Origin of the sequence: Pseudomonas sp. ML2-2023-3, from assembly GCF_037055275.1 — a bacterium.
Classification (GTDB): domain Bacteria; phylum Pseudomonadota; class Gammaproteobacteria; order Pseudomonadales; family Pseudomonadaceae; genus Aquipseudomonas.
This window is the reverse complement of the sequence record NZ_CP146343.1, coordinates 4514530-4571842: the sequence shown is the minus strand read 5'-3', so window position 1 is coordinate 4571842 and position 57313 is coordinate 4514530. Positions and strand designations below refer to the sequence as shown.

The 57313-nt window shown below is 56.1% G+C and carries 52 protein-coding genes, 1 tRNA gene and 4 pseudogenes (2 of these 57 running past the window's edge); 42 read left to right on the top strand and 15 right to left on the bottom strand.

The genetic code is table 11. The annotated features are described in order from the left end of the window. Positions 1-808, top strand: partial view of an exodeoxyribonuclease I gene (gene sbcB, locus V6P94_RS21090; protein ID WP_133077378.1) — the 3' portion only. It extends 644 nt beyond the left edge of the window; 808 of the gene's 1452 nt are visible here — the last part of the coding sequence; the start codon falls outside the window, past its left edge; its stop codon occupies positions 806-808. 76 nt (positions 809-884) lie between these two features. Here sbcB and mvaT read toward each other — a convergent pair whose 3' ends face one another. Next, positions 885-1262, bottom strand: coding sequence for a histone-like nucleoid-structuring protein MvaT (mvaT, locus tag V6P94_RS21085; protein ID WP_133077379.1), 378 nt, complete (start codon positions 1260-1262; stop codon positions 885-887). A gap of 351 nt (positions 1263-1613) precedes the next feature. On the opposite strand from mvaT, the gene purU reads away from it, so the two are divergent. Together purU and V6P94_RS21075 are read left to right on the top strand one after the other, a co-directional pair. After that, positions 1614-2462: a formyltetrahydrofolate deformylase gene (purU, locus tag V6P94_RS21080; RefSeq protein ID WP_016782207.1), complete on the top strand. Its 849-nt coding sequence runs from the start codon at positions 1614-1616 to the stop codon at positions 2460-2462. 132 nt (positions 2463-2594) lie between these two features. Then, complete coding sequence (locus tag V6P94_RS21075; RefSeq protein WP_133077380.1) at positions 2595-2855, top strand: hypothetical protein; 261 nt, start codon at positions 2595-2597, stop codon at positions 2853-2855. On the opposite strand, the gene V6P94_RS25125 is transcribed toward V6P94_RS21075, so the two are convergent. Continuing rightward, positions 2778-3542 carry a methyl-accepting chemotaxis protein gene (locus tag V6P94_RS25125; RefSeq protein ID WP_374105705.1) on the bottom strand — a complete coding sequence of 255 codons (765 nt, stop codon included), beginning with the start codon at positions 3540-3542 and terminating at the stop codon, positions 2778-2780. The two genes, V6P94_RS21075 and V6P94_RS25125, sit on opposite strands and share 78 nt — an antisense overlap. Positions 3543-3635: 93 nt before the next feature. After that, a pseudogene (locus V6P94_RS25120) lies at positions 3636-4667 on the bottom strand (cache domain-containing protein); the annotation flags it as partial. A 195-nt stretch (positions 4668-4862) separates the two neighbouring features. Here V6P94_RS25120 and V6P94_RS21065 point away from each other — a divergent pair. Beyond that, positions 4863-6347, top strand: coding sequence for a helicase HerA-like domain-containing protein (locus tag V6P94_RS21065; RefSeq protein WP_338648651.1), 1485 nt, complete (start codon positions 4863-4865; stop codon positions 6345-6347). Between the two features lie 15 nt (positions 6348-6362). Here V6P94_RS21065 and V6P94_RS21060 read toward each other — a convergent pair whose 3' ends face one another. Beyond that, entirely contained in the window at positions 6363-6818 is a 456-nt protein-coding gene (locus V6P94_RS21060; protein ID WP_133077383.1) for a DUF721 domain-containing protein, read from the bottom strand. Positions 6819-7126: 308 nt separating this feature from the next. Here V6P94_RS21060 and secA point away from each other — a divergent pair, with 308 nt between their 5' ends. From secA to V6P94_RS21040, 4 genes are all read left to right on the top strand, one after another. Continuing rightward, positions 7127-9874 carry a preprotein translocase subunit SecA gene (gene secA / locus V6P94_RS21055; RefSeq protein ID WP_133077384.1) on the top strand — a complete coding sequence of 916 codons (2748 nt, stop codon included), beginning with the start codon at positions 7127-7129 and terminating at the stop codon, positions 9872-9874. Positions 9875-9990: 116 nt separating this feature from the next. Beyond that, on the top strand, positions 9991-11208 hold the full coding sequence (gene argJ, locus V6P94_RS21050; RefSeq protein ID WP_338648648.1) for a bifunctional glutamate N-acetyltransferase/amino-acid acetyltransferase ArgJ: 1218 nt from the start codon (positions 9991-9993) through the stop codon (positions 11206-11208). A gap of 101 nt (positions 11209-11309) precedes the next feature. Beyond that, on the top strand, positions 11310-11942 hold the full coding sequence (locus tag V6P94_RS21045) for a glutathione S-transferase family protein (protein WP_338648646.1): 633 nt from the start codon (positions 11310-11312) through the stop codon (positions 11940-11942). Next, positions 11939-12883 carry a Nudix family hydrolase gene (locus V6P94_RS21040; protein ID WP_338648643.1) on the top strand — a complete coding sequence of 315 codons (945 nt, stop codon included), beginning with the start codon at positions 11939-11941 and terminating at the stop codon, positions 12881-12883. Before V6P94_RS21045 ends, V6P94_RS21040 begins: the two co-directional genes overlap by 4 nt. Positions 12884-13088: 205 nt before the next feature. Here V6P94_RS21040 and V6P94_RS21035 read toward each other — a convergent pair whose 3' ends face one another. From V6P94_RS21035 to V6P94_RS21025, 3 genes are read right to left on the bottom strand one after another with little or no spacing between them, the layout of a single operon-like run. After that, entirely contained in the window at positions 13089-13670 is a 582-nt protein-coding gene (locus V6P94_RS21035; RefSeq protein ID WP_326397524.1) for a cob(I)yrinic acid a,c-diamide adenosyltransferase, read from the bottom strand. A gap of 2 nt (positions 13671-13672) precedes the next feature. Continuing rightward, positions 13673-15709 (bottom strand): ATP-binding protein, encoded by a 2037-nt coding sequence (locus V6P94_RS21030; RefSeq protein ID WP_338648641.1) that lies wholly within the window; start codon positions 15707-15709, stop codon positions 13673-13675. 46 nt (positions 15710-15755) lie between these two features. Further along, on the bottom strand, positions 15756-16631 hold the full coding sequence (locus V6P94_RS21025; protein WP_326399008.1) for a putative 2-dehydropantoate 2-reductase: 876 nt from the start codon (positions 16629-16631) through the stop codon (positions 15756-15758). Between the two features lie 205 nt (positions 16632-16836). Here V6P94_RS21025 and V6P94_RS21020 point away from each other — a divergent pair, with 205 nt between their 5' ends. Together V6P94_RS21020 and V6P94_RS21015 are read left to right on the top strand one after the other, a co-directional pair. After that, the gene (locus V6P94_RS21020) at positions 16837-17322 is read left to right on the top strand and encodes a YajQ family cyclic di-GMP-binding protein (protein ID WP_007906601.1); all 486 of its coding nucleotides are present in this window, start codon (positions 16837-16839) and stop codon (positions 17320-17322) included. Between the two features lie 136 nt (positions 17323-17458). Next, complete coding sequence (locus tag V6P94_RS21015) at positions 17459-18301, top strand: mechanosensitive ion channel family protein (RefSeq protein WP_326397527.1); 843 nt, start codon at positions 17459-17461, stop codon at positions 18299-18301. Between the two features lie 268 nt (positions 18302-18569). On the opposite strand, the gene V6P94_RS21010 is transcribed toward V6P94_RS21015, so the two are convergent. Then, a complete protein-coding gene (locus V6P94_RS21010) occupies positions 18570-19862 on the bottom strand; it encodes an OprD family porin (RefSeq protein ID WP_338648636.1) in 1293 nt (430 codons plus the stop codon). A 784-nt stretch (positions 19863-20646) separates the two neighbouring features. Here V6P94_RS21010 and V6P94_RS21005 point away from each other — a divergent pair. Further along, positions 20647-21072: an HIT domain-containing protein gene (locus V6P94_RS21005; RefSeq protein ID WP_326399010.1), complete on the top strand. Its 426-nt coding sequence runs from the start codon at positions 20647-20649 to the stop codon at positions 21070-21072. A gap of 2 nt (positions 21073-21074) precedes the next feature. Further along, entirely contained in the window at positions 21075-21281 is a 207-nt protein-coding gene (locus V6P94_RS21000; protein WP_029611570.1) for a SlyX family protein, read from the top strand. Positions 21282-21348: 67 nt separating this feature from the next. On the opposite strand, the gene V6P94_RS20995 is transcribed toward V6P94_RS21000, so the two are convergent. Continuing rightward, positions 21349-21951, bottom strand: a complete 603-nt coding sequence (locus tag V6P94_RS20995; protein ID WP_095029645.1) for a cold-shock protein — start codon at positions 21949-21951, stop codon at positions 21349-21351. 515 nt (positions 21952-22466) lie between these two features. Between V6P94_RS20995 and V6P94_RS20990 the strand changes: the two genes are divergently transcribed. The 17 genes from V6P94_RS20990 (at position 22467) to V6P94_RS20910 (ending at position 35716) form a co-directional block, all read left to right on the top strand. After that, positions 22467-22787, top strand: a complete 321-nt coding sequence (locus V6P94_RS20990; protein ID WP_405046757.1) for a ribbon-helix-helix domain-containing protein — start codon at positions 22467-22469, stop codon at positions 22785-22787. 180 nt (positions 22788-22967) lie between these two features. Beyond that, positions 22968-23189, top strand: coding sequence for an FmdB family zinc ribbon protein (locus V6P94_RS20985; RefSeq protein WP_029611571.1), 222 nt, complete (start codon positions 22968-22970; stop codon positions 23187-23189). 109 nt (positions 23190-23298) lie between these two features. Continuing rightward, positions 23299-25074, top strand: a complete 1776-nt coding sequence (aspS, locus tag V6P94_RS20980; protein WP_326397529.1) for an aspartate--tRNA ligase — start codon at positions 23299-23301, stop codon at positions 25072-25074. Between the two features lie 109 nt (positions 25075-25183). Further along, positions 25184-25930: a YebC/PmpR family DNA-binding transcriptional regulator gene (locus V6P94_RS20975; protein WP_095035545.1), complete on the top strand. Its 747-nt coding sequence runs from the start codon at positions 25184-25186 to the stop codon at positions 25928-25930. A gap of 292 nt (positions 25931-26222) precedes the next feature. Continuing rightward, complete coding sequence (gene ruvC / locus V6P94_RS20970) at positions 26223-26747, top strand: crossover junction endodeoxyribonuclease RuvC (protein WP_019410235.1); 525 nt, start codon at positions 26223-26225, stop codon at positions 26745-26747. Positions 26748-26858: 111 nt separating this feature from the next. Beyond that, on the top strand, positions 26859-27467 hold the full coding sequence (gene ruvA / locus V6P94_RS20965) for a Holliday junction branch migration protein RuvA (protein ID WP_326397531.1): 609 nt from the start codon (positions 26859-26861) through the stop codon (positions 27465-27467). Beyond that, entirely contained in the window at positions 27468-28526 is a 1059-nt protein-coding gene (gene ruvB, locus V6P94_RS20960) for a Holliday junction branch migration DNA helicase RuvB (protein WP_019823257.1), read from the top strand. It begins immediately after the preceding gene. A gap of 137 nt (positions 28527-28663) precedes the next feature. Then, a complete protein-coding gene (ybgC, locus tag V6P94_RS20955) occupies positions 28664-29131 on the top strand; it encodes a tol-pal system-associated acyl-CoA thioesterase (protein ID WP_133077398.1) in 468 nt (155 codons plus the stop codon). Next, complete coding sequence (gene tolQ, locus V6P94_RS20950; RefSeq protein WP_016782231.1) at positions 29121-29816, top strand: protein TolQ; 696 nt, start codon at positions 29121-29123, stop codon at positions 29814-29816. Before ybgC ends, tolQ begins: the two co-directional genes overlap by 11 nt. Positions 29817-29839: 23 nt before the next feature. Next, positions 29840-30292 (top strand): protein TolR, encoded by a 453-nt coding sequence (gene tolR / locus V6P94_RS20945; protein WP_162200692.1) that lies wholly within the window; start codon positions 29840-29842, stop codon positions 30290-30292. Further along, a complete protein-coding gene (gene tolA / locus V6P94_RS20940) occupies positions 30292-31386 on the top strand; it encodes a cell envelope integrity protein TolA (RefSeq protein WP_133077399.1) in 1095 nt (364 codons plus the stop codon). The genes tolR and tolA overlap by 1 nt, the downstream gene beginning before the upstream one ends. Before the next feature lie 47 nt (positions 31387-31433). Then, positions 31434-32684 (top strand): Tol-Pal system beta propeller repeat protein TolB, encoded by a 1251-nt coding sequence (gene tolB / locus V6P94_RS20935; protein ID WP_016782234.1) that lies wholly within the window; start codon positions 31434-31436, stop codon positions 32682-32684. Positions 32685-32735: 51 nt separating this feature from the next. Continuing rightward, on the top strand, positions 32736-33236 hold the full coding sequence (gene pal / locus V6P94_RS20930; protein ID WP_003441254.1) for a peptidoglycan-associated lipoprotein Pal: 501 nt from the start codon (positions 32736-32738) through the stop codon (positions 33234-33236). Positions 33237-33242: 6 nt separating this feature from the next. After that, a complete protein-coding gene (gene ybgF, locus V6P94_RS20925; RefSeq protein WP_133077400.1) occupies positions 33243-34061 on the top strand; it encodes a tol-pal system protein YbgF in 819 nt (272 codons plus the stop codon). Positions 34062-34224: 163 nt separating this feature from the next. Next, on the top strand, positions 34225-34872 hold the full coding sequence (gene queE / locus V6P94_RS20920) for a 7-carboxy-7-deazaguanine synthase QueE (protein WP_133077401.1): 648 nt from the start codon (positions 34225-34227) through the stop codon (positions 34870-34872). A gap of 1 nt (position 34873) precedes the next feature. Next, positions 34874-35566, top strand: a complete 693-nt coding sequence (gene queC, locus V6P94_RS20915; RefSeq protein ID WP_133077402.1) for a 7-cyano-7-deazaguanine synthase QueC — start codon at positions 34874-34876, stop codon at positions 35564-35566. A 74-nt stretch (positions 35567-35640) separates the two neighbouring features. After that, positions 35641-35716: transfer RNA gene (locus V6P94_RS20910), tRNA-Lys, on the top strand. A gap of 645 nt (positions 35717-36361) precedes the next feature. On the opposite strand, the gene V6P94_RS20905 is transcribed toward V6P94_RS20910, so the two are convergent. Beyond that, positions 36362-38263: an acyltransferase family protein gene (locus tag V6P94_RS20905; protein ID WP_326399016.1), complete on the bottom strand. Its 1902-nt coding sequence runs from the start codon at positions 38261-38263 to the stop codon at positions 36362-36364. A gap of 578 nt (positions 38264-38841) precedes the next feature. Here V6P94_RS20905 and V6P94_RS20900 point away from each other — a divergent pair. Both V6P94_RS20900 and umuC read left to right on the top strand, forming a co-directional pair. Further along, the gene (locus tag V6P94_RS20900) at positions 38842-39210 is read left to right on the top strand and encodes a hypothetical protein (RefSeq protein WP_326427249.1); all 369 of its coding nucleotides are present in this window, start codon (positions 38842-38844) and stop codon (positions 39208-39210) included. Positions 39211-39601: 391 nt separating this feature from the next. Further along, positions 39602-40879, top strand: a complete 1278-nt coding sequence (gene umuC / locus V6P94_RS20895) for a translesion error-prone DNA polymerase V subunit UmuC (RefSeq protein WP_219262070.1) — start codon at positions 39602-39604, stop codon at positions 40877-40879. 174 nt (positions 40880-41053) lie between these two features. On the opposite strand, the pseudogene V6P94_RS20890 reads toward umuC, so the two are convergent. Then, positions 41054-41209: pseudogene (locus V6P94_RS20890) on the bottom strand (LysR family transcriptional regulator); the annotation flags it as partial. Positions 41210-41262: 53 nt separating this feature from the next. Here V6P94_RS20890 and V6P94_RS20885 point away from each other — a divergent pair. Beyond that, positions 41263-41742: pseudogene (locus tag V6P94_RS20885) on the top strand (zinc-binding dehydrogenase); the annotation flags it as partial. A 373-nt stretch (positions 41743-42115) separates the two neighbouring features. Next, positions 42116-42487, top strand: coding sequence for a hypothetical protein (locus V6P94_RS20880; protein ID WP_133077988.1), 372 nt, complete (start codon positions 42116-42118; stop codon positions 42485-42487). A 73-nt stretch (positions 42488-42560) separates the two neighbouring features. On the opposite strand, the gene V6P94_RS20875 is transcribed toward V6P94_RS20880, so the two are convergent. Continuing rightward, a complete protein-coding gene (locus tag V6P94_RS20875; RefSeq protein ID WP_133077987.1) occupies positions 42561-43799 on the bottom strand; it encodes an acyl-CoA dehydrogenase family protein in 1239 nt (412 codons plus the stop codon). 313 nt (positions 43800-44112) lie between these two features. Between V6P94_RS20875 and V6P94_RS20870 the strand changes: the two genes are divergently transcribed. Together V6P94_RS20870 and V6P94_RS20865 are read left to right on the top strand one after the other, a co-directional pair. Continuing rightward, positions 44113-45036, top strand: coding sequence for an ABC transporter substrate-binding protein (locus V6P94_RS20870; RefSeq protein WP_219262072.1), 924 nt, complete (start codon positions 44113-44115; stop codon positions 45034-45036). Between the two features lie 17 nt (positions 45037-45053). Further along, on the top strand, positions 45054-46373 hold the full coding sequence (locus V6P94_RS20865; RefSeq protein WP_326397544.1) for an LLM class flavin-dependent oxidoreductase: 1320 nt from the start codon (positions 45054-45056) through the stop codon (positions 46371-46373). 63 nt (positions 46374-46436) lie between these two features. On the opposite strand, the pseudogene V6P94_RS20860 reads toward V6P94_RS20865, so the two are convergent. Beyond that, a pseudogene (locus V6P94_RS20860) lies at positions 46437-46894 on the bottom strand (C40 family peptidase). Positions 46895-47255: 361 nt separating this feature from the next. On the opposite strand from V6P94_RS20860, the gene V6P94_RS20855 reads away from it, so the two are divergent. The 5 genes from V6P94_RS20855 (at position 47256) to nadA (ending at position 51728) form a co-directional block, all read left to right on the top strand. Beyond that, a complete protein-coding gene (locus V6P94_RS20855) occupies positions 47256-47699 on the top strand; it encodes a GNAT family N-acetyltransferase (protein WP_326397546.1) in 444 nt (147 codons plus the stop codon). Further along, positions 47696-48298 (top strand): NAD(P)H-dependent oxidoreductase, encoded by a 603-nt coding sequence (locus tag V6P94_RS20850; RefSeq protein WP_326397548.1) that lies wholly within the window; start codon positions 47696-47698, stop codon positions 48296-48298. Before V6P94_RS20855 ends, V6P94_RS20850 begins: the two co-directional genes overlap by 4 nt. A gap of 225 nt (positions 48299-48523) precedes the next feature. After that, positions 48524-49611 (top strand): IS3 family transposase gene (locus V6P94_RS20845; protein ID WP_326397549.1). Its coding sequence is split into 2 segments (ribosomal slippage): positions 48524-48776 and positions 48776-49611, totalling 1089 coding nucleotides; the frame shifts between segments, so codons are not numbered across the junction. A 25-nt stretch (positions 49612-49636) separates the two neighbouring features. After that, the gene (locus V6P94_RS20840) at positions 49637-50446 is read left to right on the top strand and encodes a type II secretion system F family protein (protein ID WP_326397551.1); all 810 of its coding nucleotides are present in this window, start codon (positions 49637-49639) and stop codon (positions 50444-50446) included. 223 nt (positions 50447-50669) lie between these two features. Beyond that, positions 50670-51728, top strand: a complete 1059-nt coding sequence (gene nadA / locus V6P94_RS20835; protein ID WP_016782293.1) for a quinolinate synthase NadA — start codon at positions 50670-50672, stop codon at positions 51726-51728. A gap of 121 nt (positions 51729-51849) precedes the next feature. Here the strand turns inward: nadA and V6P94_RS20830 are convergent, their stop codons facing one another. Further along, on the bottom strand, positions 51850-53280 hold the full coding sequence (locus tag V6P94_RS20830; RefSeq protein WP_133077968.1) for a M48 family metalloprotease: 1431 nt from the start codon (positions 53278-53280) through the stop codon (positions 51850-51852). A 120-nt stretch (positions 53281-53400) separates the two neighbouring features. On the opposite strand from V6P94_RS20830, the gene V6P94_RS20825 reads away from it, so the two are divergent. Together V6P94_RS20825 and V6P94_RS20820 are read left to right on the top strand one after the other, a co-directional pair. Further along, positions 53401-53640 (top strand): sulfurtransferase TusA family protein, encoded by a 240-nt coding sequence (locus V6P94_RS20825; protein ID WP_133077967.1) that lies wholly within the window; start codon positions 53401-53403, stop codon positions 53638-53640. 21 nt (positions 53641-53661) lie between these two features. Then, positions 53662-54732: an AI-2E family transporter gene (locus V6P94_RS20820; protein ID WP_133077966.1), complete on the top strand. Its 1071-nt coding sequence runs from the start codon at positions 53662-53664 to the stop codon at positions 54730-54732. A gap of 73 nt (positions 54733-54805) precedes the next feature. Here the strand turns inward: V6P94_RS20820 and acnB are convergent, their stop codons facing one another. Continuing rightward, a protein-coding gene (gene acnB / locus V6P94_RS20815; RefSeq protein WP_133077991.1) for a bifunctional aconitate hydratase 2/2-methylisocitrate dehydratase crosses the window boundary here: on the bottom strand, positions 54806-57313 show its 3' portion. 93 nt of this gene lie beyond the right edge of the window; the window shows 2508 of its 2601 coding nt (coding positions 94-2601); its start codon lies beyond the right edge, outside the window; it ends in the stop codon at positions 54806-54808.

Genomic DNA, 57313 nt, shown 5'->3' with positions numbered 1-57313 from the left:
GTTGCAACCGATGGTGCATATTTCGGGACGCTTTTCTGCGGCCAGACATTATGTGGGCGTGGTATTGCCGCTGGCCTGGCATCCGAAGAATCGCAATGCGCTGATTGTGTGCGATCTGCACTTTGATCCTCAGCCATTACTGGACATGGATGCCGACACTTTGCGCACAATGCTTTACACCCGTCGTGAAGATTTGCCCGAAGGTCAATTGCCGGTTCCGCTAAAGCTGATTCAGATTAATCGTTGTCCGGTGGTGGCGCCCTTGAATGTAGTGCGTGCACAGGATCAAGAGCGCTTGCAATTGGATATGCCGCTCTATCAAGCACGAGCCGCTCGCCTGAGCGAGGCACAGGAAGTTTGGAAGGATAAGTTGTCGGCCATTTATACCCGCGAAGACTTTGCCCCCAGTGAAGATCCGGAGCAGCAATTGTATGACGGCTTTTTCGGTGATCGCGATCGTCGCTTGTGTGAGCAAGTCAGACTCAGTGACCCGGAGCAGTTGGCCAACGATACATGGGCTTTTGATGATGAACGGTTACCCGAATTATTATTCCGCTACCGGGCCCGAAACTTTCCTCATACCTTGAGTGCTGAAGAAGTTGAACGCTGGCATCTGTTCTGCCAACAACGTTTGACTGATCCTGCCATGGGAGCCCCCATGACCCTGGATAACTTCATGCAGGCAGCGGACGAGCTGTCCCGCAGCGCCACGGCGGCCCAGCTAAAGCTGCTGGGCGAATGGCAGCGTTATGCACGGGAGTTGAGCCGTCGCGTTGGGCTGGATGCGTGCACGGAGAGTACGGATTAAAAAACAGGCAATAAAAAACGCCAGCAAGCTGGCGTTTTTTATTAGCGGCGCAAAAAGTGTGCGCGCGGGGTGTCACTTAGTCGAGCAAAGTAGCCCAACCTTCAACCTCGTCGCTGCCCCACTTGGCTTTCCACTCTTTCAGAGTTTTGTGGTTGCCGCCTTTGGTTTCAATCACTTCACCGTTGTGCGGGTTTTTGTATTGTTTAACCTTGCGGGCACGTTTGGTGCCGGTGGTTTTAACAACACCGCGTGGTGCTTTGCTTACTTTGGACTCTGGGTCCAGAAGCGCGATGATATCGCGTAGCGATTTCTGGTATTCGCCCATCAGCGTGCGCAGTTTGCCTTCAAATTCCAGCTCGGTTTGAAGTTTGTCGTCTTCGGACAGGTTCTTCAGGCGAGCTTGCAGTTCTTTGATAGCTTCTTCTGTTGCACGGTATTCGTTGATCAAGGACATGAGGATAACCTTATGTTGAAAAGGGGTAACAGGGAGACAGTGGCGCAATAGTAGTCAGACAGTAACTGCAAGTAAACCTGTAACAGGTGATTAATTTAAAATTTTATTCATTAACTTCACCGTCTCTATATGCGCGCTCATTAAATAATGAGCGGTACAGCAGCCTTAATAACGGTGATTAATAAGGCCTGCCAGTTACACGCCAATTACAGTGCAGGCCACGTCGGTGCTGGCGTGTGGAACAGGCAGCGCGACGCCGTGGCGCAGGCAGCAGGGCGTAACGAATACTGTAGTTTTGCCGCGCACTCGCTAGAATGGCGGCCTTAGTAAAGTTTTTGGAGTTTTTCCCTCATGCGCACTTTTCGGTTGGTGATTGCGTGCCCCGACGGCGTCGGCATTGTCGCCAAGGTCAGCAATTTCCTTGCCTCCCACAATGGCTGGATCACTGAAGCGAGCCATCACTCGGACGACCAGAGCGGTTGGTTCTTTATGCGTCACGAGATTCGTGCCGATTCCCTGCCTTTCGGTCTCGAGGCATTTCGTGAGGCATTTGCCCCGATCGCCGAAGAGTTCTCGATGGAGTGGCGTATTACCGATACGGCGCAGAAAAAACGCGTGGTGTTGATGGCGAGCCGCGAATCCCACTGTTTGGCAGATCTGCTGCACCGCTGGCATAGCGATGAACTGGACTGCGATATTTCGTGCGTGATTTCCAACCACGATGACTTGCGCAGCATGGTCGAGTGGCATGGCATCCCGTTCTATCACGTCCCGGTTGACCCGAAGAACAAAGAGCCGGCATTTGCCGAGGTCTCGCGTCTGGTCAAGCATCATGATGCTGAAGTGGTGGTGCTGGCGCGCTACATGCAAATCCTGCCACCTGATCTGTGCCGTGAATATGCAGGCCAGGTCATCAACATTCACCACAGCTTCCTGCCATCGTTTGTAGGCGCCAAGCCTTATCACCAGGCATCAATGCGTGGCGTGAAACTGATCGGCGCAACGTGCCATTACGTGACTGAAGAACTGGACGCCGGCCCCATCATCGAGCAGGACGTGGTGCGCGTCAGCCACAGCGACAGTATTGAAGACATGGTTCGTTTCGGTCGTGACGTCGAGAAGATGGTGCTGGCCCGTGGCCTGCGTTATCACCTTGAAGACCGCGTGCTGGTTCATGGCAACAAGACGGTTGTGTTCTAAGCATTCACTGCACAACACGTGCGGGAGCGGGCTTGCTCGCGATGGTATCGCCTCGGTGTTTCATATGGGCCGGGTTGCCTGTATTGCAGGCAGCCAGCTCCCAAAGGTTTGCAGCAGTGCAGGGGAGGTGACATGAGTGATCCACTCGACAACGCTACATCCCGTGCACCCGCCACTGTGGGTGAAGGCTGTTTGAGTCGTTATGATCCGGATGCGCTGAGCCCGGAGGACGGCACCGATTTTGCCGATGCCGCCAGGCTTTGGGAGCAGTTGCAGCAAGCTTCAAGCGACAGGCTTGAAGCGGCTGACTGTCACTCAGATGCGGAAACTACCCACCAGTTGCTTCAAGCGGGCAGCCTGCTGTTCAAGGTCGGAACAGGCCCGAAGCGTTGACTGAAGGTTTTCAACCCCTTCCTGGTTGAGCGTATTGATTTCGGTAATGTCCATGTTGATCGACTCGACCACCGAGGTTTGCTCTTCGGTTGCCGTGGCGACGGACTGGTTCATCCCGTCGATCTCGCCAATGCGTTCGGTCACGCTGATCAGGCGCTCGCCTGCGCGGTTGGCGATTTCTACGCTGTCCTGGCTGTGACGCTGACTTTCTTCCATGGTGCTCACTGAACCGCGGGCGCTGACCTGCAACTCCTCGATCATCTTTTGTACTTGCTGCGCCGACTCCTGAGTACGGTGTGCCAGGTTGCGAACTTCATCGGCCACCACGGCAAAACCGCGCCCGGCCTCGCCAGCACGAGCCGCTTCAATGGCAGCGTTAAGCGCCAGCAGGTTGGTTTGCTGAGAAATGCTGGTGATCACTTCAAGGATCTGTCCGATGTTCACGGTCTTGTCGTTCAACGACTCGATATGACCGCTGGATGTGCCGAGCATTTGCGACAGTTTCTGCATCGAGTTGATGCTGCGTTCCACCACTTGCTGGCCTTCTTCGGCCAGGCCGCGTGCATCGCTGGCCTGGTGTGATGCCTGGGCCGCATTGCGCGCGATCTCTTGCGCGGCGGCACCCAATTCGTTGATCGCAGCTGCAACGCTGTTGGTGCGACTTGCTTGCTCGTCCGAGTTGAGCATCGATGAGTTGGATGCGCTGACGACTCGCAGGGCCACTTCGTTGACCTGTTCAGTCGCCGAGGCCACTTCGCTGATCGACGAGTGAATGCGTTCGACAAAACGGTTGAACGCACTGCCCAGCATGCCGAACTCATCCTGGGACTCAACCACCAGGCGGCGCGTCAGGTCGCCTTCACCTTCGGCAATGTTCTGCATGGCACGGGTCATGACGTGCAGTGGCTGCATCAGCAGGCGGATCAGCAGGCCGAGGAGGGCAATGATCGAAACCACTGCAATCACGGTGGCAATGATGGCCGACGTGCGGAACTCGCTGAGCGCTGCGAACGCTTGTTCCTTGTCAACTGACAGGCCGATGTACCAGTTGACCGAACCCAGGCCTTTGACCGGCGCAAAGGTCACGATACGGGTTTTGCCGTCGACCTGGATCTCGCTGAACCCGGCGTTGATCGAAGGCGTGTCCTGGGGATAGACATCCTTCAGGTTTTTCGTCACCAGGGTTTTGTCCGGGTGGACCAGGATCTTGCCGTCGGCACTGATCAGAAAGGCGTAGCCCATGCCATTGAAGTTCAGGGCATTGATGCTGTCGGTAATGGTTTGCAGCGTCAGGTCGGCGCCGACGACGCCCAGGGTTTGCCCGGATTCTCTAACCGGGGCACCGATGGAAATAACCATCTGGCCGGTGGCTGCATCTATATAGGGTTCAGTCAGGCTTGAGGAGGCGCTGTTCAGCGCATCCTTGTACCAGGGGCGGGTACGCGGGTCGTAGCCGTCAGGCATTTTGCTGTCAGGGCGAATGGTAAAGCCGCCCTGGCTGTCACCAAAATAAACGGCCATAAACGTACTGCTCAGGGTTTTTTGCTCCAGCAGGTTCGCCACCTGGGCGGGCTCTGGAGTGAGGGCGATGGATTCGGCGAGGTTTTGCGCCAGCAGAATCCGGCCTCCCAGCCATGTCTGTATATTGTTGGCCGTGACGCTGCCCATTTCGTGCAGGTAGCTGTCCAGGTTGTGGCGGATGGCATTGCGTTGCAAGTAGTCGTTGTACAGCGTAAATAGCGAAAAGGCGGCTATTACGATCAGGGACGCGGCAAGCAGGATTTTATGGCTGAAACGCAGGTTTTTATTCATGGCTTGAAGGGTCCGCTAAGGTCTAAAAGTGTGAGGCATACACTCTGGTAAAACGCGCGTGCTACACATCACCGCCTTAACCGGGCAGGTTGAGTGTTCATCAAGGCGCTTTACGACGCTAAATCCGGTTTTTTCTGGTCTAGCATTCAAGGTGTATCGACCCGCGATCGCGAAAGATTAATCAAAGGTGGCAAAATGCCTGACTCTTCTGCTCTAGTACTTGGTGCCGACCTTTCGGGTCAGCCCATCGCTCAGTCCTTGCGCCTTGCCAACCGGCACGGGCTGGTGGCGGGTGCCACGGGGACGGGTAAAACCGTGACTCTCCAACGTTTGGCCGAACAGTTCAGCGATGCCGGAGTTGCAGTCTTTGCCGCTGACATCAAGGGCGATCTGTGCGGTTTGGGCGCGGCTGGCAACCCCCAGGGGAAAATCGCGGAGCGGATTGCGGGAATGCCGTGGCTCAATTACCAGCCCAAGGCGTATCCGGTGACCTTGTGGGATATCCAGGGCAAGACCGGTCATCCGTTGCGTACAACCTTGAGTGAAATGGGACCGTTGCTGTTAGGCAGCCTGCTGGAGCTGACCGATAGCCAGCAGTCGGCGCTCTATGCAGCCTTCAAGGTGGCGGATCGTGAAGGGTTGTTGTTGCTCGACCTCAAAGACCTGAAGGCGCTCCTCAATCATCTGCGTGATAACCCTCAAATATTGGGCGATGACGCCGCCCTGATGACCACCGGCTCAAGTCAGGCCCTGTTGCGGCGTCTGGCAACCCTCGAACAGCAGGGTGCTGAAGCCCTGTTCGGGGAGCCGGCACTGCAACTCGAAGATATTTTGCAGCCTGCCAGTGACGGTCGCGGGCAGATTCATCTGCTTGATGCCAGTCGCTTGGTTCATGAAGCGCCAAAGGTGTACGCAACCTTTCTGCTGTGGCTGTTGGCGGAGCTTTTCGAGCAACTGCCCGAGCGCGGCGACGCGGACAAACCCCTGCTGGCGCTGTTTTTTGACGAGGCGCACCTGCTGTTTGCCGGGACGCCAAAAGCGTTGCAGGATCGCTTGGAACAAGTCGTACGCCTGATCCGTTCCAAAGGTGTCGGGGTGTATTTTGTCACTCAATCGCCTGCGGACTTGCCGGATACGGTGCTCGCGCAGTTGGGGCTGCGTATCCAGCATGGCCTGCGGGCCTTTACGGCCAAGGAGCAGAAGTCCCTGAAGGCCGTGGCTGACGGATTTCGTCCGAATCCGGCGTTTAATGCGTTGGCGGTACTGACAGAGCTGGGTACAGGGGAGGCGCTGGTGGGCATGCTTGAAGAAAAAGGCACGCCAGCCATGGTCCAGCGCGTACTGATTGCGCCACCGCAATCGCGTATTGGTCCGTTGACTGAAGCCGAGCGCGAGGCCTTGATTCGCGGTTCTGCGCTGCTGGGGCGATACGACAAGCCTGTGGATCGGGAGTCGGCGTACGAGATTCTCATGGCCCGCAAGGGCGTGGCGCCGCAAGACCAGACGCAGACACAGGCTGCGCCGCACGAGCCGGGGTTTCTGGATCAGGCGGGAGACTTTCTGGGCTCGACCGCAGGCAAGGCGCTGCAGTCGATGGCGCGCCAGGCGGCCAGCCAGATGGGGCGCCAGTTGGTTCGGGGGCTGCTGGGGTCGTTGTTGGGCAGCAGCAAGCGCAAGTGAAACGGTGGGAGCGGGTCAGGGTTTAGGTCGTGCGTGACTCGCCAGGCGCTCAAGGGCGGCGCGCAAGGCCGGGTCGGTAATGCCGTCGGCCGTTGCCTGGATGGTCTGGGCGGCATCCTCGGATAAATCCAGCGTATGCCCCGCAACCTTGGCCTGCACTGTGGGCGGCTGCACTTTGAAGAGAATCCGGGTCAGGCTGGCGAACTCGTCAAATGCCTGCAGTTGGCGCAGCAGGCGTTTTTGCTGATAGCGCAGGCGAGTGGCCCAGTGGCCGTCAGTCACGATTAGCAACAGGTTGCCTTCACGCCACGAAGCGACGTGGCAATGCTCGCGTGCGGCTGGCTGGAGCTGGCTTTCAAGCAAGCGCTGCAGGTGCGCCAGACGCTTTGCATGACCAAAAATGGCTTTTAGGGGCTTGGCCTCGCGGAGCAGAACGGAGGGTGCCCGTGCTGGATGTGGGCGAAATGCCATGTTCAAACACCTGAGAAAGCAGAGCCGCAATCTTAGCAGAAACCGCCGGTTTCACTCGCTCAGATCAAGGGTCATGAACATTTATTCATGAAATCAATGAGTAACTTCTTGTTCTTATGCCTTGAAGTTCAGCAAAAAGCCCTTATTTTATGTAAGCCCCTTCACAACGCTGTACCAGTATCGTGGAATAACGCCACTTTCCTCACCGCCGTTTCCGGGTAGAATGCTCGTTCGCATGCGGCCATCAGGGCTGCTCGGGCGACTCTCGGGGCCGCCCTCCATCCCTATGTGTGGAAGATCCTGCCGATATGTTTGCGCCTTTGTTAAAGAAACTTTTTGGAAGCAAGAACGAGCGCGAAGTTAAACGCATGCTCAAGACAGTACAGGTCGTCAATTCCTTCGAAGAGCAGATGGTTGCCCTGACCGATGAGCAATTGCGCGCCAAGACCCAAGAGTTCAAGGCCCGCATAGCCAAAGGTGAGACCCTCGACCAACTGTTGCCGGAAGCTTTCGCGGTATGCCGTGAGGCAGGCAAGCGTGTCATGGGCATGCGCCACTTCGACGTTCAGTTGATCGGCGGCATGACCTTGCACGAAGGCAAGATCGCTGAAATGCGTACTGGTGAAGGCAAGACCTTGGTCGCGACCCTTGGGGTTTACCTCAACGCGCTGTCGGGTAAAGGCGTTCACGTCATCACCGTGAACGACTATCTGGCTCGCCGCGATGCCAACTGGATGCGTCCTCTTTACGAATTCCTGGGCCTGACAGTCGGTGTTGTAACGCCGTTCCAGCCGCCTCAAGAGAAGCGTGAAGCCTACGCCGCCGACATCACGTACGGTACCAACAACGAGTTTGGCTTCGATTACCTGCGCGACAACATGGCTTTCAGCATGGAAGAAAAATTCCAGCGCGAGCTTAATTTCGCCGTGATCGACGAAGTCGACTCCATCCTGATCGATGAAGCCCGTACTCCGCTGATCATCTCCGGTCAGGCCGAAGACAGTTCCAAGCTGTACACCGAAATCAACAAACTGATCCCGCGCCTTGAGATGCACGTCGAGGAAGTCGAAGGTGAAGTTACCAAGGCAGGTCATTTCACCATTGATGAAAAGACTCGCCAGGTAGAACTGAACGAAGCCGGTCACCAGTTTGTTGAAGACATGCTGACCCAGATCGGCTTGCTCGCAGAAGGCGAGAGCCTGTATTCGGCACACAACCTGGGCCTGTTGACCCATGTGTACGCCGCGCTGCGTGCTCACAAGCTGTTCAATCGCAACATTGAATACATCGTTGAAGACGGTCAGGTATTGCTGGTCGACGAACACACTGGCCGTACCATGCCGGGTCGTCGTTTGTCCGAAGGCCTGCACCAGGCTATCGAAGCGAAGGAAGGCCTGAATATTCAGGCAGAGAGCCAGACCCTGGCTACGACGACCTTCCAGAACTACTTCCGTCTGTACAACAAGCTGTCGGGCATGACCGGTACTGCGGACACCGAAGCGTTTGAATTCCACCAGATCTATGGTCTGTCGGTGATGGTTATCCCGCCGAACAAGCCACTGGCGCGCAAGGACTTCAACGACCTGGTGTTCCTCACCGCCGATGAGAAGTACGCGGCGATTGTGGCTGACATCAAGGACTGCATGGCCAAAGGCCGTCCAGTGCTGGTGGGTACAGCGACCATCGAAACCTCCGAGCACATGTCCAACCTTCTGAATAAGGAAGGTATTGAGCACAAGGTTCTGAACGCCAAGTTCCACGAAAAAGAAGCCGAGATCATTGCCCAGGCCGGTCGTCCGGGTGCGCTGACCATCGCTACCAACATGGCGGGTCGTGGTACTGACATCCTGTTGGGCGGCAACTGGGAAGTGGAAGTCGCCTCCCTGGAAGATCCGACGCCTGAGCAGATCGCACAGATCAAGGCCGATTGGCAAAAGCGTCACCAGCAAGTGCTGGAGTCGGGTGGCCTGCATGTGATCGCTTCCGAGCGTCACGAATCGCGCCGTATCGACAACCAGTTGCGTGGTCGCGCCGGTCGTCAGGGTGACGCAGGTTCCAGTCGTTTCTACCTGTCGCTTGAAGACAGCCTGATGCGCATCTTTGCCTCTGATCGGGTGAAGAACTTCATGAAAGCCCTGGGCATGCAGTCTGGCGAAGCGATTGAGCACCGCATGGTGACCAACGCGATCGAAAAGGCGCAGCGCAAGGTTGAAGGTCGCAACTTCGACATTCGTAAGCAATTGCTGGAGTTCGATGACGTCAACAACGAACAGCGTAAAGTGATTTATCACATGCGTAACACGTTGCTGGCAGCCGACAACATCGGTGAAACCATCGCAGACTTCCGCAAGGACGTCCTCGACAGCACCATCAGCGCTCACATTCCGCCGCAATCGTTGCCGGAGCAGTGGGACGTCAAAGGCCTGGAAGCTGCCATCGAAAGCGGCTTTGGCGTGAAATTGCCGATCCAGCAATGGCTCGACGAAGATGATCACCTGTACGAAGAAACCCTGCGCGAGAAGCTGCTGAACGAGCTGATTGCTGCCTACAGCGAAAAAGAAGATCAGGCCGGTGCTGAAGCGCTGCGCACGTTCGAGAAACAAATTGTTCTGCGCGTACTGGATGACCTGTGGAAAGACCATCTTTCGACCATGGATCACCTGCGTCACGGTATCCACTTGCGCGGTTATGCACAGAAGAACCCGAAGCAGGAGTACAAGCGGGAGTCGTTCAACCTGTTCTCCGAGCTGCTTGATTCGATCAAGCGCGATTCGATTCGTGTTTTGTCACATGTACAGGTTCGTCGCGAAGACCCTGAAGCCGAAGAAGCACGCCTGCGTCAGGAAGCTGAAGACCTGGCTTCGCGTTTGCAGTTCCAGCATGCCGAAGCGCCGGGCCTTGATCAGCCAGACGCATTGGCCAAGGTGCTGGAAGGCGCCGATGTGGCTGACGTGGTTGCCGAGCCTGCTCGTAACGAGCCAAAGCTGGGTCGCAACGAACTCTGCTACTGCGGCTCGGGCAAGAAATACAAGCACTGTCACGGGCAAATCAACTAAAGCCCGCTTCAACTGCTGAAACACCTGCGCCGCGACCGGCATTAGCCGTCGCGGCGTTTTACCATTGAATTCCCGTCCTTTTGCGGCGGCGCACAGAACTTTTTTAGGAGCGCGTCATGGCTGTTGGTCTTGGTCCTTTGCCTGTTTTGCACCCGGTGGCCGGTTTTGAACTGGGTATCGCTTCTGCCGGTATCAAGCGCGCAGGGCGCAAGGACGTGGTGGTTATGCGCTGCGCCGAAGGCTCCAGCGTGGCGGGTGTGTTCACCCTCAATGCGTTTTGCGCAGCGCCCGTGATCCTGGCCAAACAACGTGTGCAAGGCCCGGTACGTTATCTGTTGACCAATACCGGTAATGCTAACGCCGGTACCGGTGAGCCGGGGCTGATCGCTGCAACCCGTACCTGCGCCAGGCTGGCTGAGCTGACTGGCGTCGATGCCAGTGCCGTGCTGCCGTATTCCACCGGGGTGATTGGCGAGCCGCTGCCTGTCGAGAAGATCGAAGGCGCACTGCAGGCCGCCCTGGACGATCTGTCCGAGAACAACTGGGCTGAAGCTGCAACCGGCATCATGACCACCGACACTCTGCCCAAGGGTGCCAGCCGCCAGTTTGAGCACGAAGGCGTGACCATCACCGTGACCGCCATCAGCAAGGGTGCGGGCATGATTCGTCCAAACATGGCCACCATGCTGGGCTATATCGCCACTGACGCCAAAGTTGCTCGCGACGTGTTGCAAAACCTGTTGCTTGACGGTGCGAACAAGTCGTTCAACCGCATCACTATCGATGGCGATACCTCAACCAACGACTGCTGCATGCTGATTGCCACCGGCAAGGCTGCCCTGCCTGAAATCAGCGAAGCCAGCGGCCCGCTGTTTGCCGCGTTGAAACAGGCGGTGCTGGAGGTCTGCATGGAAGTGGCACAGGCCATCGTGCGTGACGGTGAGGGTGCTACCAAGTTTGTCACCGTTGAAGTGAATGGCGGCGCCAATCATCAGGAATGCCTGGACGTGGGCTACACCGTTGCTCACTCGCCATTGATCAAGACTGCGCTGTTTGCCTCTGATCCGAACTGGGGTCGTATTCTGGCTGCGGTCGGCCGCGCTGGCGTGCCGGATCTGGACGTCAGCAAGATCGATGTGTTCCTCGGTGAAGTGTGCATTGCCAGCGGCGGCGCCCGTTCGGTCACTTACACCGAAGAACAGGGCTCGGCAGTGATGGCGCGCGAAGAAATCACCATCCGCATCGAGCTGGGTCGTGGTGCCTGCAGCGAGACCATCTGGACCACTGACCTGTCCCACGAATACGTGAAAATCAACGCCGAGTACCGTACCTAAGTCGTCTCGACATCACGGGGCCGTCAGCCGATCCTGCGCAGGCAGCACCGTGATGCCTTGAGGGCATCAGATCTTCCCCCTATTTTTCAAGGTGTCCGTGTATGAGCCTTCACCTGATCATTGGCGACAAGTTGCACTCATCGTGGTCCCTGCGTGGCGCATTGGCGCTGGATCTGGCGGGTGCTCACTACACTGAGACACTGATAAAACTGGGTCAACCGGATACCCGGGCACTGATCCTGCAACACTCGGCAACGGGCAAAGTACCGTTGCTCAAGACCGAACATGGCACCATCGCCGATTCATTGGCGATTGCCGAATACCTCAATGAACGCTTCCCTGCGGGCCAATTATGGCCGGCAGACGTTGCTGCGCGGGCGCAGGCACGGTCGGCGTGTGCGCAAATGCACAGCGGTTTTTTTGCCTTGCGAGGCAACCTGCCATTTGATTTGAGCCATGATCAAGCGCTGGTACTCATGCCGGCCGAGGCCCAGACCGACATCGAACGCATCACTGCCCTGTGGGCGGAGTGCCGTGCCGTGGCTACCGAGCCCGGGCCGTACCTCTTTGGACGGTTAAGTGTGGCTGATGCGTTTTTCGCGCCGGTGGCCGTGCGCCTGCGTACTTATCGCGTGGAGCTGTCAGCAGAAGATCAAGCGTATATCGACGCCATTTACCAATGGCCTGCGTTCAAAGCCTGGCAACAGGCCGGATTAGAGGAAGTACAAGGGTGAAACGAGTTCATGTGGCTGCGGCCGTTATCCGAGGCACAGACGGCAATATTCTGATCGCTCGTCGCGCCGACACTCAGCATCAGGGCGGTCTGTGGGAGTTTCCCGGCGGCAAGGTCGAGGCCGGGGAGTCGGTCGAAGCGGCATTGGCGCGCGAGCTGAAAGAAGAACTGGGCATTGTGGTCAAGGCAGCCCGGCCTTTGATCAAGGTTCAGCATGACTACCCCGACAAGCAGGTTCTGCTGGACGTGTGGGAAGTTTCGGCGTTTACCGGCGAACCTCATGGTGTAGAAGGTCAGCCATTGGCCTGGGTCAGTCAGCGCGAGTTGCTGGACTACACGTTCCCTGAAGCCAACCAGCCCATTGTGGCGGCTGCCCGCTTGCCCGATCAGTACCTGATTACTCCGGATGGCCTTCAAACCCCAGAGCTGTTGCGTGGCATCCAGAAGGCTATTGCTGGCGGGATCAAGCTGGTTTCGCTGCGTGCACCCAATGGATACGACCCCAAATACCGTGACCTGGCTGTGGATGCGACCGGCCTGTGTGCTGGCAAAGCGCAGTTGATGCTCAAGGGGCCGCTGGAGTGGTTGGGGGACTTCCCTTCGGCCGGCTGGCATCTGACCGCCGCGCAACTGCGCAAGTACGCCGCCAAGGGCCGGCCATTAGCCAAAGACCGCTGGCTGGCCGCTTCATGTCATAACGCCGAAGAACTGGCGCTGGCTGAACTGATGGATGTGGACTTTGTGACCCTGTCGCCGGTGCTGGCGACCCAGACTCACCCGGATACACAACCACTGGGTTGGGAGCAGGCGCAGCAACTGATTGCCAATTTCAGCAAGCCGGTATTTTTGCTGGGTGGGCTCGGTCCTGATGATCGTCCGCAGGCGTGGCAGATCGGAGCCCAGGGCGTGGCGGGTATTCGGGCGTTCTGGCCGCAGGTTTGATGTAATCTGGAGGCTGTTGCGCGTCCAGCGGCGTCATACGCGCTCTGTAGCAGCTGACGAGTAGAACGAGGCTGCGTTCGGCTGCGCAGCAGTCGTAAAACCATGCGGCTCGGTGTTTCAGAGCTACCGCGTCTATTGGGTTTACGACGACTGCGTCGTCGGACGCAGCCTCGTTCTACTCGTCAACGACTACAAATGAACTTCATCAAGCCTTTGGTTTAGCTGCCGCCTGCCAGAGGATCTCGGTAACTCCCTGGCGCTTGGCAATCAAGCGCGCGGCGACAAACAGCAAGTCAGACAAGCGATTGATGTACGCCAGCCCCACACCTGCCAGTGGCTCCAGTGCATTGAGCTGCTGGCAGCGACGCTCGGCGCTGCGCGCCAGGCTGCGGCAAACATGGGCCTGGGCAATCAGGCTCGAACCGCCTGGCAGTATGAAGTTCTCCAGCGGCCCCAACTCCTCATTCCAGCGATCGATCGCGGCTTCAAGCCGTTCGATCTCAGCCGCGTTGAGTGCCTGGTATTGCGGCATCGCCAATTCACCCCCCAGGTCAAACAAGCGGTGCTGACAAGGTTCAAGTACTTCAATCAGCTCGCCAAGGCCCGGATTCTGCGCACTGTGCTCAATAAGCCCGGCCAGCAGCAGGCCGACCTGACTGTTCAGCGTATCGACTTCGCCGATGGCCTCTATACGCGGGTGATCCTTGGGAACGCGGCGGCCGTCGCCAAGCCCTGTTTCGCCCTTGTCGCCGGTTCGGGTGTAAATTTTCGATAAGCGAAAGCCCATGTTTACAGTTCCACGTTGGTTGGTTCGGGGGAGGTCGGCTGGTTGCCGGCCAAAGGCAGGCGCAGGGTAAAGCAGGTGCCTTGGCCCTGAGCTGAGTGCACTTCCATTTGGCCCTTGTGGTTGTTGGTAATGATGAAGTACGACACGGACAGGCCAAGCCCTGTGCCCTGACCAACTTCCTTGGTGGTGAAGAAGGGTTCGAAAATTCGTTTGCGAACAGCCTCGGGCATGCCTACCCCATTGTCTTCCACCTGTATTTCCGCCCAGGGCGGGTTAAGTCTGGTGCGCAGGATTATGCGCCCCGGCTCGCTCTGGTAGCCACGTTGATGAATGGCCTGGGCGGCGTTCTTCAACAGGTTGAGCAATACTTGTTCCAGTTCGTTGGGGATAACGGGAACCGGCCCCAGTTGCGGGTCGAACTGGCGGACAATGGCTTGCCCCATGAAGTCAAAGCCAATGGTCAAGTCAAAATCATTGCTGGCGATGTCCAGAGCCTGATCAATCAGGGCCGACAGATCACAGGGGCTCATCTGGCGATTGCTGCGGCGGCTGAAGCTGAGCATGTGTGTGACGATTTTCGCGGCACGTGCCCCGGCCTGTTGAATACCATCAAGTAATTGCGGGATTTCCCGGGCCTGCAGGTAGTGATTAACCACCTCCAGGTCTATGCCGGTCTGCCCGGCTTGTTCGATGTTCTTGGGCAAGTCGCTGGACAGGCGTCGGCGAATGTTCTGCACGTTATGCAGGATGGCCCCCAACGGATTGTTGATTTCGTGAGCCATGCCGGCAGCCAGGCCACCAACGGAGAGCATTTTTTCGGATTGCACCATCATGTCTTCCAGCGACAGGCGTTGGGTGATGTCATCGATACGGATCACCACGCCGCGCCCACCACCGCCCATGAGCGGGTAGAAGGTCAAGGCATAATGGCGGGCGTCTTCGCCCTGAGCCCAGGTAACCCGTTCGATTTTTGCGACCTGATGGTGCTCAATCGTGTCCTTGAGTTGCGGCAGGAACGGCTTGAGAGGTGTAAATGCCAACTCTATGGGCTTGTTTAACGCTTCATCCAGTTGTGTACCGGAGAGGGCGCTGGCTTCCTGGTTCCACTGGGTCACATAGAGCTTTTCGTCCAGTGCAATCAGTGCAGAAGGCATGGAGCCGATAATGCAGTTGAGATAGTTCTGAAAGCCGGTGAGTTTCTTCTCTATTTTGCTGCGTACCTGGACTTCCAGCTCCAGTTTGCGATTGGTGTTGCGAGTTTCTTCGGCCAGCGACTGCGCTTGATCGTACGCCTGGCGGGCCTCGTCACGTGCGCGCTTGAGCTCTTGATCGCGTACTTCAATGCGCGACAACATGGTGTTGAATGCCTCGGCCAGGCTGCCGATTTCATCATTGTTGCCGGGCGCTGCGCGTAATGCGTAGTTTTCTTCGCGGGTAACCTGACGAGACAATTCTTCGAGGCGGTGAATGGGCTGGGTGATCAGGCGCTTGATCTGGCTGGCCACCATGAACCAGAGCAAGACGCTGAATACCAGGATGCCCAGGCTGGCCGTAAGCGTGCCGGTGTAGAACGCCATCGGCAGTTCGCTGCTGGCGATCAGCAGCAGATGCCCGGGCGGTTGGTCGCCGTTGTGCAGGTGGGTGATTTGATGGCTGCGCAGTTCGGTAAGGCTCCAGGCCTCAAGCTGGCGATAGTGCTCCGGGAGCGGTAGGTGTTCGCCATGCTGCAATTGCACCAGTAGGTTACCCGCGCTGTCATACACCGCCGCTGCACGCAGGGGGGCGTAGCTGCCGATCTCGTTGAGCAGCGCTTTGGCGCTCTGCGGCGAGTCCAGCGCGTGGGTGATCAGGTCAGGGTTTGCAGTCAGCTTGCCCAGGGTTTGCAGGGCTTGAGGAGCGGTACTCTCGTGGGAAATCCAGTACGCCACGCTGATAAACGTCAAGTTAGCCACCAACAATACGGTGGCCAGCAAGACGAGCAGGGCGGCCAGCAACTTCTGGCCTACCGGGAGGTTTTCAAGGCGCTGGCGCAAGGGCATGAGATGGCCATTTGATAAAAAACACAAGGCCAGGGTAGCGCGGCCCTCAGTTGCAGGGCAATCCGCGCTGGCGCAGGTGTTTGCTCAAGCGTTGGTGCAGATCATGCAAATGCGCTGCGGCGAACTGCCGGTTGCGGGCGGCTGTGCAAGCGTAGCCCAGCAAGTAACCGATTTCGGTGCGTCGGCCCTGGCTGACATCTTGATGCATCGATGAGTAATTGTTGGCCGTGGCCTGGATTACTCGGTGAACCTCGGTGGCTAGGTCGATAGCGGCTTGTGCCTGGCCGCAGTGTTTCAGCAAGGCGCTGAGTTCGGCGCACAGGGTGCTCACTTCTGCATCATGGGCTTGCAAGCCGCCGTTGCGGCAATCATGGAGCACCGTCAGTGGGTTGATCGCACAGTTCAGGGCCAGTTTGCGCCACAGCCTGCTCAGAATATTCGGGCTCCATTCGTGGCTGATACCGCTGAGCTCAAGCGCTGTTAGCCATTGTGGGGCAGGGCCCTGCCGGGGGTCGCCCAACCAGGTATGACCACGCCCGGCAAATACTACGCGCCAGTCGCCATCGCGATAGGCGCCTTCAGTGCTGGAGGCGAAGATGCAGCGCGCATGGGGCACCTGCGCGGCAACGGCCTGCTGACTGCCGAGGCCATTTTGCAACAAGATCAGTTCGGCATCCGGGGTCAGGCGTCCGGCGATCTGCTTGACGGCCTGCTCGGCGTCGTATGCCTTGCATGTGACCAATAAATGCTGAATCGGCTCGTCGGTTTCAGGTGTTTGCGCACTGATGGCCCATTGTTGCGAATCTTCGCCTTCAATCAGGGTTAACCCTTGCGCGGCTTTATAGGCTTGCAGGCGGTCATCATTGCGCAGGATGAGGGTGACGGGCAGGCCGGCGCGTGCCAGCCGTGTTGCCCACAGCATTCCCATGCTGCCTGCACCTAAAATGTGCCAGGTCGTTCCAGCATGTGCCGGTGCGTTTGGGGGAGTTTGTGGGATAGCCGAATCTGGCATGTGAGCTCACAAGTGAATGAAGACGAAGAACCGCTATAATGCCCGCGCATTTTAACTGTCAGGCCAGGCGTGCTCCATCTGTGTTGAGCACGCCCTTTATTATTGGAGAAATTACATGCCGTCGTTCGACGTGGTATCCGAACTGGACAAGCACGAAGTCACCAACGCCGTCGAGAACGCCGTCAAGGAGCTGGACCGTCGTTATGACCTCAAGGGCAAGGGTACTTTCGAGTTCAAGGAAAAGGATTTGACGGTCAACTTGACCGCTGAAGCCGACTTCCAGCTCGAAGCCATGATCGAGATCCTGAAGCTGGCACTGGTCAAGCGCAAGATCGACGTTCAGTGTCTTGAGGTCAAGGACGCTTACGCTTCGGGCAAACTGATGAAGCAGGAAGCCGTGCTCAAGGAAGGTATTGATAAAGAGCTGGCGAAAAAGATCGTCGCTCATGTCAAGGACGCCAAGCTCAAGGTTCAGGCCGCCATTCAGGGCGAGCAAGTGCGTATCACCGGCAAAAAGCGTGATGACCTGCAAGAAGCCATTGCTGCGTTGCGTGCCAAAACGTTCGACATGCCTCTGCAGTTCAACAACTTCCGCGACTGATCATCGCCCGGGGAACCTCTGGCGATCATTGACGTCCGATTTTCCCGGGCGTTGCAGAAACGATTGAGCTGCCAGGGTGGCTTGATCGTTTTGCTGAATAAATGACGCTGGCAGGTAATGGCGTGAGGAGATGTAAATGGATTTGAACACTGAAGTCGATCACTTGATCAAGGCCTCGCAGGCCTGGATTCCGATGATCATGGAGTACGGAAGTCGTGTGCTGCTGGCACTGGTTACGCTGGCTGTAGGCTGGTGGCTGATTAATCGCCTGACGACCAAGATCGGTCAGTTGCTGGCATTGAGAAAGGCCGATCTTGCGCTGCAGGGCTTTATCAGCAGCCTGGCCAATATCATTCTCAAGGTGCTGTTGATCGTCAGCGTTGCCTCGATGATTGGTATTCAGACCACCTCGTTTGTCGCGGCCATCGGTGCGGCAGGTCTGGCCATTGGCCTGGCGTTGCAGGGCAGCCTGGCCAACTTTGCCGGCGGGGTGCTGATTCTGTTGTTTCGCCCGTTCAAGATCGGTGACTGGATTGAAGCACAGGGTGTGAGCGGGACTGTCGACAGCATTCAAATCTTCCACACGGTGCTACGCACCGGTGACAACAAAACCGTTATCGTGCCAAACGGCAACCTGTCCAACGGCATCATCACCAACTACAACCGTCAGCCGACACGCAAGGTGGTGTTTGATGTGGGCGTGGACTACGAGGCGGATCTGCAGAAGGTGCGTGAAGTGTTGCTGGCGCTGGCCGATGACCCGCGCGTGCTGAAACATCCTGCTCCTGTTGTGGTGGTGACTGCCCTGGGCGAAAGTGCGATCACCATGTCGCTGCGTGTTTGGGTTAACACGCCGGATTACTGGGATGTGCTGTTTATGCTTAACGAGCACTCCCGTGATCGCTTGAAAGCCGAAGGTGTTGATATTCCTTTCCCACAGCGTGTAGTTCGTGTGGTTCAGGAAGTGGCTGCGGAATAAGGCCGGACACTGCATCTGATAGTTGAGTCGGGTACGGGTAAACAATTAAAGGGGCGAATGCCCCTTTAATTGTTTTTGTCGCTTGTGGTCGCCGTTGCGAATGCAAGATCGGACACATATGCATAACTGATAATTAGTTGCATTCGATGTTGTTGGTTAGCTTGCTATATAACTTGGTTTTATGTCGGCCAATAAAAAGCCACGCCCTGAGACAGGTGCGTGGCTTTCACTAAACAGTGTGTTTGCAACTAGAGCCCTAAGGCCTTGGTTACAAGATGTTCAGTGGGTACTCGGCAATGATACGTACGTCGTTGTTGTCTGTGCCGTTCACGCTGTTGTTGCCGTTGGTGCGGTAAACCGCGCTACGCAGACGCAAGGACAGGTCTTTGGCCGGGCCTTCCTGCAATACGTATTTGGTCTCGAAGTCGAACTCGTGCTCTTTGCCTTCGCCCGTGCTGGTGGAGATGTTGTCACCTTTCACGTAGCGCGCCATGAAGCTCAGACCTGGCACGCCGTAGCTGGCCATGTTCAGGTCGTAGCGACCCTGCCAGGAACGTTCGTCACGCTGGTTGAAGTCGGAGTATTGCACGGAGTTGGCAAGGAAAATGGTGCCGTTGCCGTCTACGCCGTAGTAGTAAGCGCTGTCACCGGTAGAGCGCTGGTGAGCGATGGTGAACTTGTGGGCGCCCAGGCTGTAGGCGGCTGCCAGGCTCCAGATCTTGTTGTCCACGTCACCAGCACGTTCCTGGCCCTGGCTGGAAGTTCTGTAGCCGTTGAAGTCGAAGTTCAGGGCTTGAGACTCTGCGATTGGCAGGGTGTAGTTCAGGTTGATGTACTGCTTCTTGAAGTAGTCATCAACATCGGATGCGGCAATGCCGCCGACGAAGTTGTCAGTGAACTGGTAGGTTGCGCCGGCAATATTGGCGGCGGTCAGGCCTGGCTCGCCCTTGCCGTTGATGCTGTCACGGGCCATGCCGGTTTGGGAGCTCAGTGCGGTGAAGCGACCTGCGTTCAGCTCCAGGCCTTTGATTTCCTTGCTGGTGATCAGGGTGCCGGTAGCGACCTCTGGCAGCAAACGGCTGTCGTCAGTGGAGAAAACCGGGCTGGCGACGAACTGGTTGCCGTATTTCAGCTCAGTGTCGGACAGGCGGAATTTGACCGCGCCGCCGATTTTACCTTGGGTATCTTCCGGAGAACCGTCGCTTTTGCTGGCGAACAGACCGTTGCCCTGGCGACCAGCGCCGCCGTCCAGGCGTACAGTACCCATGGCGAAGGCATCAACACCGACACCAATAGTGCCTTGGGTGAAGCCGGACTGGTAGTTGAGCAGCTCGCTCAGACCCCAATCTTCACGGTAGCCGCTTTTGAACGTGCCATCGGCCTGCTGCTTGTTGCCAGCGCCGTTACGGAAGTCGCGGTTCATGTACAGCATGCGGGTTTTGGAAGTCAGCGTGCTGTCTTCAACGAAACCTTTTGCGTCGTCCTGGGACGAGGCCATTGCGAACTGCGTAGTACCGGCTGATACAGCCAGGGCGATCATGCTCCACTTCATCACGCGCATCGTGATTTGCTCCTTTGGTTTTTAGGAAGAGTACTGCCGCCCCACCTTGGTTTATTATCTGGGCGGCTCTTTCTTTTTGTGTCGGCGCAAACTTATATCACGCCGGCAATATTGGCGATACTTGCGCTCATAAGCTTTCAGCTTCTTTACAGCTATGTCGCAAATGGCACCTCGCATGTCGCTGACGCGCAGCTTAGAGCTGTTTTTCAGCCTCTATCCAGTGCTGTTTTTCAGTGCGGGCAAATACTTGATTTCGCGTTGCCTACAATGAAAGATCCAAATTCCTACGGCGTAACTATTGTTATTTATCGTCAGGTTGCTGTGCTCCGGCTCAGACCTGGCGACTGTGTTAAAGGTGTATGCAACAAGCATGCTCAAACGCCTGGGCAGATGAAAAATAAATAATATTGTGCGTTTTTGAGTTGTGAGGCCTGATCTTGCTTGGGTCAAGCGGCGATAAGGCTGCGCACAAGGTGTTGTTTTTTGTTGCAAGGAGTCGTTCTTGTCCTCGATGTACGCCGAAAGCGTTACCGGTTAACACCCACTGGGGTGGCAGGTGACGTTTTGGCGCACTAAAAGCATCCGTTTTGTGCCGTTTTGGTGCACAAGTGTTCGTGTGCTGTTGATTGGGCGTGCAGCCAGGCATTTCACCCGGGCATGTACGGTTGGCGGCGTGATGCCGGTCGCAATCAAGGGTATCCTTGGTTTCTGTCATCTGGCCTGCGGTGAATGTCACCCGGTGCCGGGTTGTGCTGAAATGAACGGTCAAACAGGAGAGCTCCCAGTGTTCGCTTTGGATACACGTCTTCAAGAGGATACCTGGCTGATAGGGGACTTCCCCTTGTGCCGCTTGCTGCTTTCCAATGATTCAAATTACCCCTGGTTTATCCTGGTGCCGCGGCGCGAGGGTATAAGCGAATTGTTTCAATTGGATGACGCCGATCAGCAGCAGATGTGGGCTGAAACCACGGCTTTGGCGCGGGTGCTGAAAGAGTTGTACGTTGCGGATAAAATGAACGTTGCCACACTGGGTAATGTCGTCAGTCAGTTGCATATGCATGTGATTGTTCGTTACCAGACTGATGTGGCATGGCCAGGTCCGGTATGGGGCAAGCATCCTGCAAAGCCGTATGCGCCGGCAGATGTACGTGCTGTCCGGGACAGGCTGGCGTCGGCTGTTGACGCAAGTTTTACTATTTCGGAGGGTTGATCGTGACGCTTGAAGCGCGAGTGATGGACCTTGAGAGCCGCTTGGCTTTTCAGGATGACACCATTCAGGCACTGAATGATGTGCTGGTGGCCCAGCAGAATGCAGTGGATCGTCTGCAGATGCAGATGGCAGCCTTGCTCAAGCGCCAGGAGGAAATGGGCGGGCAGTTCGAGTCATTTGAAGAAGAGGCTCCGCCACCGCACTATTGATTGTTTTGTGCAGGCATAAAAAACCGCGATTCAGCCAGGCTGATCGCGGTTTTTTTTCAGCGCTGAATCAGCGGCGCGGCAATGCAGCAATCACATCTTCTGCTTGCAGGCCCTTGTCGCGGTTCATCACCGAAAACTCGACACGTTGTCCTTCCACCAGAACACGGTGGCCTTCGCCGCGAATGGCGCGAAAGTGAACAAAAATATCATCGCCGGAATCACGGGAGATAAAGCCGAAACCCTTTGAGGTGTTGAACCACTTGACGGTCCCGGTATCGCGGTTGGTCATGTCATAGTTTTGCGAGGACGACGAAGGTGAAGATTTGTAGAAGCTGACAGCCAGATGAAGCAGCACGGCAACAACGGCAGGTGTCAGGCCCAGAAGTACAGCTGGCTGGTCACCGATCGGCAGTAGCAGGCCGAACAGGGTCAGTGTTTGCAGAACAACGGAAAGCACCAGCAGGGCGCTGACCAGGTTCTGCAGTTGGTGGCGCGGGCCTTTATTCCAGAACGGAATGACTGGGGCCAGTGTCAGGTTCAGCAGGCCAAAAAACGCCAGGTAAAGGGCATCAGGATGTTGTAGGTAAGGTAAGGCTTCGGGTTGCAGGCTGGGAATAAAGGACAGCAGCAAAGCCGCTGCACCCGTTATCAGGTGGACGATTTTCAACATTTCAATGACTCACATTAAGATAGATCGCAAGGAAGAGCTGATTGCACACGGTTCGCTTCAGAAAAAATGGAGGCGCTGGACACGTGAGTTCATCAGCCTATGCGCCCTCGCCAGAGGCGAAAATTGGGCAACACGCTGCCTATTTAACAGCAAAGCTTGGGTCTACTCAAATTAAGCGTATTGGGCTATCTGTGAGAGAGGCTGCTCGCTGCGACTAGGGCAATATCGGCTTGTTATGAAAGCCTTGTCTTAGACGCTTGTAGTCCTCTGGTCTGGATGTAGAGGGAGCGGTGCTATTTGATGCTGGCGCTGCCAGTCCCGTCCTTGACCATATTCGCCGCTCGTACCGAGAGCGCTCCTACAGACTTGTGGGTTTGCTCCGCTGGATAAGAATTTTTACATGTCGTTTTATGAGGCGAATTCTTTGAAAAAAGATTAATCAAATCCAAGGGTGCGCAATGGAGTGCTTTTACGATGGGCGATTGATTCAGCAAGAAAATCTCGGGCGCAGATTAATGCAAAGAGTCAGGGTAGATCCTGTGATTCTGGATTTTGGTTTGACCCTGGCCTGGCCACTATCACGCTCGGTGCTGTTGAATGGCTTTGCCACCTGTTTGCAGCTTGAAGAAGTGTATTGGGAGGTGTTGTCCGATATATCACGTATTAACAACTGTTCAATAAATACGCTGCTGTCTTATATCGATCTGGAGGTGCATCTGCGCCATGGCAGGGTGAAAAACTTCAGCGGGTTCATTCGGGTCGTCTGCGTCACGCATTTGTTGACAATTGGCCGCGACCTTCGGGAAGTGACACGACAGCAGATAGTTGCGGGTTGAAGGCGGTGGCCGGCTGCAGGCGCATGCCCGACGGCTTGTAATCGTTGAATATTTATGATGCATTTAGGGGCTTCTGGCTGTTCATGCGGCTGCAATGGCTCGATTTACCAGATATAATCTCGGCCTTTGCTGTGTGGCCCTGCTTAAGGGTTGCCGCTAACGGATTGTCGAGACACGCCAATGCCCATGTACGATTACCAGTGTGCTTCCTGTGGTCATCAGCTGGAAGCCATTCAAAAGATCAGCGCTGCACCGCTGGTTGATTGTCCTGCCTGTCAGGCCCCCGAGCTGAAGAAAATGCTGTCCATGCCGGGTTTCCGCCTTAGCGGTACAGGCTGGTATGAAACAGACTTCAAGACAGGCTCGAAAAAGAATCTGGCAGGCGGCGATAAATCCGACTGAGGTTGAGCGAAAGCAGTCAGAACACAAGCGGGCTCTTGCAAGGTTACCAGCACCCACGGTGCGCAAGACCTCCACCGAATTTCGAATTACGAGAAGTGAAACCACTACCATGATGCGCAGCCATTATTGCGGCCAACTGAACGAAAGCCTGGACGGCCAGGAAATTACCCTTTGCGGATGGGTTCACCGTCGCCGTGACCACGGTGGGGTGATTTTCCTCGATATCCGTGATCGTGATGGTCTGGCCCAGGTGGTTTTCGACCCGGATCGCGCTGAAACCTTCGCTGTCGCCGACCGTGTGCGCAGTGAGTATGTAGTCAAGATCACCGGCAAGGTGCGTCTGCGCCCGGCCGGTGCCGGCAACACCAACATGGCTTCGGGCATGATCGAAGTGCTGGGTTACGAGCTTGAAGTGCTGAACGAAGCGGAAACCCCGCCGTTCCCGCTCAACGAGTTCTCCGACGTTGGCGAAGAGACCCGCCTGCGCTATCGCTTTATCGACCTGCGTCGCCCGGAAATGCTCGAGAAGCTGCGCCTGCGTTCGCGCATGACCACCAGCATTCGCCGTTACCTCGACGAAAACGGCTTCCTGGACGTTGAAACACCGATCCTGACCCGTGCCACGCCTGAAGGCGCACGTGACTACCTGGTGCCTAGCCGTACTCACGCCGGTTCGTTCTTCGCATTGCCGCAATCGCCACAACTGTTCAAGCAGTTGCTGATGGTTGCCGGTTTTGACCGCTACTACCAGATCGCCAAGTGCTTCCGCGACGAAGACCTGCGTGCCGACCGTCAGCCTGAGTTCACCCAGATTGACATCGAAACCAGCTTCCTCGATGAAAAAGACATCATGGGCCTGACCGAAGGCATGATCCGCAACCTGTTCAAAGAAGTGCTGGATCTGGAATTCGGTGAATTCCCGCACATGACTTTCGAAGAAGCCATGCGCCGTTACGGTTCCGACAAGCCTGACCTGCGTAACCCGCTGGAACTGGTTGACGTTGCCGATCAACTGAAAGACGTCGACTTCAAGGTGTTCAGCGGCCCGGCCAACGACCCTAAATGCCGCATTGCGGCCCTGCGTGTTCCGGGTGCTGCAAGCATGCCGCGCAAGCAGATCGACGACTACACCAAATTTGTCGGTATCTACGGTGCCAAAGGCCTGGCGTACATCAAGGTCAACGAGCGCGCCAAAGGCGTGGAAGGTCTGCAGTCGCCGATCGTTAAAAACATCCCTGAAGCCAACCTGAACGTGATCCTCGATCGCGTTGGCGCAGTCGATGGCGACATCGTGTTCTTCGGTGCCGACAAGGCCAAGATCGTCAGCGAGGCCCTGGGCGCGCTGCGGATCAAGGTGGGCAACGACCTGAACCTGCTGACCTGCGAGTGGGCCCCGATGTGGGTTGTCGACTTCCCGATGTTCGAAGAGAACGACGACGGCAGCTTCAGCGCCTTGCACCACCCGTTCACGGCACCGAAGTGCTCGCCTGAAGAGCTGGAAGCCAACCCGGCAACCGCGATTTCGCGCGCTTACGACATGGTCTTGAACGGCACTGAGCTGGGCGGCGGTTCTATCCGTATCCATCGCAAGGAAATGCAGCAAGCTGTCTTCCGCCTGCTGGGTATCGAAGAAGCCGAACAGGAAGAGAAATTTGGCTTCCTGCTGGACGCACTGAAGTACGGCGCACCGCCGCACGGTGGCCTGGCCTTCGGTCTGGACCGTCTGGTCATGCTGATGACCGGTGCTCAATCGATTCGTGAAGTCATTGCCTTCCCGAAAACCCAGAGCGCTGCCTGTGTCATGACACAAGCGCCTGGTGTTGTAGATGCCAAAGCGTTGCGCGAACTGCACATTCGTTTGCGCGAACAAGCCAAGGCAGAGTAAGTCTGACCTGCAAAGGCGCATCTTCGGGTGCGCCTTTGTTTTTGGGGTCGAGAATTTTTATTGCCAGGTCTTGGCCTGGCAAGGTTTTTAAAGGGATTCGGAGTGCGTTATGGCAGGTCATTCTAAGTGGGCGAACATCAAGCACCGCAAAGAGCGTCAGGATGCCAAAAAAGGCAAGATTTTCACCAAGTGGATCCGTGAACTGACCGTCGCTGCCCGTCAGGGCGGCGGTGATCCGGGTTCCAACCCGCGTCTGCGTCTGGCGCTGGACAAGGCCCTTGGTGCAAATATGAGCCGCGACATCATTGATCGTGCGGTCGCACGCGGCGCAGGCGCAGCAGACACCGACGACATGGTCGAGTTGAGCTACGAAGGCTACGGCCCGGGCGGTGTTGCCGTGATGGTTGAGTGCATGACCGACAACCGCAATCGCACCGCAGCAGCTGTGCGTCACGCGTTCAGCAAGTGTGGCGGCAACCTTGGCACTGACGGCTCCGTCGCTTATCTGTTCGAGCGCAAGGGGCAGATCTCCTACGCCGCCGGCGTCGATGAAGATGCGCTGATGGAAGCTGCGATGGAGGCCGATGCTGACGACGTGGTGACCAACGAAGACGGTTCGATCGATGTGTTCACGTCGTTCTCCAGCTTCTATGCCGTGCGTAACGCATTGGAAGCTGCAGGATTCAAACCAACAGACGCTGAAATCGTCATGTTGCCGACCACCAGTGCCGAGCTTGATCTGGAGGGCGCTGAAAAGGTGCTCAAGATGATCGACATGCTTGAAGACCTGGATGACGTACAAAACGTATATTCCAACGCTGAAATCCCTGACGCCGTCCTGGAACAGCTTGCCTGAGACTTTGGTGTCCTGCCTCGCAAGTATTGATCCTTTTTGACTGCGTCTGTTGTTGCCATGCTGCGTTGCCGCCCCTCCCCATAGCCAGCTATGAGTCGTCGCGGCGTCTTGCCTGACAACAACAGCCACTTTTCAAAAAAGAATCATATTGGTGAGGCAGAACACTGACTGCGTCAATCAAGAGGCCGGAGGTGCTCCGTCGCGACAATCGCGGCGCTGTGCACCTCCGGCTTCTGCCTTTAAGCTGTCCGGGTATTTGCCGGTGGGCGTCACTTCATAAGCTGCAGGCGTTATGACTCTTATTCTTGGTATCGATCCGGGTTCGCGAATCACTGGCTATGGCGTAGTGCGAGACACTGGGCGTGGTTGTGTGTATGTGGCTTCGGGGTGTATTCGTACAGGTAGTGGCGAACTGCATGAGCGGTTGCAGATTGTCTATCGTGGGGTGCGTGAAGTTATTCAGACGTATGGCCCCGTTACTATGGGCATCGAAAAGGTGTTCATGGCGCGCAATGCCGACTCGGCACTCAAGCTGGGTCAGGCCAGGGGTGCGGCGATTGTTGCCGGGGCCGAGGAAAGCCTGGAGATCGCCGAATATTCGGCAACTCAGGTCAAGCAGGCTGTGGCCGGTACTGGTGGTGCCAATAAGGAGCAAGTGATGATGATGGTCATGCACCTGCTCAAACTGACCACTAAGCCGCAAGTCGATGCATCCGATGCGCTGGCAATTGCCTTGTGTCATGCCCACACTCGCTCGAGTCTGTTGCCCCACGGTTTGGGTGCGGCGCGAAGCCGTGGTGGGCGTTTGCGGCTCTGAGACGTGATTTTTAACCTGATTATGCTTGCTGGCAGGGTGTCATCTGTAATGATGCGTCCCTGTCGTTCTACTTGTCAGCCATTGATCTGGCCAGAGAAAAGGATCTGAAACGTGATTGGACGCTTGCGCGGCACTCTGGCTGAAAAACAGCCGCCGCACCTGATTCTTGATGTAAATGGCCTGGGCTACGAGCTGGAAGTGCCCATGACCACGCTCTATCGGTTGCCGTCCATCGGCGAGCCTCTGACCCTGCATACCCATCTGGTAGTTCGCGAAGACGCCCAGTTGCTCTATGGTTTCATAGGCAAGCGCGAGCGCGATTTCTTTCGTGAACTGATCCGGCTCAACGGTGTCGGTCCAAAGCTGGCCCTGGCTTTAATGTCCAGCCTTGAAGTCGATGAGCTTGTTCGTTGTGTGCAGGCTCAGGATACGTCCGCCTTGACCAAGGTCCCGGGTGTCGGGAAAAAGACAGCCGAGCGATTGCTGGTCGAATTGAAGGATCGCTTCAAGGCATGGGAGCAGGTGCCAAGCATGTTCGCCCTGGTGCCTAACCAGCCTGATGCCACGATACAGGTGGCCAGTGCTGAAAGTGATGCGGTCAGTGCCTTGATTTCCCTGGGTTACAAGCCCCAGGAAGCGAGCAAGGCTGTTTCGGCAATCAAGGACAAAACGTTGAGCAGTGAAGATATGATTCGTCGCGCCCTTAAGGGGATGATTTAAGTGATTGAAGCTGATCGTTTGATAACGGCCTCAGGCGGACGAGACCGGGAAGAGGTTCAGGACCGGGCAATTCGTCCTTTGAGCCTGGCCGACTATATTGGTCAGCCAACCGTACGTGAGCAAATGGAGCTGTTTATCCAGGCTGCACGCGGGCGTTCGGAGTCGTTGGACCACACGCTGATTTTCGGGCCGCCGGGACTGGGCAAGACCACGCTGGCCAATATCATTGCCCAGGAAATGGGGGTATCCATTAAAAGCACGTCAGGTCCTGTGTTGGAGCGCCCGGGCGATTTGGCGGCCTTGCTGACCAATCTTGAGCCCCATGACGTGCTGTTTATCGATGAAATCCATCGTCTGTCACCCATCGTCGAAGAAGTGCTCTACCCGGCAATGGAAGACTTTCAGCTCGATATCATGATTGGCGAAGGGCCAGCAGCGCGCTCCATCAAGCTAGACCTGCCGCCTTTTACCCTGGTGGGTGCGACGACCCGCGCCGGGATGCTGACCAACCCTTTGCGCGATCGTTTCGGGATTGTTCAGCGACTGGAGTTCTATAGTACTGACGACCTGGCGACGATTGTCAGTCGCTCCGCGGGGATTTTTGGTCTGCCACTCGATCCTGAGGGGGCTTACGAAATTGCCCGGCGGGCTCGCGGTACACCGCGGATTGCCAACCGTTTGTTGCGTCGTGTGCGAGATTTTGCCGAGGTACGGGCCAAGGGGCACATCACCAAGCCGGTGGCAGATCTGGCGTTGAACCTGTTGGACGTTGATGAGCATGGTTTTGATCATCAAGACCGGCGTTTGCTGCTGACCATGATCGAGAAGTTCGATGGTGGGCCGGTAGGTGTAGACAGTCTGGCCGCTGCGATCAGCGAAGAGCGTCATACAATTGAAGATGTGCTGGAGCCGTATCTGATCCAGCAGGGCTACATCATGCGCACGCCGCGTGGGCGCGTTGTGACCCGTCATGCGTATCTGCACTTCGGTTTGAATATTCCGTCCCGTCTGGGTGACATGCCTGTGGTAGACGAATTTTTGAATGCCCTGGACGATTAATAAGCCCTTGGCGGCCGATTTTTTTAAGGTTTTTGCTGTCTCAAGGGCTGGCGTTGAAAATCTTGGGTCATAAAGCTCAAGAAGCGTAAAAAACAGTCGTCTGGCGGATTGGCAACCTGAGGAGTAAGCACTAGAGTATGCGCGCGCAAAACAGGCTAGAGCCATTCGCACATCGCTGTCGCGTTTATTATGAGGACACCGATGCGGGTGGCGTCGTGTATTACGTAAATTATCTAAAATTTATGGAGCGGGCTCGAACCGAAAGGCTACGGGAGATGGGCTTTGCCCAGTCCGAGCTTGTGGGTGAGAACCTGTTATTTGTCGTGCATTCCAGCGAGGCGCGTTACCACGCACCGGCGCGACTGGACGACGAACTGTTGGTAAGTGCGCAAGTAACAGAGCTCAACCGTGCCAGTCTGCGTTTCAAGCAACAGGTCTGGCGGGCTGCAGATGCAACGTTGCTCTGTGAAGGGCAATTTTTGGTGGCCTGTGTGCGCGCCGATAGTTTCAAACCCCGGGCCATTCCCGAAGCTTTACGTACGGCCTTTGCCGACGTGAGCGGCGCGGGTAAACATTTAGAGCAGGAGATAAAGCGTGGAAGCTAACGTCGTCGACCATTCCTCCATGTGGAGCTTGGTTAGCAATGCCAGCATTGTTGTGCAGTTGGTAATGTTGACCCTGCTGGCCGCATCGGTTACCTCGTGGGTCATGATTTTTCAGCGCAGCACAATGCTGCGCGCCGGTCGACGTGCCCTGGAAAGCTTTGAAGAGCGTTTCTGGTCGGGTATCGACCTGTCGAAGCTGTATCGTCAGGCAGGCAGCAATCCTGATCCGGACTCTGGGGTTGAACAAATCTTCCGTGCCGGTTTCAAAGAGTTCTCGCGTCTGCGTCAGCAGCCGGGCGTTGATCCTGAAGCGGTGATGGAAGGTGTTGCACGTGCCATGCGAGTCGCCATCTCCCGCGAAGAAGAAAAGCTTGAGCAAAGCTTGCCGTTCCTGGCCACTGTAGGTTCCGTGAGCCCGTATATCGGTCTGTTCGGTACCGTATGGGGCATCATGAACTCCTTCCGTGGCCTGGCAACTGCCCAGCAAGCAACACTGGCTACCGTAGCGCCAGGTATTGCCGAAGCACTGATTGCAACGGCCATCGGCTTGTTCGCTGCTATCCCGGCGGTTATCGCGTACAACCGTTTTGCAGCTCGCAGTGAAACCCTGATCAGCCGCTACTACACCTTCGCCGACGAATTCCAGGCGATCCTGCACCGCAAAGTGCACACCAGCGAAGAATAAGCAGGTAATTTCCAATGGCTTTAATCGCTCGAGCTCGCAAGAAGCGCAAGCCGGTTGCCGAGATGAACGTGGTGCCTTACATCGACGTGATGCTGGTACTGCTGGTTATCTTCATGGTGACCGCTCCGATGCTCAATCAGGGTGTGAAGGTTGATTTGCCCAAGGTCTCCAGCGAGGCTTTGCCGCAAGACAACAACACTCAGGTTCTGACTATTTCGATCAAGGCTGACAAGACCTATTTCTGGAATCTTGGCAGTGAAGTTGATACCGATAAGCAGATGGACAAGGCAATGACCTTGCCTCAGATGACTGACGCTGTAACTAAGATCATTCGCGCAGGCAATGAAGGCGGCAAACACACCCAGGTCTTCATTCGCGGTGACAAAACCGTTGATTACGGCGCGGTAATGGGTGCTATGGGTGGCCTTCAGAAGGCCGGGGTCGGTAACGTTGGCTTGATAACCGAGGCTCCCTGATGCGCGAACAGCGGGAGCCGTCCGCCTCTGAAAATTATTTTTGGCCTACAGTCTGGGCGATAGGGCTGCACGTTCTGATTTTTGGCATGCTGTTTGTCAGTTTTGCCATGACCCCGGATCTGCCGCCTTCAAAACCGATTGTTCAGGCAACCTTGTATCAACTGAAGTCAAAAAGTCAGGCGACCACTCAGACCAATCAAAAGATTGCGGGTGAGGCGAAGAAATCCGCCGCGCGTCAGACCGAAGTCGAGCAGATGGAACAGAAGAAGGTTGAGCAGGAAGCTGTAAAAGCCGCGGAACAAAAGAAAGAAGAGGCTGCCGAAAAAGCTGCAGAAGCCAAGAAAGCTGACGAAGCCAAGGCGAGCGAAGCTAAAAAGGCAGACGAGGCCAAGAAGGCTGATGAAGCCAAGAAAGCCGACGATGCTAAAAAGGCTACGGAAGCTAAGAAAGCCGAAGAGAAAAAACTGGCTGACATAGCCAAGAAAAAATCCGAGGAAGAGGCCAAGAAGGCCGCGGAAGAAGAGGCCAAGAAAAAGGCCGCGGAAGACGCCAAGAAAAAAGCGGCTGAAGATGCGAAGAAAAAAGCAGCTGAAGACGCCAAGAAAAAGGCCGTAGCAGACGAGGCGAAGAAGAAAACCGCCGAAGATGCGAAGAAAAAGGCCGCTGCCGATGCAGCCAAGAAAAAGGCCGTAGAAGCAGCACGTAAATCGACCGAAGAGAAAAAGGCGCAAGCCTTGGCTGATTTGCTTTCCGACACGCCGCAACGCCAGCAAGCTCTGGCAGATGAGCAAGGTGATGAGGTCGCCGGCAGTTTCGATGACCTGATTCGTGCTCGTGCAGCAGAAGGGTGGGCTCGTCCGCCGTCGGCGCGCAAGAACATGACAGTGGTGCTGCAAATTGGCATGTTGCCAGATGGCACGGTGACGTCTGTGACGGTTGCCAAATCCAGTGGTGACGGGCCGTTCGATAGCTCGGCTGTGGCAGCGGTCAAGAACATTGGCCGTTTAACGGAAATGCAGGGTATGAAACCCAGCGATTTTAATCCTTATCGATCATTCAAGATGACATTCACACCTGAGGATCTAGCCTTGTGATTAAACTTTTTCGAGGACTGCTGGTCGTCGTCTGCTGCTTGGCAGGGATGGCTGTAGCAGATGAAAAGAACATTCTGGTCACCAGCGGTAGCGACCGGGCGACGCCTATTGCCGTAGTGCCTTTTGGCTGGCAGGGCGGCACCGTATTGCCGGATGACATGGCTGAAATCATCGGCAATGACCTGCGTAACTCGGGTTATTACGCGCCGATTCCAAAGCAGAACATGATCGGCTTGCCGACTCAGGCCAGCGAAGTCATTTTTCGCGACTGGAAAGCCCTGGGTGCCCAATACGTAATGGTCGGTAATATCGTGCCAGCGGGCGGTCGCCTGCAGGTGCAATATGCTTTGTTCAACGTTGCCACCGAGCAGCCAGTATTGACTGGCAGTGTGTCGGGAACGGCTGAACAATTGCGGGACATGGCGCATTACATCTCCGACCAGTCGTTTGAAAAGCTGACGGGCATCAAAGGTGCATTCTCAACTCGCCTGCTTTATGTAACAGCAGAACGTGCAAGTGCAACCAACACCCGTTACACCTTGCAGCGCTCGGACTACGATGGTGCCCGTGCCGTTACTTTGCTGCAGTCGCGCGAGCCGATCCTGTCGCCGCGTTTTGCACCGGATGGCAAGCGCATCGCTTATGTATCGTTCGAGCAGAAACGTCCTCGTATCTTTGTGCAGAACATTGATACTGGTCGTCGCGAGCAAATCACCAACTTTGAAGGTTTGAACGGTGCGCCTGCATGGTCGCCGGATGGCTCCAAGCTGGCGTTCGTATTGTCCAAAGACGGCAATGCCGAGATCTACGTGATGGATCTGGCTTCCCGTGGGTTGACTCGCGTCACCAACAACCCGGCAATCGATACCGAACCGTTCTGGGGTAAAGATGGTTCTACCATCTACTTCACCTCTGACCGTGGCGGCAAACCGCAGATTTACAAAACCAATGTAGGCAGCGGTAACGCAGAGCGCGTGACGTTTATCGGGAACTACAACGCCAGTCCCAAGCTTTCGGCTGACGAAAAGACCCTGGTAATGATCCATCGTCAGGACGGTTTCACCAATTTCCGTGTTGCGGCGCAAGATTTGCAACGTGGAAGCGTGAAAATCCTCACAGATACCAACCTTGATGAGTCTGCTACTGTTGCACCCAACGGCACCATGGTAATCTACGCCACCCGCCAGCAGGGCCGGGGAGTCTTGATGCTCGTGTCTATCAATGGACGCGTAAGGCTCCCTCTTCCTACCGCTCAAGGCGAAGTCAGAGAACCTTCCTGGTCCCCTTACCTGAACTGACGTGGTGCTGTACGTTTCACATAACACTTGGGGTTCATTAGGAGTTTTACGATGGAAATGCTGAAGTTTGGTAAATTTGCTGCGCTGGCACTGGCCATGGCTGTAGCTGTAGGTTGCTCGTCCAAAGGCGGCGACAATGCCGGTGAAGGCGCTGCTGTTGATCCAAACGCTGGTTACGGCGCAAACACTGGCGCTGTTGATGGTTCCCTGAGCGAAGAAGCTGCTCTGCGCGCTATCACTGTTTTCTACTTCGAATACGATTCTTCGGACCTGAAACCAGAAGCAATGCGCGCTCTGGACGTTCATGCTAAAGACCTGAAAGCTAACGGCGCTCGCGTTGTTCTGGAAGGTAACACTGACGCCCGTGGTACTCGTGAGTACAACATGGCACTGGGCGAGCGTCGTGCGAAAGCCGTTCAACGCTACCTGGTACTGCAAGGCGTTTCTCCAGCACAGCTGGAGCTGGTGTCCTACGGTAAAGAGCGTCCAATCGCTACTGGCAACGACGAACAGTCGTGGGCTCAAAACCGTCGCGTCGAACTGCGTAAGTAATTCGTCATGCGAACGTGCCGCCGTGCTGTAACTATTCTGACTCTCAGCCTCATGCCGCTAGCGGCATGGGCTGCGGTTCCTGTGGTCGATGACAACTCTGGCTATAACAATAGCGGGGGGAGTTATCCATCACCGGGTTATGGTGCGAGCGGCGCCTATGCCGGGGGAGGGGTTTCGGCCCCTGTCTCGGCACAGGGCGAGCTGTTCAACCAGTTGCAACAAATGCAGGAGCAGATTGCACGCCAACAAGGTGTGATTGAAGTTCTGCAAAATGATGTTTCGCGCATGAAACAAGAAAGCCTGGAGCGATACCAGGAACTTGATCGGCGCATTGGTGCTGGCATTGCTCCTGCAGCCACTCCTGATAATTCTTCTGCCGGTGGTGCTAACGCCGCCGGTAATACAGCAGCGCCTGCTACTCAGGCTGCTGCCAGTTCGGAACCAGGTGATCCTGCGAAAGAAAAGCTCTATTACGATGCTGCTTTCGACTTGATCAAAGCCAAGGATTTCGACAAGGCCAGCCAGGCATTTACGGCCTTTCTGCGCAAATACCCAAACAGCCAATATGCGGGCAATGCCCAATACTGGCTGGGTGAAGTGAACTTGGCCAAAGGCGATTTGCAGGCCGCTGGCCAGGCATTTGCCAAAGTCAGTCAGCTGTATCCCAAGCATGCGAAAGTACCGGATTCACTCTATAAGCTTGCTGATGTAGAGCGCCGCCTGGGTCACACAGACAAGGTTAAAGGCATCTTGCAGCAGGTAGTGGCCCAGTATCCGGGTACTTCGGCTGCTCAGCTGGCTCAGCGCGATTTGCAGCGCATGTAAGCATTAACCGGCTTAAATCGAGAAACCCGCGCCTATCGCGGGTTTTTTCGTTAGAATCCACGCCCTTTTATGAAATACGCTCCTCTTAATCCTGCGTGAGCAGATTCTTTGGAGTGCCTGACGGAGGCGGACAGCCTGTTTAGCTGTTACGCCCGTGGCGAATATGCAAGACACATTGAGAATTACCGAAGTTTTTTACTCGTTGCAGGGTGAAACGCGAACGGCTGGCCTGCCCACCGTTTTTGTACGCCTGACCGGTTGCCCTTTGCGCTGCGGTTACTGTGACAGCGCTTACGCCTTCAGTGGCGGGACTGTGCGCCCTCTGGACGACATCCTCCAGCAAGTTGCCGACTTTCGTCCGCGTTACGTATGTGTGACAGGTGGCGAGCCGCTGGCTCAGCCCAATGCCATTCCTCTGCTCAAGCAACTCTGTGATGCTGGCTACGAAGTCTCGATCGAGACCAGCGGTGCGCTGGACATCTCGGCAGTCGACCCGCGCGTTAGCCGCGTTCTTGACTTGAAAACGCCGGGCTCCAAAGAGTCCCATCGCAACCTCTACGAAAACATCGCTTTGTTGACGCCTAATGATCAGGTCAAGTTCGTGATCTGTTCGCGGGAAGACTACGACTGGGCGGTATCCAAGCTGATTGAGTATGGTCTGGATCGACGGGCGGGCGAAGTGCTGTTTTCGCCGAGTCACCATGACTTGCCGGCCCGTGATCTGGCTGACTGGATCGTGGCGGATAACCTGCCTGTACGTTTGCAAATGCAGCTGCACAAATATCTGTGGAATGACGAGCCGGGGCGCTGAAATGACCGAACAAACTGTTGTCACCGAAAAAAGAGCCGTGATCTTGCTGTCTGGCGGCCTCGACTCAGCAACTGTCGTGGCCATGGCTCGTGCTGAAGGCTATAGCTGCTACACCATGAGCTTTGATTACGGTCAGCGTCACCGTGCCGAACTCGATGCCGCAGCGCGTGTTGCACGGGATCTGGGGGCGGTTGAGCATAAAGTCATTGGCCTGAACCTGGACGGTATTGGCGGCTCGGCACTGACCGACACTTCGATTGACGTGCCAGAAGCTCCAAGTGAAGGCATTCCGGTTACCTACGTACCCGCACGCAACACGGTGTTCCTTTCTTTGGCGTTGGGTTGGGCTGAAGTGCTTCAGGCGCGAGATATCTTTATCGGCGTCAATGCTGTGGATTACTCCGGCTACCCGGATTGCCGCCCGGAGTTTGTTGAAGCATTTGAAGTCATGGCGAACCTGGCAACAAAGGCCGGTGTAGAGGGGCAGGGTTTTCGAATCCAGGCGCCTTTGCAAAACATGAGCAAGGCTCAAATTGTGCAAGCGGGTACAAAGCTGGGTGTGGATTACGCGTTGACAGTTTCTTGCTACCAGGCGGACGCCCAAGGCCAAGCTTGTGGCAAGTGTGATAGCTGCCGCCTGCGTGCGGAAGGCTTCGCAGCAGCCGGAATTATTGACCCAACCCGTTATTTTTGAATTATTTCGAATTTATTTCGAACAAGGTGTTGAATTCTCGTTAGAAATCAGTATTATACGTCCCACAACGAAGCGGGTCGTTAGCTCAGTTGGTAGAGCAGTTGGCTTTTAACCAATTGGTCGTAGGTTCGAATCCCACACGACCCACCATATGCAACACCAAAACAGCCGGTCTAATCCTCAGGATTAACCGGCTTTTTTGTGTCCGGGATTTGGTAAGGCAAGAAAATGCGTATTCCTCCAGGCAGGGGCGGGTGTGATAACGCGACAGTTGTGAGGGGGTAATCACTTGCGGCTCTGTCGCCAGTGGCTTGCTCAGTGACTGAAACCTGAGGTTGATCATCTCGATACGGTCCTCGATCATGATCGCCTGTTCCTCGTCCACTGCATCCGGTGGGCTTATCAGGCTTGGCCGACCGCGTCAGAGGTGCTTCGAGTGAATCCTTGTTGGCGGTGGTTCTCAGGCTGTTGGTGGGCAGGGAGAGGCTGACGAGCAGCATGGTGCGGGTTTGGTGTGGGAGGTCTTGGACGGCCTTGCGTGAGTGCGAGCTCGGTATCGATGCTTGTTCTGAGGCTTGGCACTCGTGTGCATGACACCCCAAAGGCAAAGCGACCAGTTTTATGGTCGCTTCATGGCGGTCAACTGGACGCAACTCATGCTCAAGGGGTTCAAGCCGGTTGGCCCGCAATCAACCTGTGTTGGCGGACCTTTTTTATGGAGGGCAACTACCGGATCCCCAAAACGGCCCGGATGAGTCGCTATCCAGTGCCAGTTCAATCGAGGATGAGAAAGATTTAAATCTTTTCAATGACTCCATTGAACAACCCTTTCAGCTGCTCATTGCCAGCATCTACTAGATGGTTGTCATCGTAGTACAGAGGTACACCGTCCCTTGAACCCATGCATTGTCCGTTTGGGCAAAGGTATGGGGTTGGGTCAATAACCTTGGCATTGCACTGCTTTGCCGCGACTTCAATGGCGTGGTTGGCTATGCGATTACGTTGCTCGTAGTCCTGCAGTGAAACAGTGATGTCCGATGAGGACTGGAAAATGCGTTTGTGCAGGTTCAAGCCTTTGTAGATATTGAACGGCATTTCCGGGATCGGTTTGACGATATACACAGGACGATTTTCTGCGATAGCACACACAACCTTGGTGTACTCGGCGGCGTATGCATCGGCAAATGACTGACCCGTCAGGTGCTCCTGGCCCGGGAAGTACACGCGGTAACTATTGCCTCTGCTTGTATCGGTGTACATGGCCGCTCTACTGAACAGAACGACGGGTACACCCTGGTGTGAGTTTTTCAGTGCCAGAAGCTTTTCGCTGTTGAATCCGTGGCATTTGCTCTCCAGATCTTTGTCATGCATTGCAAAGTTCTGCAGGGTTGGGCAGCCCCCGCGGGCCCAGGATAAGGCTGCCTGGCCATTTTCAACCTGGACAGCCGCAGCAGTCGATTGGGCGTGACTGTCACCGAATAAAATGACAGACACGTCGCCTGAGCCCAGTTTGCATTCGGCGGCATTATAGGGATTGGAGATGCACTCTTGTGTGTAGAGGCTGCTGGTGTATTCGGGTTGGCCGAGGTCTACATAAGCAAACCGAATGCCAGGATGGTCCTTGGCGACGGAGGAGATGATGGCCGCGAAGCCGACCATCAACACGACAAAGGATGCATATTTGAAGATCGTCCGGGGTGCCGTGATGATTTTTCTTGTCTTCGATTCAATCAGGTAGAACGAAAGGGCTCCGAGCACGAAAGACATCACGATCGCCGCCAGTACATGCGGCCAGCTGTTTAGCAGCCCGCATGTAAAGAGGAACACGACTAGCGGCCAGTGCCATAGATACACGGAGTACGAGATGGTTCCAGAGAACTGCAAGGCGCGGCTATTACTGAAGGCCGACTGAGTATTTGCGATGATTACCAGCGCGGTGCCTAGTACGGGCAACAGGGCCAGGTATCCCGGCCAGAGGTCCTGCTCGGAGAAACAGAAAATACTTAGCAGGATTGCGCCTAGCCCGAGCCCTTCAAGTGTGTAGCTGATTCGTTTACTCAGTTGCAGCGGGAACAGGAATACCAGCCCGCCGACGATCAGTTCCCAGGCGCGGGTAGGCAGCATGTAGAACGCAAAAACCGGATTGGTATTGGTCAGATAGACCGATGCGCCCAGCGACCCTAGCGCGAGCAATACAAGCGCCGTTTTGGTCTTGTGTATGCCCAGGAACTTGTAGAGTGCCATCAGCAGCACGGGGTAGAGCATGTAGAACTGCCACTCGACCGACAACGACCAAGTGTGCAACAGCCAGTTCTCGTGCAGCGGTGCGTCGAAATAGCCTCCGCTTTTGGCGAACATGAAGTTGGAGCTGAAGAGCAGGCTGCTTTTGATTGCTCTGATCAGTTCCCGGTAGTCATCAAGGGGGAAATAGATAAAACCGAAGATCAGCAGCGCCGCACACAGTGTCAGCAGCGCCGGGACAATTCGCCGTGCTCTGGATGCGTAAAACGCTAATAGAGAGAAATTTTGCTTCTGGAGCCCGCTGACGATGATCCCTGTCATCAAGAAGCCGGATATAACGAAGAAAATATCGACCCCTGAAAACCCGCCGTCGAATCCTCCAATCTTGAAGTGAAACAGCACGACGGAAATAACCGCAAGTGCTCGAAGCGAGTTTATGTTTTTTCGGAAGTGCATTTGTGTGTCCATGATCACAGTTTTAATAATATGGCATTATAGTGGCCATCATAGCATGTTAGAGCCCAAAAGCGCTGTATTCCAAACTACAAGAGATATCACATGTCGAGCTTTTCCGCTCGCTAGTATCCGGAGTAGTGATTACTTAAAGAAAGATTTGTAGTGATTTTTTTGGCTGTGCAGGGTGTGCTGAAGTGGTTTGAGTGCTTGTGATAGAGCGGGTGCGCGCGCTTTATTTGGTGGGTTCATCTCTGTGGTGAATGCTTGTAAGTTGACAAGAATTTAAGCGGTATATAAGAAATATAATGCGCTGTTCGGAGGGTGGTAGTTGAAAGTTTATCTTCGTATGAGTGTGACTTCATAAGTAATGACTCCCCGTCAGGTACCCGTGGCGGCGCATATTTTCTGTTGAGTTGAACGTGTAGCCGCGGAACTTGTACTTAAGCAAGGTAGTTAGGCAGGGTAAATGTGAAGTAGGAATTGATTCACCTGAAATTAGGAAATTTCCCGCGATCGCAGCCAGAGCCATGGTCTTTTGACAGTAGTTTAATAGCAGCCTCACTACTGAGGGGTATGTCATGGCTAAGGATTTGATGGTTTCGTTTCGTGACGAGGTGCTTCGCAAAGGACTTGAATCCACTTTGTCCTGCAACTTGAATGACAAGTGGCTGGAGCTGTTGGCTGCGCAGTTGGAGGCGTACTTTGAGCGCGATGTCGAGGAGGCACTGTCTCTCCCGTTCGCCGCTGTGCTGCATATCTTGTGCTCCAAGAGTGGAGGCGAGGCCATCACGGTCTCACAAGACAAGCTGTTCGATCACCTCTGTGATTACCGTATTGAGTTAGGGCTTGAAGAGATAAGGCGAAAGACAGATTCAGCTAATGAGCCAGCCAGTTTGCAGACGATTTTTACCAACCGCGCTGTCACGTTTCGTGGCGCAGAAGATTAATCGGCCACCATCGATTGCGGTGAGCCGATGCTTGATTTGCTGGCCCCTGTAGACGCTGTCACCGGGCCGGTGACATGAGCGTCAACTCGGGCCTGGATATCCTCGGCACTTATCTGTGACGAAGATTGAGAGTGCTCACCTGCGACAAACCCCGGCCTCCTCCCGTCAGAAAACCCTGACAGAAATATTGACCAGACACGTCCTACAGCGTTAACTGTATATTCATACAGTTAATTAAAAGCGTGCGTCATGAGCTTTACACTCTTGGGCCTTCAGGCTGAAGGCGGCGTCCGTTTACCCCTTCACGCGTTCAAAATGTCTGCAGTTTTCCCGTTACCGGCTGCTGACGCTTGCTCGAACGGGGGGGTGGTTACTCACAGCGTGCGCCGCCATGGTCACTAAGCCCAGGCCGGTTTTTGCATTGATTGACTGCAACAGCTTTTATGCCAGTTGCGAGCGGGTATTCCGACCGGACCTGGCGAAAGTTCCCATTGTGGTGCTGAGCAACAATGATGGCTGCGTCATCGCTCGCAGTTACGAGGCCAAGCCCTTTGTGAAAATGGGTGAGCCTTATTTCCAGATCAAGCAGCGCCTCCAGCAGGAGGGGATCGTTGCGTTCTCATCGAACTATGCGCTGTACGGTGACATGAGCGAGCGGGTCATGAGCCTGATCGAATCCATAGTGCCGGCAGTGGAGGTCTACAGCATTGATGAGTCGTTTGCTGACCTGACCGGTATCGCAGACGTCATCGCCCTGGGCAGGCAGTTGCGAGCCAGAATCCTCAAGTGCACCGGCATACCCGTGGGTGTTGGTATTGGCCACACCAAAACCCTGGCCAAGCTCGCCAACCATACGGCCAAACGCCTCCAGACACGCACCGGTGGTGTGGTGAATCTGTGCGGTGATCTTGAACGCGACTGGGTGCTGCGTAATACGGCCGTGTCTGAAGTGTGGGGGGTAGGGCGCCGCATGACCGCTCACCTTGAAAGCATGGGCATCAAGACTGCGATGGACCTGGCCAAGGCTGACCCCTGGTCACTTCGTAAAAAGTTCAGCGTTGTGATCGAGAAAACGGCACGTGAGCTGTCGGGCACCTCATGCCTGGAGTTGGACGAGCCTGACCCACCGAAGCAGGAGATCTGTTGCAGTCGAATGTTTGGCAAACGGCTGACCGAGCTGGCACCGATCAAAGAGGCCGTGGCCACGTACATGATGCGTGCCTCGGAAAAACTGCGAGCGCAAAAATCTTACTGCAAGAAAGTCCGGGTCAGCATCCGCACAGGCATGTTTAACCCGGATGAAGCGAAATACGCGAAAGGCGTCGTCGTGACCCTGCCATACCCGACGGATGATGTGCGGCTGCTGACCAAGGCGGCCGTTGATGCGTTGGAGCATGTTTTTCAGCCCGGCTTCAAGTACAGCAAGGCCGAGGTGCTGCTGCTGGATCTTCGCCAGCCCGGGGAGTTTTCCGATGATCTGTTTGCGATGAATCAGCCCGCAGAAGCATCCAGGGTGATGGCGGTTCTGGATCAGATCAACGGGCGTTGGGGCAGGGGGACGTTACGTGCCGCCAGTGTGCCGAGCAAGCCGGATTGGAGCATGCGTCGGGAGATGATGAGCCAAAGCTTTACGACGAGGCTGGATCAGTTGTGGCGGGTTTCGTGTTAATGGGTGAAAAACTGTCGTGGCCTGCTGGTCCGGGTGGTAACAGTTCAGTGTTCGCCTCATACAAGTTTTAAGTCGATTTGAGGCTGTAAAATGTCCCCCCGGCCGATGTCTGCGCAGCCTGCGAGCAAATCAGACTCAGCCTGCAAACAATCAGGATTGAATCCTGGCTCTCTTTTACTCCAGCCAGGAGTGAGAAAGGAGGGCAAACCGCTGATTCACCCAGTCAACAAAAGCGTGAGCCTGCGGAGCGAGGTGGGATCTGCTCGGATACAGCACGGATACCGGGCGTGGGCGTGGCCGATATTTTTCGAGCACTTGCACCAAAGATCCCTTCGGCGACCAAATCGACTGTTCGGTCGGTCACGCCTAAAGTCATTTCGATTCAACTGGCCACCGCCCTCGGTGCAAAAGTCATTGTGACGTCGAGCAGCGACCGGAATCTGGAAGCTGCAATCAAGCTTGGCGCAGTAGTTGGCGTTAACTACCGGGCTAATCCCAAGTGGGAAAATGAAGTTCTGGGCCTCACGGACGGCAAAGGCGTTGACCTGCTTTTGGACGTTGCGGGTGGCAATGGCCTGAACCAGTCAATTGCTGCAACCAAAGCCGCAGGCAAGATCGCTCAAATCGGCTTCCTGACGGGGCAGACCACCGCGCTGAGCCTGATGCCGCTGATCTTCCGGCAGACGACCATACGCGGCATCGCGGTCGCGCCACGCTCTTTGTTTGATCGAATGAATGCCTTTCTCAACGAAAACGAGATCAGTCCCGTAATCGATAAGGTCTATTCGTTTGAAGAAGCGCGACAAGCCTACGAGCACTTGGCGAGGGGCGCCTTCGGAAAGGTCGTGATCAAGATTTCCTGATTGTACGGTCGGGTGAGAGGTTGAGTTTCAGGTCATCCGGCCTTGCCGCCCTGTGTGCGAAAGCACGCGGGGCGTTTTAGCAGGTCACGTCATAAGTTGTTGTTTACGGAAGAAAAGCTGTAGGAGATTTCGTATGAATTAGAAGGTTTGGTCTTGATTGGTTCGGTATCGCTTACCTGATTTGCGTAGGGGGGTGTTCAGTGCCAGTTTTACAGGCCGCCACCGTACTTGTTATGTGCTACTCGACAAGTACGCAATGGCAACAAACCGGTCTCCATAAGTTCAGAGGATAAAGATGAGTACTATCACGTGCCCCAGTTGCGGGAATGAGGCCAGTGCGTTCGGCACGGTTACGAATTGCTGGTGTGACAAAATGTATTGTGACCATACCAGCGGCATGTTTGCTTCTTACAGTTGTACCTGTGGTTCGAGGGGGGTAACCCCAGAGGCGAAACAACATCAGGAACACCAGGAAGCCAAATTCCTGAACGAAATGGCCCGTGATGTTTCGGCCCTGCTCATGACGCTGCCGAGCATAATCACGGAGACATTTTCGGTTCAGAGTGCCATCGCCAACTACGAAGATGTGCAAGTGGTTTTCACCAATGGGCGTAGTGCAGCGATCACTGTGACCTGCGTGTACTCGACCCCTAAGGAGTTCCAGGTAGCCAGCAATGATCAGATCGTTGTGGCGAAAGGAGGAAGGGAGCTCAAGGCGGCGCTGGCAAGCATTGCCAATGCTTGATCTTTCCAGTTGAACCTTCACCGGCTACCCGCTCAGCCTGTCTGTAGGGCAGGCTGAGCGGGTAGCCGGGTACTCAGCCCTTGGCTACACCCACCCGCCACTGCGAGGGCGGTACCAGGCCGTTGACCAGGTAGTTGCCCACGATGCGCGATTTGTACACGCGGGGGTTGTGGTTGGCCAGGGTGCGTGCGTTGCGCCAGAGTCGATCCAGCGCCTTGTTGCTGGCGGTAGCGCTGGCACCCAGGGCATCGAACAGCGCTGTGGTCGCTGCGAGCGTGGCATCCACCACGGGATTGACTGCCAGGCACACTTCAAGCTCGGCCAGTGCGACCTGCGGGTCGTCGTGGGCCAGCGGTTGGTCACTGGCTATCGTGTACTGCGCGGTTTGCTCCAGACGCTGCGCAGCCTGCCGGGTAATGGCATGTGCCGCGTAGGCCTGGCTTGCCACTTCGCCGATCACTTGCAGCAGTTGCACATCTTGCGCGGCGACATCGGCATTGCCGGTGGAAAAGGTTCTGGATCGTTTGCTCAGCTCATCGGCGCCACTCAAGGTTGCGCGGCGGGCGATGCCGGCGAGGGTGCTCAGGTGATAAATCTGAAAGAACGATTGCCCATAGGCAAAACGCTGGTCAGTGGGGCGCGGTTCATCATCCAGTCGCACGTTATCAAAGATGCAGGTGCCGCTGGCCGTCAGGCGTTGGCCAAAACCGTTCCAGTCGTCAATGACCTGTACTCCCGGCGCTTTAAGGTTGACCACTACGCTGTACAGCGTCCCGTCGTCACCGGTGCCGATCGTGTTGATCAGGTCGCTGTAAAGCGCCCCGGTGGTGTAGAACTTTTTCCCGCTGATACGCAGCGAGCCGTCGTCAGAGCGATGGATGCGTGTTTCAAACTCGCCACGGGTCTGTGTGCCCACTTCGGTACTGCCTGGCGAGAGCAGCGCGCCTTGGCTGAGCGTGTCGAGCCACTTTGCCTGCCACTCGGGACTCTTTGAAACCAGCACTTCCTCGCAAAAACCAAAATGCCCGCGCAGGGCCTGGGTGATGTTCGAGTCTGCTGCAGACAGTTCGGTCAACAGGGTGAGCAGCTCAACCAGCGTGGCGTCTTGCCCTCCATAAGTGGCGGGCAAGCGCCAGCGCGGCAAGCCCAGTGCATTCAATTGCTGGATCACAGTGGCAAGGCTGCTGCGTGACCCGTCAGCCTCTGCGGCTTGCGCACTGATGTGTTCAAACAGCGGGCGAAAGGGGGCTGCCAATTGTTCGTAACGATCGGTCGGGGCGGTGCCCCATAGGTTCAATTCAGGATTAGGCATGCAATCTGACCTTGCCGGGCCTGCGCTCAAAGGCGCACTGGCGCTGGAATGAGTGAAGTAAATGCGATTGGGCCCAGTGGTCTGGTGAGGTCACCTTAATCCTGGATGGGTTAAATGCTTAATACCAAAAACAGCTAACCAAATACCCGGACAGGGTTCTATGTATATGCCTTAAAAGTATTAGATGTTTATGTCTTTATTGCGTTAGCTTCTAAAAACGCCACGCTTGGCGATCCATAAAGCCTCTTTTCTCAATGCCAGACTGCATGCCTACAGATGGTTGAGTTATCCGTTAACTCTGTAGGAATCTTTAATGACAACACGTCGAAAATTGCTAACCCTGCTGGGTCTGGCCTCGCTGGCGCTGCAGGGCGCACCCACTTATGCTGCTGCACCGCAGACCCTGGTCGTGGGGGATCAGTTCTTCTCCAATCGCATTGTTCTGGAGCTCTCGGGTGAGCTCAAAGACTTGCCTTACACCATCGACTTCAAACGCTTCAATACCGGCTCTCCCGTGGCTTCGGCAGTCGCCAGCGGCGCGCTGGATATTGGTGTGGTGGGCGACACCCCGGTGATCAGCCTGGCGGCCAACGGAGCTCCGGTCAAAGTGGTGGCCAGTACCCAGACCAGCCTCAACGGCGTAGGCATCGTGGCCCGCCCGGGTATTAAGTCGGTGGCGGACCTCAAAGGCAAAACCGTCGCGATCTGGAACGGCTCGTGGAGCCAGCAGATGATGTTCAAGGCGCTGGATGAAGCCGGAGTCCCGCGTGACAGCGTGAACTACAAGTTCCTGTTGCCCGCTGAGGCGAGCATGGCCTTGAGCCAGGGTGACATTGACGCCTTTGGTACCTGGGAACCCTATGTTTCCTTGCAGGAGAAAGAGGGCAGCACGTTGATCCGCAATGCCAAGGGGTTGATGAGCGCACCGACCTATGTAGTTGCGTATGAGCCGGTGCTGGCGCAAAAGGGCGAGATCATCAAGGACTTTGTTGAGCGTCTGACCCGTGCCCGGGTATGGAGCCAGAGCCATGTCGACGAATACGCGGCTGCCTGGTCCAAGGCCAACCAGTCTTCCCCGGAAATCGCCAAGGCCTGGTTCAAGCGTGATGCCATTACCGTATTGCCCATCTCGCCCACCATCGTCAGCGAAGCCCAGGCCACCTCTGATTTTCTCTACGACGCCAAGCTGCTGAAAAAGCCCTACGACGTCACTCCCATGTTTGACCGCGCACTCTGATCACCGAGGAAAACCTTATGGCCAAGCAAATGGCATTGGCGGGGTTCATGCTTTCGGGCCCCGTGGTACATAGTCACGCGGTGTGGCGTCACCCGCAGACCCATAGCCACTTTCTCGACCCCGACTACTACATCGAAATTGCCAAAACCCTCGAAGACGGCTGCTTTGACCTGTTGTTTTTTGCCGATCGCCTGGCGGTTGGCGATCAGGCCGGGCAATCACGTGCGCGCTCTTTTGAGCTGGGTGCCCAGGATGCTGCGCGGCTGGACCCGTTGCCGATTCTTAGTCTGCTGGCCGGTCACACCAGGCATATTGGCCTGGGGCTGACGCGTTCCACCACCTACTACCAACCACCCCATGTAGCGCGGGCGATTGCCTCCCTCGATCACATTTCCAAAGGGCGAAGTGCGTGGAACATCGTCACGTCCATGAACGACAGCGAAGCGCGTCTGTTTGGTCATGCGCAGCATCTGGCCCATGACCAGCGATACGCCCGTGCCGATGAGTTTGTCGAACTGGTGCTCAAGTTGTGGAACAGCTGGCAGCCTGATGCGCTGGTGCTGGACAAGGTTCGCGGCATTCTCGCGGACCCGGACAAAATCGATGCCTTCAAGCACCGCGGTACTTTCTTTGAGTGTGAGGGGCCGCTGAATATCCCGCGTGTACCCCAGGGCCAGCCCGTATTGATTCAGGCCGGGGCGTCGGGCCGTGGTCGGCAGTTTGGTTCGCGCTGGGCAGAGGTCATTTTCAGCATCAACAGTCGGGTAGAGCGCATGCTCGAATTCCGTCAGGACATCCACCAGCAAATGCGCGCCATTGGCCGCAACCCCGATGACTGCAAAATTCTCACGGCGGTCATGCCATTCATTGGCGGCACTGAAGCCGAAGCGATCAAAAAGCGCGATGAACACAATGCATTGGCCAACCCTGAACTGGGGGTGATCACCCTGTCGACCCAGTCCAATTTCGACTTCACCCGGTTCCCGCTGGACACCCGCCTGCTGGACATCGCCAGGCACTCGGCGACGCCGGACGTGATTGCGCAAAAACTGCGTCTGGAGCGCGACATCACCCTTGGCGAGTACGGTGCCATCATGGCCGCCAGTATTCGCGTACCGCAATTGGCGGGCACCGCCGAAAGCGTGGCGCAGCAACTGATTGACTGGTTGGAGCAGGGTGCTTGCGACGGCTATGTGGTATCGCCTGCCTACCTGCCAGGCACCTTCACGGAATTCACCGAGTCGGTGGTGCCGATCCTGCAACGTCGCGGTTATCTGCGCACGGCGTATGAACACCCGACGTTGCGCGGTCATCTGGGCTTGAAGAGTTTTGGCTGAGATTACAAAGCGAGGGGCTTACCCCTAAACCCCTCGCAGATAACTTACTACTCGGTAGAGCCATCAATACGTCCGCTTCTGTGAGCGGTTGAATCCTTGTGTGCGGCCATAGAAGCGGCGAGCGGTGGTGTAGTTTTTCTTCCAGTACGAATTGTCCATCGAGTTGATACGAATCGTCTTGCCCGTGCGCGGTGCATGAATAAAACGGTTATCGCCGATGTACAGGCCGACGTGATTGCTCCGCGTCCCCCCTTGGGTACGGAAAAAACGGCATCGCCAGGTTTGAGTTGATGCCGGGCGACCTTTTGCAAGTCTGCATTCAGCATGGCCGAAGTGGTTCTTGGTATATGGATATTGGCTTCGTTTTTGAACAGGTAGACCAGCATGCCGCTGCAATCGAAGCCCTTTTCCCGCGACATGCCGCCCCACAGGTAAGGGATGCCCAGCAAGGAGTGGGCGCTGTCGATGACCTTTTTGACGTGCAGTGGTGAAGAACTTTCTTTTTTAACCGATTGTTGAATGGCCCAGGAATACGTTTTGTAAAGATCGGTGGCGGACGCAATGCTGGAGCCGGCGAATGTAAAAAACAAGAACAAAGAAATGAATCTGGACACAAGTAACCTTCTATTTGATGAGGGTACTTGAAGTCTAAATTCGTCAGTACTACGCAGAAACGGGAAAATTCCTACGCATATTGGCGGAAATTTCCGAGTCCGACGAACAGTACTAGTTGTATTTAGAAAAGCGTCTCAGGGGGGGATATCCGCGCTGGGGCAGGGCGCTCAGTGATAATCATGGCCTGGTCATTTAGTCATTTTGTGGCTCTGGGTGGTATGCCGTTACCGCTCTAAAGTGGAGCCACTTTCCTAATGGCTGACCATCATGAATTTCACACTGCAACATCTTGAGGACGAGCCGGCACTGTGTGTCAGTTTTGACCTGATGCGCGTCTTGCGCCCACATCTGCGAGATCCCGCAACCTATTCAACGCAACTGCTGCGACAGGTGGCTCAGGGCTACCGTCTGCTCGCTGCCTGGCAGGAGCATACTCTGGTCGGGCTGGCGGGGTACCGCGAGATGGAAAACCTGATCTATTCGCGCTTTATTTATGTCGATGATCTGGTGGTGAGCCCCGATTTACAGCGTTCAGGTGTGGGGAGTCGCCTGTTGAGCCGCGTTCGCGAAGAAGCGATGCCGCGCCAGTGCGATCATCTGGTACTGGACACGGGGCTGCACATGGCGCTGGCTCAGCGTTTCTATTTCCGCCAGGGCCTGCTGGCGCATGGCATGCACTTCACCCAGACCCTCACCGGGGAGCAACCATGAACAATGCATTGCTGATCAACGCCAGCCCCCACGGGCACTTTTCCCATGCCAGTCGGCTGGCTCGCGAATTTTTGGCATCCCTGCGCCAACGCTATCCTGATCTTGCATGGGTGGGGCGTGACTTCAGCGAGCAACCGTTGCCGCCGCTGGGCATCGATTACGGCGCCGCGCTGGCGACACCCACACCGTTCGAGGCCCCGGTGTTCGATGTGTCCGAGGCGCTGATTCGTGAGCTGGAAACCAGCGACATGCTGGTGATCTCCACGCCCATGCACAACTTCACCGTCCCGGCAGCTCTCAAGCTGTGGATCGATTACGTGTTGCGCATTCATCGCACGTTCAGCGCAGGCCCCGAGGGCAAAACCGGGTTACTTGCCGATCGTCCGGTGTATGTGCTGGTGGGCTCGGGTGGTTTTCATCAGGGGGAAAGGGCGCGGCAACCGGATTTTCTGACGGACTACCTGCGTTATGCCCTGAACACGCTTGGGCTGTTTGACATTCACTTTGTCTATTTGCAGGGCCTTGTGTTTGGCGAGGCGGCAGTGGCAGCAGCACTCAAGGATGCCCGTGAGCAACTTGCACGCTTGGCCGACCAATAGCCCTTCCTTCAACCCTCGGCACTGTGGGCCAGGCTCTCGATTACTTGCGTGAGTACGTCATAGGTTCCGGAGCCTTGTTAACTGTTAAATCTGTTTTATCTTCCATAAATTAGATACTTATCTAATCTAACTATTTTGTGGAATTTTCGTGCGAGGGTAATCCCCCCTGAAAAAAGTACTCATCAGAAGTAGAATTTTCTCCTGACCGGATCAAGGAAATTTTGCGTGAAGACATCGCGTTTTTCAGACAGCCAAATCATGGCCATCCTCAAGCAAGCCGAGGCCGGAACTCCAGCACCAGAGCTGTGCCGCGAGCACGGCATCAGTTCGGCTACGTTCTACAAGTGGCGTACCAAGTTCGGCGGTATGGACGCATCGTTGCTGACTCGACTGCGCGAGTTGGAGGACGAAAACCGGCGACTTAAAAAAATGTACGCCGAAGAGCGCCTCAAAGCCGAAATCATCCAGCAAGCCATGGCAAAAAAGTGGTGAAGCCATCGCGACGACGAGAGATGGCGCAGGAAGTGGTTCGTTCAGGTCGGTGCAGCATCAAGTTGGCGTGCCTGGCTTTCAGAGTTAGCCTCACGTGCTATCGCTATCAGCCGCGTTTGGCGCCTGAAAATGCCGTGATTGCCGATAAACTGATCCAACTCACGTACAACCAGCGTAACTGGGGGTTTGGCTTGTGCTTTCTGTATCTGCGCAACGTGAAGGGCTATCGCTGGAATCACAAACGGGTTTATCGGATTTACCGCGAACTGGAGCTGAATCTACGCATCAAGCCACGTAAGCGCATCGTACGCGAGAAACCTGAGCCGCTTGCCGTTCCTGAAGCCACTAATCAGTGCTGGTCGATGGATTTCATGCATGATCAATTAGCGGATGGGCGCAGTTTTCGGGCCTTCAATTTGATTGATGATTTCAACCGTGAAGCCCTGAGCATGGAAATTGATTTGTCTCTGCCGGCTGAACGTGTGGTGCGGGCGCTGGATCAGGTCATTGAATGGCGCGGGAAACCGCAGGCAATCCGCAGTGATAACGGCCCCGAATTTATTAGTGCCAAACTTACAGTCTGGGCCGAAAAACGGGGCATCCGTTTGGAATATATTCAGCCGGGCAACCCGCAGCAGAACGCCTACGTCGAACGCTATAACCGCACCGTCCGTTACGACTGGCTGGGCCATTACTTGTTTGAATCGATAACTGAAGTTCAGGACTACGGCACGAACTGGATCTGGACATACAATCACGAGCGCCCGAATATGGCGCTCGGAGGCATTACCCCTAAACAAAAGTTGGCCCTTGTGGCCTGATCTCTATTTCTGGTGAGTATTAGAAATGGGGGGATTACCGGGTCATGGCACAGACCATCGGGCGCCACCGAGCAATCTGCAAATGATGCTTGAGCAGGTGGGGCAGCGCTTCAGTGCCGGTGAGACCCGGCGCTCATCGGCCACCCGCACCCTGTTGACCCATGCCGGTTATCGCTCGCCGTCGGCGGTGCAAGTGTACTGGGCGATTCGGCTGCTGCTGCTGCCCTTGCTGCTGACAGGTATTACGCTTGTGGCGTTGCCGTTTATTACTAATATGTCGCTGCTACTGGGAGTTGGCCTGTTGATGTTGGCACTTGGGGTGGGGTGGCTGGTTCCGGCGGTCTATGTGGGCGCACGCAAGCAGGCACGCATGTCGCGGCTGCTGATTGCTTTCCCGGATGCGCTGGACCTTATGGTGGTGTGCGTGGAGTCGGGGCTCGCCTTGCCGCAGGCAATCGAGCGGGTCTCAGAGGAAATGGCCGTCAGCCAGCCCGATCTTGCCCTTGAGCTGGCACTGGTCAACGCCGAAGTGCGTGCGGGTGTTCCAAGCACTGAGGCCCTCAAGCACCTGGCCGAGCGTACCGGGCTGGAAGACATTCGCGGGCTGGTGAGCTTGCTGGCGCAGAGCATCCGCTTCGGCACCAGTGTGGGGACCACCTTGCGGATATATGCCGAAGAATTTCGCGATCGGCGTACGCAACTGGCTGAGGAAAAAGCTGCCAAGGTCGGTACAAAACTGGTCTTTCCGCTGATCTTTTGCCTGTGGCCCAGCTTTTTTCTGGTTGCCATCGGGCCTGCGATCATTAGCGTGTTCAAGGTTTTCGGAAAGATCTAAGGGAGGGGCGCGCGCAGCGCTCCTTTTTCCGAAAAAACGCTCGATCACTTGCCCGCCGTCGCCCGCGCAACATTAAACTTTTGAATCCCAAGGATATTCTGTAGCCTTATCGCGCTTCAGTGCTTGTCCGTGCCTGATACACACATTCTCCCAGCGGGACTTGACGGTCCGGAGCTGGTGGTACACTCGACTTTCGCGCAACGCGCTTGCAGGTCTTGCGAACATGACGCAAATTTCTGAACGACTTCTGGTTCAAGCCCACCTTGATGCCAAGCAGCCAAAACCGCTGACTGAGGCACAAGCCCTCAGCCTTCGTGCGCAGATCGCGGCTGAGCTTAAAGCCCGCGACGCGGTGCTGGTGGCGCATTTCTACTGTGATCCGGTGATTCAGGCCCTGGCCGAAGAAACCGGCGGCTGTGTGTCCGACTCCCTGGAGATGGCCCGCTTTGGTGCGGCCCACCCGGCCAAAACCATTCTGGTGGCCGGTGTGCGCTTCATGGGCGAGACGGCGAAAATCCTGACCCCTGAAAAACGCGTGTTGATGCCAACGCTGGAGGCCACGTGTTCTCTTGACCTGGGCTGCCCGGTTGAAGAGTTCTCGGCCTTTTGCGACAAGCATCCCGAGCGCACGGTGGTGGTGTATGCCAACACGTCCGCGGCGGTCAAGGCCCGGGCTGACTGGGTGGTGACATCAAGCTGCGCGCTGGAAATCGTCGAAAGCCTGATGGATAACGGCGAAACCATTATCTGGGGGCCGGACAAGCATCTGGGCCGCTACATCCAGCGCCAGACCGGTGCCGACATGCTGCTGTGGGACGGTGCGTGCATCGTTCACGAAGAGTTCAAGTCCAAGCAGCTCGAAGACATGAAGGCGTTGTATCCGGACGCGGCAATTCTGGTTCACCCGGAGTCGCCGGAGTCGGTGATCGATCTGGCGGATGCCGTGGGCTCCACCAGTCAACTGATTGCTGCGGCGCAGAACCTGCCCAACAAGACCTTTATCGTGGCCACCGACCGCGGCATTTTTTACAAGATGCAGCAGCTGTGCCCGGACAAGGTCTTTATCGAGGCACCCACTGCGGGTAACGGTGCGGCGTGCCGCAGTTGCGCACATTGTCCGTGGATGGCCATGAATACCCTGGAACGCACCCTGGAGTGTTTGCAGCAGGGTACCAACGAGATTTTTGTCGACCCGGCACTGGTGCCCCATGCCATTCGCCCGCTCAAGCGCATGCTGGACTTCACTCAGGCTGCGCGTTTGAAACTGGCGGGGAATGCCTGAGTAGCTAGCCCTACTATCTGTGGGAGTGGCGGTGCGGCGATTTCACTTGCTCGTGATGCGGGCTTGCCGCGTCGAGGCTATCGCGAGCAAGCCCGCTCCCACAGAGTCAGTGAGGCTTTTGTCAGTTCATCATATCTTTGAGCGCCCGCTCCTGATCCATCAGTTCCCGCTTGCGGGCATCCAGGCGGGCCGACAGCTGGAAGTTGTTGGTGAGCTTCTGGGCAAAGTCCAGTTGCTGGATGGCCTGTCGGAAATCCCCCACCAGCGCAAAGTATTCCGCACGGGCCTGATGCAGGCCGATGATGTTGCCTGACAAGCCTCGAGTTTCTGCAACCGAGTACCAGACATCCGGGTCATCGGGGCGGCTTTTGAGCAAGGCTTCAAGGGCTTTGTCGGCTTCCTTGGGGTTATTTTGCTTGAGCAACAGATCAACACGCGCCTGATTGAGCGGGTAGTTGCCCGGATACAGGGTGCGCATTCTGTCGATTCGCTGCTGGGCTTCGGCCAGGCGATTGCTGTCCATGTCCAGCTCGATTTGCGCCAGGTTGTAGGTGATGTCGTTCGGCGACTTTTCCAGTAGCGGTTTGAGCGTATCGCGGGCTTCGTTGAACTGGCTGCCCTTGATGTAGGCAATGGCCAGGCCATAGCGGGCTACGTCGTTTTTCGGGTTCTCATCCAGTTGCTGGCGAAAGCGTTTGGCCGCCAGACCCGGGGTTTCTTCGTAGTTGAGTTGCACCCGGGCGCGGATCAGTTGATAGCGCAAGCTGTCTTCGGTGCCGCCCACTCTGGCCTGTTCGGCGCGGTTGCGGGTGTCGGCGATACGCGACTCGGTGACCGGGTGAGTCAGCAAAAACTCGGGTGGCCTGCCGTCAAAGCGGTATTGGCGCATCAGGCGTTCGAACATGGTAGGCATTGAGCGCGGGTCGTAGCCTGCTTTCTCCAGGTTGAGAATGCCGATCCGGTCAGCCTCCTGCTCATTCTGTCGCGAGAAGCGCCGCTGTTCCTGCATGGCCGCAGCCTGTGTCCCGGCGATGGCGGCAATGCCCGCGTCGCCCGCGCCCGAGGCCGCAACGATGATCCCGGCGAGCAGCGCAGCCATCATCGGCAACTGCATGCGCTGCTGGGCCTCTACGCCGCGAGCGAAGTGACGCTGTGACAAGTGAGCAAGTTCGTGGGCCATTACCGAGGCGTACTCACCTTCGGTCTGGGCGTTGAGGAACAGGCCGCCGTTGACCCCGATGATCCCGCCGGGAGCGGCGAAGGCGTTGAGCTGCGGGCTGTTGATCAGAATGAATTCCAGCCGGCGATCCTGTACCTGGCTGGTTTCAACCAGTTTGTAGACGCTGGTTTCGACGTAATCCTTGAGTTGCGGATCATTGAGCTGCGACACCTGTCCGCGCAGCATGCTCAACCAGGCACGGCCCAGTTGGTACTCTTGTTGTGGCGAGACGATCGATGAACTGGCGTCACCCAGAGACGGTAAATCGTCGGCGAAGCTCGGCGAGGCGAGCAGGCAAGCGAGCGTCAACAGGGTAGGGCGCAGAAAAGTCATGCACAGAGCTCTGGTCGGTAAAGCGCTTACTGTAGCTGGACACTCGGCTGGCGACCAGTGGCGGCTCTGCTTGGGGTATTCTAGCCGGCATAAAAAATGCCCTATCTGGAGAAGTACGTAATGACTGATGCGTTGGCCCATGATGCTGAACTGGACGCAGCGGGCCTTGATTGTCCGTTGCCATTGCTCAAGGCCAAGATGGCGTTGAACAAAATGAGCAGTGGTCAGGTCCTTAAGGTCATCGCCACGGATGGGGGTTCACAGCGTGACTTTCGTACCTTCGCGCGCTTGGCAGGGCATGAACTGCTGCGTGAAGAAGAAAATGCGGGTACCTATCGCTACTGGCTACGCAAGGCCTGAGTCCCGGTTTAAGGAATATTGATGTTCAAGGTTCTACGTGGTTGGGTTCAGCGCTATTTCTCTGATGAGGAAGCGGTTGTACTGGCGGTCTTGCTGGTGCTGGCATTTACCGCTGTGCTGACATTGGGCGGCATGTTGGCGCCCGTGTTGGCGGGCATGGTGCTGGCGTATCTGATGCAGGGCCTGGTGGTTGCTCTGGAGCGCCTGAGAGTGCCCGCCGCCGCAGCGGTCGGGCTGGTGTTTGCATTGTTCATGGGGTTGTTGCTGGTGTTTCTTGTGGTGGTGGTGCCTTTGCTTTGGCATCAACTGATCACGCTGTTCAATGAGCTGCCGGGCATGCTCGCAAAATGGCAATCGCTGTTGTTGCTGTTGCCCGAGCGCTATCCGCATCTGGTTTCGGATGAGCAGGTGCTGCAAGCCATCGAAGTGGCCCGGGGTGAAATCGGCAAGTTCGGGCAACTGGCGCTGACCTTTTCACTGTCCAGTCTGCCGCTGTTGGTCAACATCATGATTTATCTGGTGCTGGTGCCGATCCTGGTGTTTTTCTTCCTCAAGGACCGGGCGCTGATCGGCCGTTGGGTGCGTGGTTATCTGCCTCGCGAGCGGGCGTTGATTACCCGTGTGGCGCAAGAAATGAACCGCCAGATCGCGAATTACATTCGCGGCAAGGTCATCGAGATCATTATTTGCGGCGGCGTGACGTACATCGCATTTGTCACCATGGGCCTTAATTATTCGGCCTTGCTGGCGTTGCTGGTGGGGATTTCGGTGGTGGTGCCCTATGTGGGGGCCGTGGTGGTGACGGTGCCGGTGCTGTTGATCGCGTTGTTCCAGTGGGGCTGGAGTGATCAGTTTATCTATCTGATGGCTGTCTACGGGATCATCCAGACCCTGGACGGCAACGTGCTGGTACCGCTGCTGTTCTCCGAGGCTGTGAGCCTGCACCCGGTGGCAATCATTTGTGCGGTGCTGTTGTTTGGCGGGTTGTGGGGTTTCTGGGGGGTGTTTTTTGCAATCCCGCTGGCGACGCTGTTCAAGGCGGTGCTGGATGCCTGGCCACGGGAGCAGCAAGTTGTGGCTCCACTGCTGTAAACACCTGAATCGCGGACATGAAAAAGCCCCGGCTCTGCAGTGAGAGTCGGGGCTTTTTCGTTACTGCATCAGCTTACGCTTGAATAACCGGAATGTTGGCATTTGCAGCCGCTTCACGGAATTCGGCGATCTGATCAAAGCTCAGGTAGCGGTATACGTCCGCTGCCATGGTGTTGATCTCTGCCGCGTAGGCCATGTATTCCTCAACGGAAGGCAGGCGACCCAGGATCGAGGCAACCGACGCCAACTCGGCCGAAGCCAGGTAAACGTTCGCGCCGTCACCCAGACGGTTCGGGAAGTTACGGGTCGAAGTCGACACAACAGTCGAGTTCGGCTCTACACGTGCCTGGTTACCCATGCACAGGGAGCAGCCCGGCATTTCCATGCGTGCGCCAGCTTTGCCGTAGATGCCGTAGTAGCCTTCTTCGGTCAACTGGTGAGCGTCCATCTTGGTCGGCGGCGACAGCCACAGACGAGTTGGCAGCTGACCTTTGACCTTGTCCAGCAACTTGCCCGCAGCGCGGAAGTGGCCGATGTTGGTCATGCACGAACCGATGAACACTTCGTCGATCTTCTCACCGGCAACGGTGGACAGCAGACGGGCGTCATCCGGGTCATTTGGCGCGCAGAGCACAGGCTCTTTGATGTCAGCCAGATCGATTTCGATGATGTGCGCGTATTCGGCGTCAGCATCGGCTTCCATCAGCTCAGGGTTGGCTACCCAGGCTTCCATCGCTTGAGCACGACGCTCAAGGGTACGAGCGTCGCCGTAACCTTCACCGATCATCCAGCGCAGCAGGGTGATGTTGGAGTTCAGGTATTCGGTGATGGACTCTTTGGACAGCTTGATGGTGCAGCCAGCAGCCGAACGCTCTGCCGAGGCGTCGGACAGTTCGAATGCCTGCTCGATGCTCAGGTTGTCCAGACCTTCGATTTCCAGGATGCGACCCGAGAATTCGTTGATCTTGCCTTTCTTCTCTACCGTCAGCAGGCCTTTCTGGATGGCGACGTAAGGGATGGCGTGTACCAGGTCACGCAAGGTGATGCCCGGTTGCATTTCGCCTTTGAAGCGAACCAGAACCGACTCCGGCATGTCCAGTGGCATTACGCCAGTGGCTGCGGCGAACGCTACCAGGCCGGAACCGGCCGGGAACGAGATGCCCATCGGGAAGCGGGTGTGGGAGTCACCACCTGTGCCGACGGTATCCGGCAGCAGCATGCGGTTCAGCCAGCTGTGGATAATGCCGTCGCCCGGACGCAGGGAAACACCGCCGCGGGTCATGATGAAATCAGGCAGGGTGTGGTGGGTGGTGACGTCGATCGGCTTTGGATAGGCCGCGGTATGGCAGAACGACTGCATTACCAGATCAGCGGAGAAGCCCAGGCACGCCAGGTCTTTCAGTTCGTCACGGGTCATTGGACCGGTGGTGTCCTGAGAACCTACGGTGGTCATCTTCGGTTCGCAGTAAGTGCCCGGACGAACGCCGGTCACGCCGCAAGCCTTGCCGACCATTTTCTGCGCCAGGGTGAAACCCTTGGTGCTTTCAATAGGTGCTTCAGGCTTTTTGAACAGGTCGGATGGAGCCAGGCCCAGTTCAGCGCGAGCCTTCTCGGTCAGGCCGCGGCCAATGATCAGGGGGATACGGCCGCCAGCGCGAACTTCGTCCAACAGAACCGGGGTCTTCATTTCGAAGGTAGTGATGACTTCGTCGGTACCGTGCTTGCAGACTTTGCCAGCGTGCGGGTACAGGTCGATCACGTCGCCCATGTTGATGTTGGAAACATCGAACTCGATTGGCAGTGCGCCAGCATCTTCCATGGTGTTGTAGAAGATCGGAGCGATTTTGCTGCCGAAGCAGAAACCACCGGCACGCTTGTTCGGTACGTAAGGAACGTCGTCGCCGAAGAACCACAGTACGGAGTTGGTGGCCGATTTACGCGACGAACCGGTACCGACCACGTCGCCGACGTAGGCAATAGGGAAGCCTGCGTTGCGCATTTCTTCGATTTGCTTCATCGGACCGATGGAGCCTTGAACGTCCGGCACGATGCCGTCGCGAGCCATTTTCAGCATGGCCAGGGCGTGCAGCGGGATGTCAGGGCGCGACCAGGCGTCCGGTGCAGGCGACAGGTCGTCGGTGTTGGTTTCGCCAGTGACCTTGAACACGCGCAGGCTGATTTTGTCAGCCAGTACAGGGCGGTTCTTGAACCACTCGCCGTCAGCCCAGGATTGCACCACGGCTTTAGCGTGGACATTGCCGTTTTTGGCTTTTTCAGCGACGTCGTGGAAGGCGTCAAACATTAGCAGGGTGTGCTTGAGTTGCTCGGCGGCAACCGGTGCCAGCTCTGCGTCATCCAGCATCTCGACCAGCGTCACGATGTTGTAGCCGCCTTGCATGGTGCCAAGCAGTTCTACAGCGCGCTTTTTGCTGATCAGTGGGGAAGTCGCTTCACCTTTGGCGATGGCGGACAGGAAGCCTGCTTTTACATAGGCCGCTTCATCAACACCCGGCGGAATGCGGTTGGTGATCAGGTCAACGAGGAATTCTTCTTCACCAGCTGGCGGGTTTTTCAGCAGCTC

Coding starts and splice junctions, on each gene's coding strand:
- V6P94_RS20880 (WP_133077988.1), top strand. CDS start 42,116: ATGTATTGTGACCATACCAGCGGCATGTTTGCTTCTTACAGTTGTACC.
- V6P94_RS20840 (WP_326397551.1), top strand. CDS start 49,637: ATGGGGGGATTACCGGGTCATGGCACAGACCATCGGGCGCCACCGAGC.
- V6P94_RS20905 (WP_326399016.1), bottom strand. CDS start 38,263: ATGCACTTCCGAAAAAACATAAACTCGCTTCGAGCACTTGCGGTTATT.
- V6P94_RS20875 (WP_133077987.1), bottom strand. CDS start 43,799: ATGCCTAATCCTGAATTGAACCTATGGGGCACCGCCCCGACCGATCGT.
- V6P94_RS20850 (WP_326397548.1), top strand. CDS start 47,696: ATGAACAATGCATTGCTGATCAACGCCAGCCCCCACGGGCACTTTTCC.
- ybgC (WP_133077398.1), top strand. CDS start 28,664: ATGCGCGCGCAAAACAGGCTAGAGCCATTCGCACATCGCTGTCGCGTT.
- V6P94_RS20975 (WP_095035545.1), top strand. CDS start 25,184: ATGGCAGGTCATTCTAAGTGGGCGAACATCAAGCACCGCAAAGAGCGT.
- V6P94_RS21075 (WP_133077380.1), top strand. CDS start 2,595: ATGAGTGATCCACTCGACAACGCTACATCCCGTGCACCCGCCACTGTG.
- V6P94_RS20990 (WP_405046757.1), top strand. CDS start 22,467: ATGCAAAGAGTCAGGGTAGATCCTGTGATTCTGGATTTTGGTTTGACC.
- aspS (WP_326397529.1), top strand. CDS start 23,299: ATGATGCGCAGCCATTATTGCGGCCAACTGAACGAAAGCCTGGACGGC.
- mvaT (WP_133077379.1), bottom strand. CDS start 1,262: ATGTCCTTGATCAACGAATACCGTGCAACAGAAGAAGCTATCAAAGAA.
- V6P94_RS21035 (WP_326397524.1), bottom strand. CDS start 13,670: ATGGGCTTTCGCTTATCGAAAATTTACACCCGAACCGGCGACAAGGGC.
- V6P94_RS20900 (WP_326427249.1), top strand. CDS start 38,842: ATGGCTAAGGATTTGATGGTTTCGTTTCGTGACGAGGTGCTTCGCAAA.
- ybgF (WP_133077400.1), top strand. CDS start 33,243: ATGCGAACGTGCCGCCGTGCTGTAACTATTCTGACTCTCAGCCTCATG.
- V6P94_RS21045 (WP_338648646.1), top strand. CDS start 11,310: ATGAGCCTTCACCTGATCATTGGCGACAAGTTGCACTCATCGTGGTCC.
- V6P94_RS20820 (WP_133077966.1), top strand. CDS start 53,662: ATGTTCAAGGTTCTACGTGGTTGGGTTCAGCGCTATTTCTCTGATGAG.
- secA (WP_133077384.1), top strand. CDS start 7,127: ATGTTTGCGCCTTTGTTAAAGAAACTTTTTGGAAGCAAGAACGAGCGC.
- V6P94_RS25125 (WP_374105705.1), bottom strand. CDS start 3,542: ATGCTCAACTCGGACGAGCAAGCAAGTCGCACCAACAGCGTTGCAGCT.
- argJ (WP_338648648.1), top strand. CDS start 9,991: ATGGCTGTTGGTCTTGGTCCTTTGCCTGTTTTGCACCCGGTGGCCGGT.
- pal (WP_003441254.1), top strand. CDS start 32,736: ATGGAAATGCTGAAGTTTGGTAAATTTGCTGCGCTGGCACTGGCCATG.
- V6P94_RS20870 (WP_219262072.1), top strand. CDS start 44,113: ATGACAACACGTCGAAAATTGCTAACCCTGCTGGGTCTGGCCTCGCTG.
- V6P94_RS20865 (WP_326397544.1), top strand. CDS start 45,054: ATGGCCAAGCAAATGGCATTGGCGGGGTTCATGCTTTCGGGCCCCGTG.
- umuC (WP_219262070.1), top strand. CDS start 39,602: ATGGTCACTAAGCCCAGGCCGGTTTTTGCATTGATTGACTGCAACAGC.
- queC (WP_133077402.1), top strand. CDS start 34,874: ATGACCGAACAAACTGTTGTCACCGAAAAAAGAGCCGTGATCTTGCTG.
- V6P94_RS21010 (WP_338648636.1), bottom strand. CDS start 19,862: ATGCGCGTGATGAAGTGGAGCATGATCGCCCTGGCTGTATCAGCCGGT.
- V6P94_RS20855 (WP_326397546.1), top strand. CDS start 47,256: ATGAATTTCACACTGCAACATCTTGAGGACGAGCCGGCACTGTGTGTC.
- V6P94_RS20985 (WP_029611571.1), top strand. CDS start 22,968: ATGCCCATGTACGATTACCAGTGTGCTTCCTGTGGTCATCAGCTGGAA.
- V6P94_RS20830 (WP_133077968.1), bottom strand. CDS start 53,280: ATGACTTTTCTGCGCCCTACCCTGTTGACGCTCGCTTGCCTGCTCGCC.
- V6P94_RS21025 (WP_326399008.1), bottom strand. CDS start 16,631: ATGCTGTGGGCAACACGGCTGGCACGCGCCGGCCTGCCCGTCACCCTC.
- nadA (WP_016782293.1), top strand. CDS start 50,670: ATGACGCAAATTTCTGAACGACTTCTGGTTCAAGCCCACCTTGATGCC.
- V6P94_RS20995 (WP_095029645.1), bottom strand. CDS start 21,951: ATGTTGAAAATCGTCCACCTGATAACGGGTGCAGCGGCTTTGCTGCTG.
- ruvC (WP_019410235.1), top strand. CDS start 26,223: ATGACTCTTATTCTTGGTATCGATCCGGGTTCGCGAATCACTGGCTAT.
- tolA (WP_133077399.1), top strand. CDS start 30,292: ATGCGCGAACAGCGGGAGCCGTCCGCCTCTGAAAATTATTTTTGGCCT.
- V6P94_RS21030 (WP_338648641.1), bottom strand. CDS start 15,709: ATGCCCTTGCGCCAGCGCCTTGAAAACCTCCCGGTAGGCCAGAAGTTG.
- queE (WP_133077401.1), top strand. CDS start 34,225: ATGCAAGACACATTGAGAATTACCGAAGTTTTTTACTCGTTGCAGGGT.
- purU (WP_016782207.1), top strand. CDS start 1,614: ATGCGCACTTTTCGGTTGGTGATTGCGTGCCCCGACGGCGTCGGCATT.
- V6P94_RS21065 (WP_338648651.1), top strand. CDS start 4,863: ATGCCTGACTCTTCTGCTCTAGTACTTGGTGCCGACCTTTCGGGTCAG.
- tolB (WP_016782234.1), top strand. CDS start 31,434: ATGGCTGTAGCAGATGAAAAGAACATTCTGGTCACCAGCGGTAGCGAC.
- V6P94_RS20825 (WP_133077967.1), top strand. CDS start 53,401: ATGACTGATGCGTTGGCCCATGATGCTGAACTGGACGCAGCGGGCCTT.
- V6P94_RS21015 (WP_326397527.1), top strand. CDS start 17,459: ATGGATTTGAACACTGAAGTCGATCACTTGATCAAGGCCTCGCAGGCC.
- V6P94_RS21060 (WP_133077383.1), bottom strand. CDS start 6,818: ATGGCATTTCGCCCACATCCAGCACGGGCACCCTCCGTTCTGCTCCGC.
- V6P94_RS21020 (WP_007906601.1), top strand. CDS start 16,837: ATGCCGTCGTTCGACGTGGTATCCGAACTGGACAAGCACGAAGTCACC.